The organism is Companilactobacillus musae, assembly GCF_003967595.1.
Taxonomy (GTDB): domain Bacteria; phylum Bacillota; class Bacilli; order Lactobacillales; family Lactobacillaceae; genus Companilactobacillus; species Companilactobacillus musae.
Genome location: NZ_BIFW01000004.1, coordinates 115,343 through 173,013 on the forward strand (window position 1 = coordinate 115,343; position 57,671 = coordinate 173,013).

At 34.5% G+C, this 57,671-nt stretch carries 48 protein-coding genes, 1 other RNA gene and 1 other annotated feature (2 of these 50 running past the window's edge); of the genes, 14 read left to right on the forward strand and 35 right to left on the reverse strand.

The annotated features are described in order from the left end of the window. The 3 genes from LAB100_RS07050 to LAB100_RS07060 form a co-directional block, all read right to left on the reverse strand. Positions 1 to 801: the 5' portion of an NCS2 family permease gene (locus LAB100_RS07050; RefSeq protein WP_371851216.1), read on the reverse strand. It extends 564 nt beyond the left edge of the window; 801 of the gene's 1,365 nt are visible here — the first part of the coding sequence; its start codon is at positions 799 to 801; the stop codon falls past the left edge of the window. A 778-nt stretch (positions 802 to 1,579) separates the two neighbouring features. Beyond that, the gene (locus LAB100_RS07055; RefSeq protein ID WP_119326493.1) at positions 1,580 to 3,679 is read right to left on the reverse strand and encodes an ATP-dependent Clp protease ATP-binding subunit; all 2,100 of its coding nucleotides are present in this window, start codon (positions 3,677 to 3,679) and stop codon (positions 1,580 to 1,582) included. Positions 3,680 to 3,695: 16 nt separating this feature from the next. Then, positions 3,696 to 3,917 carry a transcriptional regulator gene (locus LAB100_RS07060; protein ID WP_119326494.1) on the reverse strand — a complete coding sequence of 74 codons (222 nt, stop codon included), beginning with the start codon at positions 3,915 to 3,917 and terminating at the stop codon, positions 3,696 to 3,698. A 148-nt stretch (positions 3,918 to 4,065) separates the two neighbouring features. On the opposite strand from LAB100_RS07060, the gene LAB100_RS07065 reads away from it, so the two are divergent. The 3 genes from LAB100_RS07065 to LAB100_RS07075 all read left to right on the forward strand — a co-directional run bounded on the left by LAB100_RS07065 (position 4,066) and on the right by LAB100_RS07075 (position 8,336). Next, on the forward strand, positions 4,066 to 5,784 hold the full coding sequence (locus tag LAB100_RS07065) for a DUF6792 domain-containing protein (protein WP_119326495.1): 1,719 nt from the start codon (positions 4,066 to 4,068) through the stop codon (positions 5,782 to 5,784). Between the two features lie 666 nt (positions 5,785 to 6,450). After that, a complete protein-coding gene (brnQ, locus tag LAB100_RS07070) occupies positions 6,451 to 7,848 on the forward strand; it encodes a branched-chain amino acid transport system II carrier protein (protein ID WP_119326496.1) in 1,398 nt (465 codons plus the stop codon). Between the two features lie 2 nt (positions 7,849 to 7,850). After that, a complete protein-coding gene (locus LAB100_RS07075; protein ID WP_119326497.1) occupies positions 7,851 to 8,336 on the forward strand; it encodes a GNAT family N-acetyltransferase in 486 nt (161 codons plus the stop codon). Positions 8,337 to 8,396: 60 nt separating this feature from the next. Here LAB100_RS07075 and LAB100_RS07080 read toward each other — a convergent pair whose 3' ends face one another. After that, entirely contained in the window at positions 8,397 to 9,737 is a 1,341-nt protein-coding gene (locus tag LAB100_RS07080) for a glucose-6-phosphate isomerase (RefSeq protein WP_119326498.1), read from the reverse strand. A 55-nt stretch (positions 9,738 to 9,792) separates the two neighbouring features. After that, entirely contained in the window at positions 9,793 to 10,413 is a 621-nt protein-coding gene (locus tag LAB100_RS07085; RefSeq protein WP_162894218.1) for a VanZ family protein, read from the reverse strand. Between the two features lie 113 nt (positions 10,414 to 10,526). On the opposite strand from LAB100_RS07085, the gene LAB100_RS07090 reads away from it, so the two are divergent. After that, the gene (locus tag LAB100_RS07090) at positions 10,527 to 12,677 is read left to right on the forward strand and encodes an LTA synthase family protein (protein ID WP_119326500.1); all 2,151 of its coding nucleotides are present in this window, start codon (positions 10,527 to 10,529) and stop codon (positions 12,675 to 12,677) included. Between the two features lie 173 nt (positions 12,678 to 12,850). Further along, entirely contained in the window at positions 12,851 to 14,998 is a 2,148-nt protein-coding gene (locus LAB100_RS07095; RefSeq protein ID WP_119326501.1) for an LTA synthase family protein, read from the forward strand. A gap of 566 nt (positions 14,999 to 15,564) precedes the next feature. On the opposite strand, the gene LAB100_RS07100 is transcribed toward LAB100_RS07095, so the two are convergent. Both LAB100_RS07100 and LAB100_RS07105 read right to left on the reverse strand, forming a co-directional pair. After that, positions 15,565 to 17,067 (reverse strand): ATP-binding protein, encoded by a 1,503-nt coding sequence (locus LAB100_RS07100; RefSeq protein ID WP_119326502.1) that lies wholly within the window; start codon positions 17,065 to 17,067, stop codon positions 15,565 to 15,567. After that, positions 17,067 to 17,816, reverse strand: a complete 750-nt coding sequence (locus LAB100_RS07105) for a winged helix-turn-helix domain-containing protein (RefSeq protein ID WP_119326503.1) — start codon at positions 17,814 to 17,816, stop codon at positions 17,067 to 17,069. Before LAB100_RS07105 ends, LAB100_RS07100 begins: the two co-directional genes overlap by 1 nt. 98 nt (positions 17,817 to 17,914) lie before the next feature. On the opposite strand from LAB100_RS07105, the gene LAB100_RS07110 reads away from it, so the two are divergent. Continuing rightward, entirely contained in the window at positions 17,915 to 18,691 is a 777-nt protein-coding gene (locus LAB100_RS07110; protein ID WP_119326504.1) for a Cof-type HAD-IIB family hydrolase, read from the forward strand. Positions 18,692 to 18,761: 70 nt separating this feature from the next. Here the strand turns inward: LAB100_RS07110 and LAB100_RS07115 are convergent, their stop codons facing one another. Together LAB100_RS07115 and LAB100_RS11695 are read right to left on the reverse strand one after the other, a co-directional pair. Further along, positions 18,762 to 19,757 (reverse strand): zinc-binding alcohol dehydrogenase family protein, encoded by a 996-nt coding sequence (locus LAB100_RS07115; RefSeq protein WP_119326505.1) that lies wholly within the window; start codon positions 19,755 to 19,757, stop codon positions 18,762 to 18,764. Between the two features lie 203 nt (positions 19,758 to 19,960). After that, positions 19,961 to 20,632, reverse strand: coding sequence for a hydrolase (locus LAB100_RS11695; RefSeq protein WP_246001291.1), 672 nt, complete (start codon positions 20,630 to 20,632; stop codon positions 19,961 to 19,963). A 315-nt stretch (positions 20,633 to 20,947) separates the two neighbouring features. Here LAB100_RS11695 and LAB100_RS07125 point away from each other — a divergent pair, with 315 nt between their 5' ends. Next, complete coding sequence (locus LAB100_RS07125) at positions 20,948 to 21,496, forward strand: NADPH-dependent FMN reductase (protein ID WP_119326506.1); 549 nt, start codon at positions 20,948 to 20,950, stop codon at positions 21,494 to 21,496. 95 nt (positions 21,497 to 21,591) lie between these two features. Here LAB100_RS07125 and LAB100_RS07130 read toward each other — a convergent pair whose 3' ends face one another. Further along, the gene (locus LAB100_RS07130; RefSeq protein ID WP_119326507.1) at positions 21,592 to 24,222 is read right to left on the reverse strand and encodes a glycoside hydrolase family 3 protein; all 2,631 of its coding nucleotides are present in this window, start codon (positions 24,220 to 24,222) and stop codon (positions 21,592 to 21,594) included. Between the two features lie 505 nt (positions 24,223 to 24,727). Then, positions 24,728 to 24,919, reverse strand: coding sequence for a hypothetical protein (locus tag LAB100_RS07135; protein ID WP_119326508.1), 192 nt, complete (start codon positions 24,917 to 24,919; stop codon positions 24,728 to 24,730). 82 nt (positions 24,920 to 25,001) lie between these two features. On the opposite strand from LAB100_RS07135, the gene coaBC reads away from it, so the two are divergent. Beyond that, entirely contained in the window at positions 25,002 to 26,192 is a 1,191-nt protein-coding gene (gene coaBC / locus LAB100_RS07140) for a bifunctional phosphopantothenoylcysteine decarboxylase/phosphopantothenate--cysteine ligase CoaBC (RefSeq protein ID WP_119326509.1), read from the forward strand. Positions 26,193 to 26,254: 62 nt separating this feature from the next. Here coaBC and LAB100_RS07145 read toward each other — a convergent pair whose 3' ends face one another. From LAB100_RS07145 to LAB100_RS07170, 6 genes are all read right to left on the reverse strand, one after another. Next, positions 26,255 to 28,036: an ABC transporter ATP-binding protein gene (locus tag LAB100_RS07145; protein WP_119326510.1), complete on the reverse strand. Its 1,782-nt coding sequence runs from the start codon at positions 28,034 to 28,036 to the stop codon at positions 26,255 to 26,257. Then, positions 28,036 to 29,754, reverse strand: a complete 1,719-nt coding sequence (locus LAB100_RS07150) for an ABC transporter ATP-binding protein (RefSeq protein ID WP_119326511.1) — start codon at positions 29,752 to 29,754, stop codon at positions 28,036 to 28,038. The genes LAB100_RS07145 and LAB100_RS07150 overlap by 1 nt, the downstream gene beginning before the upstream one ends. A 247-nt stretch (positions 29,755 to 30,001) precedes the next feature. Next, positions 30,002 to 30,409, reverse strand: coding sequence for a prenylated flavin chaperone LpdD (gene lpdD / locus LAB100_RS07155; protein ID WP_119326512.1), 408 nt, complete (start codon positions 30,407 to 30,409; stop codon positions 30,002 to 30,004). Further along, entirely contained in the window at positions 30,409 to 30,981 is a 573-nt protein-coding gene (locus tag LAB100_RS07160) for a UbiX family flavin prenyltransferase (protein ID WP_119326513.1), read from the reverse strand. Before LAB100_RS07160 ends, lpdD begins: the two co-directional genes overlap by 1 nt. Positions 30,982 to 30,992: 11 nt before the next feature. Then, a complete protein-coding gene (locus LAB100_RS07165) occupies positions 30,993 to 32,468 on the reverse strand; it encodes a UbiD family decarboxylase (RefSeq protein WP_119326514.1) in 1,476 nt (491 codons plus the stop codon). A 105-nt stretch (positions 32,469 to 32,573) separates the two neighbouring features. Further along, positions 32,574 to 32,858, reverse strand: a complete 285-nt coding sequence (locus tag LAB100_RS07170) for a LasU family protein (protein ID WP_119326515.1) — start codon at positions 32,856 to 32,858, stop codon at positions 32,574 to 32,576. Between the two features lie 611 nt (positions 32,859 to 33,469). On the opposite strand from LAB100_RS07170, the gene LAB100_RS07175 reads away from it, so the two are divergent. After that, positions 33,470 to 34,240, forward strand: coding sequence for a hypothetical protein (locus tag LAB100_RS07175; protein ID WP_119326516.1), 771 nt, complete (start codon positions 33,470 to 33,472; stop codon positions 34,238 to 34,240). Between the two features lie 232 nt (positions 34,241 to 34,472). Here the strand turns inward: LAB100_RS07175 and LAB100_RS07180 are convergent, their stop codons facing one another. Both LAB100_RS07180 and LAB100_RS07185 read right to left on the reverse strand, forming a co-directional pair. Next, positions 34,473 to 36,797 (reverse strand): UvrD-helicase domain-containing protein, encoded by a 2,325-nt coding sequence (locus LAB100_RS07180; RefSeq protein ID WP_119326517.1) that lies wholly within the window; start codon positions 36,795 to 36,797, stop codon positions 34,473 to 34,475. Then, on the reverse strand, positions 36,787 to 37,674 hold the full coding sequence (locus LAB100_RS07185; RefSeq protein ID WP_119326518.1) for a LysR family transcriptional regulator: 888 nt from the start codon (positions 37,672 to 37,674) through the stop codon (positions 36,787 to 36,789). The genes LAB100_RS07180 and LAB100_RS07185 overlap by 11 nt, the downstream gene beginning before the upstream one ends. A 148-nt stretch (positions 37,675 to 37,822) precedes the next feature. Here LAB100_RS07185 and LAB100_RS07190 point away from each other — a divergent pair, with 148 nt between their 5' ends. Then, on the forward strand, positions 37,823 to 38,614 hold the full coding sequence (locus tag LAB100_RS07190; RefSeq protein ID WP_162894210.1) for an HAD family hydrolase: 792 nt from the start codon (positions 37,823 to 37,825) through the stop codon (positions 38,612 to 38,614). Positions 38,615 to 38,962: 348 nt separating this feature from the next. Here LAB100_RS07190 and LAB100_RS07195 read toward each other — a convergent pair whose 3' ends face one another. The 13 genes from LAB100_RS07195 to LAB100_RS07255 all read right to left on the reverse strand — a co-directional run bounded on the left by LAB100_RS07195 (position 38,963) and on the right by LAB100_RS07255 (position 50,941). After that, on the reverse strand, positions 38,963 to 40,435 hold the full coding sequence (locus tag LAB100_RS07195) for an MFS transporter (RefSeq protein ID WP_119326520.1): 1,473 nt from the start codon (positions 40,433 to 40,435) through the stop codon (positions 38,963 to 38,965). Between the two features lie 59 nt (positions 40,436 to 40,494). Further along, positions 40,495 to 40,779, reverse strand: a complete 285-nt coding sequence (locus tag LAB100_RS07200) for an ArsR/SmtB family transcription factor (protein WP_119326521.1) — start codon at positions 40,777 to 40,779, stop codon at positions 40,495 to 40,497. A gap of 292 nt (positions 40,780 to 41,071) precedes the next feature. Continuing rightward, positions 41,072 to 41,269 carry a PspC domain-containing protein gene (locus LAB100_RS07205; protein ID WP_371851214.1) on the reverse strand — a complete coding sequence of 66 codons (198 nt, stop codon included), beginning with the start codon at positions 41,267 to 41,269 and terminating at the stop codon, positions 41,072 to 41,074. A gap of 12 nt (positions 41,270 to 41,281) precedes the next feature. Further along, positions 41,282 to 41,470 (reverse strand): PspC domain-containing protein, encoded by a 189-nt coding sequence (locus LAB100_RS07210; protein WP_119326522.1) that lies wholly within the window; start codon positions 41,468 to 41,470, stop codon positions 41,282 to 41,284. 81 nt (positions 41,471 to 41,551) lie between these two features. After that, a complete protein-coding gene (locus LAB100_RS07215) occupies positions 41,552 to 41,968 on the reverse strand; it encodes a hypothetical protein (protein WP_119326523.1) in 417 nt (138 codons plus the stop codon). A 76-nt stretch (positions 41,969 to 42,044) separates the two neighbouring features. Further along, the gene (locus tag LAB100_RS07220; protein ID WP_119326524.1) at positions 42,045 to 42,863 is read right to left on the reverse strand and encodes a helix-turn-helix domain-containing protein; all 819 of its coding nucleotides are present in this window, start codon (positions 42,861 to 42,863) and stop codon (positions 42,045 to 42,047) included. Positions 42,864 to 43,041: 178 nt separating this feature from the next. Further along, entirely contained in the window at positions 43,042 to 43,872 is an 831-nt protein-coding gene (locus LAB100_RS07225; protein WP_119326525.1) for a MetQ/NlpA family ABC transporter substrate-binding protein, read from the reverse strand. Positions 43,873 to 44,497: 625 nt separating this feature from the next. Continuing rightward, positions 44,498 to 45,334 carry a MetQ/NlpA family ABC transporter substrate-binding protein gene (locus LAB100_RS07230; RefSeq protein WP_119326526.1) on the reverse strand — a complete coding sequence of 279 codons (837 nt, stop codon included), beginning with the start codon at positions 45,332 to 45,334 and terminating at the stop codon, positions 44,498 to 44,500. 56 nt (positions 45,335 to 45,390) lie between these two features. Then, positions 45,391 to 45,626 (reverse strand) — a binding site (T-box leader). 3 nt (positions 45,627 to 45,629) lie between these two features. Then, a complete protein-coding gene (locus LAB100_RS07235) occupies positions 45,630 to 46,319 on the reverse strand; it encodes a methionine ABC transporter permease (RefSeq protein ID WP_119326527.1) in 690 nt (229 codons plus the stop codon). A gap of 3 nt (positions 46,320 to 46,322) precedes the next feature. Next, entirely contained in the window at positions 46,323 to 47,381 is a 1,059-nt protein-coding gene (locus tag LAB100_RS07240) for a methionine ABC transporter ATP-binding protein (protein ID WP_119326528.1), read from the reverse strand. A 6-nt stretch (positions 47,382 to 47,387) separates the two neighbouring features. Next, complete coding sequence (locus tag LAB100_RS07245; RefSeq protein ID WP_119326529.1) at positions 47,388 to 48,722, reverse strand: M20/M25/M40 family metallo-hydrolase; 1,335 nt, start codon at positions 48,720 to 48,722, stop codon at positions 47,388 to 47,390. A 35-nt stretch (positions 48,723 to 48,757) separates the two neighbouring features. After that, entirely contained in the window at positions 48,758 to 49,582 is an 825-nt protein-coding gene (locus tag LAB100_RS07250; protein WP_119326590.1) for a MetQ/NlpA family ABC transporter substrate-binding protein, read from the reverse strand. Between the two features lie 684 nt (positions 49,583 to 50,266). Next, positions 50,267 to 50,941 (reverse strand): LysM peptidoglycan-binding domain-containing protein, encoded by a 675-nt coding sequence (locus tag LAB100_RS07255; protein WP_119326530.1) that lies wholly within the window; start codon positions 50,939 to 50,941, stop codon positions 50,267 to 50,269. A 206-nt stretch (positions 50,942 to 51,147) separates the two neighbouring features. On the opposite strand from LAB100_RS07255, the gene LAB100_RS07260 reads away from it, so the two are divergent. Further along, positions 51,148 to 51,744: a YitT family protein gene (locus tag LAB100_RS07260; RefSeq protein WP_126322030.1), complete on the forward strand. Its 597-nt coding sequence runs from the start codon at positions 51,148 to 51,150 to the stop codon at positions 51,742 to 51,744. An 88-nt stretch (positions 51,745 to 51,832) separates the two neighbouring features. Here the strand turns inward: LAB100_RS07260 and LAB100_RS07265 are convergent, their stop codons facing one another. Beyond that, on the reverse strand, positions 51,833 to 54,763 hold the full coding sequence (locus LAB100_RS07265) for a hypothetical protein (protein WP_119326532.1): 2,931 nt from the start codon (positions 54,761 to 54,763) through the stop codon (positions 51,833 to 51,835). After that, complete coding sequence (locus LAB100_RS07270; protein WP_119326533.1) at positions 54,711 to 55,118, reverse strand: hypothetical protein; 408 nt, start codon at positions 55,116 to 55,118, stop codon at positions 54,711 to 54,713. Before LAB100_RS07270 ends, LAB100_RS07265 begins: the two co-directional genes overlap by 53 nt. Before the next feature lie 144 nt (positions 55,119 to 55,262). Between LAB100_RS07270 and LAB100_RS07275 the strand changes: the two genes are divergently transcribed. Further along, a complete protein-coding gene (locus LAB100_RS07275) occupies positions 55,263 to 55,583 on the forward strand; it encodes a helix-turn-helix domain-containing protein (RefSeq protein WP_119326534.1) in 321 nt (106 codons plus the stop codon). Positions 55,584 to 55,630: 47 nt separating this feature from the next. Here the strand turns inward: LAB100_RS07275 and LAB100_RS07280 are convergent, their stop codons facing one another. Continuing rightward, the gene (locus tag LAB100_RS07280) at positions 55,631 to 56,278 is read right to left on the reverse strand and encodes a DUF3862 domain-containing protein (protein WP_162894212.1); all 648 of its coding nucleotides are present in this window, start codon (positions 56,276 to 56,278) and stop codon (positions 55,631 to 55,633) included. 144 nt (positions 56,279 to 56,422) lie between these two features. Here LAB100_RS07280 and ssrA point away from each other — a divergent pair. Further along, positions 56,423 to 56,787: a transfer-messenger RNA gene (gene ssrA, locus LAB100_RS07285) on the forward strand. 378 nt (positions 56,788 to 57,165) lie between these two features. Continuing rightward, a protein-coding gene (locus tag LAB100_RS07290; protein WP_487246459.1) for a transposase crosses the window boundary here: on the forward strand, positions 57,166 to 57,671 show its 5' portion. It continues 328 nt past the right edge of the window; only the first 506 of its 834 coding nucleotides appear in the window; it begins with the start codon at positions 57,166 to 57,168; its stop codon lies off the right edge, out of view.

Here is a 57,671-nt window from a genome sequence, read left to right on the forward strand (position 1 = left end):
GAAAGCAACCAATAAAAAGATAATCACAACTGCCCAAAGCTGTGGTTCCTTAATATCAGTTATGTGAGCTACACCAACACCAAAAGTTGGTTTCAAACTTGGAATAGCTGAAACAATATGAGATGGTGCTGGAATTAATTTAGTTACCAATCCAGCAACTGTTGTGAAGACCATTCCAATAAAGATAGCCCCAGGAATCTTACGTGCCATTAAAATTGCTGTAACAAATAATCCGGCGATAGTTAACAAAGTAGTTGGATTAGTGAATGAACCAATTGCAACAAGTGAAGACTTACTTGCCGTAATCAGTCCTCCACCTTGTAAACCAACAAAAGCAATAAAAATACCTAAACCAGCGGCAACGGCCAGCTTCAAATCTTTTGGAATCGCATTAATAACGACCTCACGTATTTTCATTAATGAAAGAATCAAGAAAATCAAACTGGCAACAAAAACACCTGCCATTGCTGTTTGCCAAGGAATTCCCATAGCAATAACAACTGAATAACTGAAAAATGCATTATCCCCTAAACCTGGTGCAATGGCAATCGGATAATTAGCCAAAATACCCATTAATACTGAACCAACAACAGCTGTTAAAGCCGTTGCTGTGAATAATGATCCTTTGTTCATCCCAGAGTCACCCAAGACTTGCGGATTAACGAACAAAATATAAGCCATCGAAACAAATGTAGTTAAACCAGCTAAGATTTCACGTTTTACATTTGTTTGTGCTTCTTCTAGATGAAATAAACGCTCAAGAAAGCTTAAATTTCCTCTATTGTCTAATGAATTCACTATAAACGCCCCTTAAAAATTAATCTCTTTTTCGAACTTTTATAGTATTGCAGATTATTCGTGTTTTTACAATAGAAATAGAAACATTTATATATTTTTTCTAAAAATAGTTCGTATTTTGATATAAAAATAATAATTTTGTCATTACTCCATAGCCGTTATACATATTTATAACGATATTGTTCGTGTTTTGCGCATGTGTATTAGTTCATTCAAATTTAACTATAACTAAATGAGTATATTGAAGTATGCCGTCGTCCGTGAAATCTCTGTGGACGCTGGAACGTGGTGGGCACGACTTGGAGCCAATGAAGTTCACATTGTCTTCAAGATCGGCCTTATTCTAAGTGGGTCCCCCACTAAGAATAATTTCACCACTGAGCATCCACAGAGATTTCATTACCGACTAGATTTTATTTTCTAACATTACTAATTAAAATTAGTAATAGTTTGAACCTTTAAACAAAAGAAAAAAACAGATACATATATACCTTGAATACTTAGTAGATACTGTACTTCTTTGTATTATCTAAGCTTTAAAATAATCAAATCAACAAAGTAACAAACTAGTCCGGAGCAACAAAGAAAATGGGCTCAGTAGTGAAATTCTACTTAGCTCACGAAGTGAGTTTAGTAGAAGGCCGAGCTTGGAGACTGTTGGCAACGTCAAGAGGCTTCAAGTCGTGCCCACTACGTTCCAGCCCAATTTTCTTTGTTGCGGAGGACGGCAGAACAAAAAAAGAACTTCTGAGTTTTTAATCACACAGAAGTTCTTTTTATATTACTTACTTGTAACAGCTGATTTTTCAGAAATTTTAATTGTTCCATCAACTAAATCAGCTTTCAAATCCTTAACGTCCAAATGATCGAGATAGAATTCAGCAACTTTATCTCTGATTTGTTGTTCAATAACCCGACGCAATGGTCTTGCTCCCATAGCTTCATCATAACCTTCATCAATCAACCATTCCTTGGCCTCAGGAGTAATTTCCAAAGTAATATCTTTTTTAGCCAAGTTGGCATTAACATCACTGATCATTAGATCAACAATTTGATTCAAGTCATCCTTAGATAGATGAGCAAATTCAACGATGCCGTTAAATCTGTTCAAGAATTCAGGTTTGAAGTATGGTGCTAATTTATCCATTAATTTTTCATCTTTAGTTGCTTTGTTACCGAACCCGGCATTTGAAGTAGCGATGATAATCGTGTTCTTGAAATCAACTACATTTCCTTGGCCATCGGTTAAACGACCATCATCCATAACTTGAAGCAGTAAGGTCAACACTTGAGGGTTAGCCTTCTCAATTTCATCTAGTAACACAATGGAATATGGATTACGACGTACCTTTTCCGTTAAGGTATTGCCGTTATCTTCATAACCAACATAACCAGCTGAAGTACCAATCAGCTTAGATACAGCAGTTAGATCAGAATACTCACTCATATCCAAACGGACGATAGCATTCTTGCTGCCAAACATATCTTGAGCCAATTGTTTTACTAATTCAGTCTTACCAACACCAGTAGGACCAACAAACAAGAAACTACCAATTGGACGATTGCCATCATCAAAACCTGCACGATTACGACGAATGGCACGTACAACCATATCTACGGCTTCATCTTGTCCAATGACATGATTCTTTAATCTCTTGCCCATGTCTTTAAGACGTTCAATATCACTTGCTCCCATTTGTGAAACAGGAACACCAGTCAACCTTTGAACTGATGCAGCAATATCATTAACCGTTGCCGTTGGTTCTTCAGTCTGTTCATCATCCTTATTCAATTTAGCTTGAAGGGATTCGATTTGTTTTTTCAAACTAGCAGCCTTTTCATAATCTTCTTTTTTAGCTGCAATACTCTTATCTTTTTGAGCTTGTTTCAAATCCTTTTCCAAACTTACTTTATCTGTAACTGGATTCTTAGCAGCTAAGTGAGCTGCTGTCATATCAATCAAATCAATGGCCTTGTCAGGTAATGATCTTTGAGGAATATATTGAACTGAATATTCAACCGCTGCCTTTAAAACATTATCAGGGAGTTTTACATGATGATGATTCTCATATGCCTTACGTAATCCCTTCAAAATAGCTAAAGTAGCTTCTTTACTTGGTTCATTGATTGTTACATCATTAAATCTTCTAGCCAAAGCAGCATCTTTCATAATGGTATTACGATACTCATCTTGAGTAGTTGCACCAATAATAGAAATTTCTCCTCTGCTCAAAGCTGGTTTAATAATGTCAGCTAAACCTTTACTACCTGAATCAGAACCAGATGAGCCGGCACCGATAATTTGGTGAATTTCATCGAAGAATAAAACTACATTGCCTGCTTTTTTAACTTCATTCAACAGATTTTGAATATTTTCTTCAAAGGACCCACGATATTGGGTACCAGCTTCTAGCGATGATAAATCAATTGAAATAATCTGTTTATCCTTGATTGCTTCAGGCACGTTACCTTTTACAATAGCTTGTGCTAAACCTTCAACAACTGCAGTCTTACCAACACCAGCATCACCAACAAGAATTGGATTATTCTTGGTCCTACGACTTAATACTTCTGCTGTTTCTTGAATTTCTTTGTCACGGCCGATAACCGGATCAAGTAAGCCCTCTTTGGCTTCCTGAGTTAAATTACGTCCGAGTTTATTTAAAATTGTGCCATTTTTTTGTTTATTACTGTCACTAACTGGAATATTCTTGCCAGCCGTTCTAGCTTCTTGATATTTTGCTAATTCTTCAGGAGTCAATTCTTGACCATTCACATAATACTTAGCCTGTGAATTGCCGTTTTGTTGACTCATTAATCTTTTAAAAATTTCGTCCATATTGTCGTTAAATGGATCTTCGTCCCAAAATGATCTTGCCATATAAATAAAAGCCTCCTCACTTTAGATAATGCAACTCCAATTCACGCAGAACTCTCCACATTTCAGTATCCTGCGCTTTAGCAATTGCCTCTATATCGCGCAAATTGATTGGTGTGGCGGAAGATTGTTTTTTATTGAAAGATTTGTGCAGAGTCGTATAACCATACCCGCTTTTCTTTGCTATTACATAAATCGTTAAATCGTTATCTTGTAAGTATGATTTGATATCTATTCTCATCTTTCTTCAACCTCCACACTTATAGTATAGCACAAAAGTGATATATTACAAGTGTGAAGTATCACTTCTGTGCTATATTTTTAAAATGGTTCTGAATTCCTTATATATCAACAATTTGGTAAAATAAAAGTAACTAAGAGGTGATTTAATGAAGGCATTATTGAGTACTTTAAACAGATTAAATCATGTTTATGATCAACTCGACTTGCTCAACTTCCGAGCTCACAAGAACTTACCTTTAACTTTTAATAAAGCCGATAGCAAAAAACTTTTGCCACAAAATAAAAGACTTTATTTTAGTTATTCTTATTTAAACAAAGAAAAAACACGTTTAACTAATTTGATGTTGAATCAAATCATTGACTTAAAATTGCCACTATTTATCAAGGATAAAATGATCCATCCCCAAATGATCGATAAAGCTCTAAAACTTAAAAATATTGATCAAAATCATAGCAAAAAACGTTTTAGTTTGCCTTCTAGAAATCGTAAAATCAACAAACTTAAACAATTAATCTCCATGATTGAAGATGAAAATCTCAACCTCTGTCATGGTTATCTCAATCAAATTTATATCATTTTGTTGATTCACAATGCTTTGCCACTAGATTTACGTAAAAAAACTTATCAAGCCGGTGAATTGCTACACGATAATGAATTTCGGACTAAATTGTTACAATATGACTATGATCGTTACTTGTATGAGGAATTTGAACCTGGTAATTATCTGCGATTATTGATTTATTCTCGAACCAAACGTATGCCAACTTATATTCGTTCATTTGATGCTCGAAAAATCGTTCCTGATGCAGCAAATTGTGGCTTCTCAGGCATTGCTTTTGAATTTTCGATTGATGGTATTAGAGAATGCTATATCGCTTTTAGAGGAACTGAGGCCAATGTCGACAATACGATTCGCTCCCGTAGTAAACGTTTTGAACAATCAATTCTTGAAACATACAAAGATTGGGATTATAACGTCAATGCTATTTTAATTGGCAGCGACAAAAATCTCGAACAACTAAAAGCTGCCCGAGAATTTGTTCGTTATATAGAAAATAATATTCTTCCCCAAACCATAATTTATGGAGTGGGACACTCATTAGGTGGTCATTTCGTACAAACCCTTCAACTAATGGATAACTGTTTTGATGCTGGTTACACGCTTAATTCTGCACCGGTAAATTTAAAACTAATTCAACATGTTAAACCTACTTTATTTAGTGATGAAACTTGGCAAAAATTATTTAATCTAACTGATGATACCGATGGCATTAAATTCATTACACCTGAACTACGTCAACAAATAAATCGACTTTTACCACATGATTATTCTCAAATCATCAACGAATGTTTTGAACAAGATATGACCCAAGTTTTCTATGAACTTCCCTTTACTATCTGGATTGGACAAAAATGGGAATACAATTTAAGTAACTGGAAATATCCTTTCAAAAATCATCCTCGTGCTTATTTAAGTAGTGGTGAAATCCATGCTTATCAGAAATTCTTTGAACAACTATTTGCTTACTTATCTGATTCTAATAGTAGTGCCCAAGTGGTTCGCAATAGCATGAGTTTTATTAGATTAAGAACAAGGATTCTTCATAACACCATTAGTGATCCTAGAACCGCCAAATATTTCTTTGACTATTCTAATTATTTATACCAATCAGGAGTTTTTACTGACCGACCTCAAAAAATTAATCAGGAATTTATTGAACAAAATAATTCCGTATTAAGAGGTTCGTTACGAGAGTGGCCATTCTTAAAGAGTATAAATACTGATATGTTAAGCCTTGCAACCTACTTCCACGTTATAGATGGTGCTAAGCATTTCCTAAATCGCACGCCCAATAAATTATAAAGATTATAATTTTATTAAAAAAATACTTGCTATTTATTTTTTAGGTGACTATAATACGAACCAACAAAACGTTGAAGAAAAAAGTAGAAATCTCAAGTACGCTTAGTGAGTCATGTTAAGTGAAAAATGACCGTTGCGAGAATTTTGAAAATCATTTCTGAGTTCAGTGCCGATATGTAGGTTACCGTGGCTGCCACCATTATCAGGCTAGCGAATTATTTTGTTCGTTAAATGAGTGAGTATTCTTTGAATACCCAAAAAAGGTGGTACCGTTCAACTCGAGCCCTTTTCCTTAGCTGGAAGAGGGCTCTTTTTTTATAGAGAGCGGAGCAGGCCTGCTAATCCTCGGGAATTGGCCTGTGTAGCTCATTTTAATCAGAGAGCGGAAATGGAGCGGTCAGCTCACGAGGATTAAGACCACTTTGAAAGTTGCTTGCGTAGCAAGTGATTTTCAAAGTTGACTTAACCGGAATGAGTTGCTCCATTGTAGCTCGTTTCAATAGAGAGTGTAGCAAAGCACAGAAATCTGTTGCTCACAACTCGTTTCGGCAATTGAAAACTCAAAACGTTTTTATAAATAAAAAGAGGTGGTAAAAATGGATTCTGACATTAGTGGCATTAAGGGCCCAACACAGATTAGAAACAACATTTTTAGGAGGATTATTTATGAAAGACGATTACGATTTAACAGGAGAAAAAAGAAGTAAAAATAAGGTTTTACATTTATTGGTTGTAAGCTCATTGATTTTTGGTATGTTCTTTGGTTCCGGGAATTTAATTTTCCCAGTTCATTTAGGTCAACTTGCTGGTAACAACTGGTTGTCCGCTGCATTTGGATTCGCAATTTCTGGTTCGCTCTTCCCATTGCTAGCAATCATGGCGGTTGTAGTCACAAAAAGTGATGGTTTATACGACTTAGCACGTCCTGTCGGTAAATTTTATGCCGCTTTATTTCTAGTTTTGGTCCACCTCACTATCGGACCTTTCTTCGGTACCCCACGTACCGCTGCAACTGCTTTTCAAATGGCAGTTCAACCATTTTTGCCAGCTAAATATAACACCGTCGGGATGTTATTATTCACAGCTTTATTCTTTGGATTAGCTTATACATTAACTGTTCATCAAAATAAATTATTAAAATACGTTGGTAAATATCTCAACACTATTTTCTTGGTATTATTAGCTATCGTCTTCGTAGTAGCATTCCTGCATCCCATGGGTGGTTTGAATCACATGCCTACTCAAGCTTATCAAACTAACTCAACTGTCAGTGGTTTGCTTGAAGGTTACAACACAATTGATGCCGTCGCCCTTTTGGCTTTAAGTGTCACATTTGTTCATGCTGTTAAAGGCCTTGGCTACAAAGATAGAGAATTAACTAGTTTGACTGCTAAAGCTGGATCATTAAGTATCGCCCTTGAAGTTTTGGTTTACTTTGGCTTGGTACTATTAGGTGCTTTCAGTTTAAGTAAATTGACTCTCTCCGCTAATGGTGGGGTTGCACTTTCACAAATCGTCAATAACTACTTTGGTCGATTCGGAGCTGCTTTCTTAGGTGTTTTAGTTACTTTAGGAGTTTTCACAACTGCTATGGGATTGGTCGCTTCATTCTCTCAAGATTTTCACAAATTATTCCCCAAAGTAAGTTATCTAGCATGGTTAAGAACCACAACTGTTCTATCTTTTGTTGTTGCTAATGCTGGACTTGATAACATCATCGCCTGGTCATTACCAGTTCTAATGTTACTTTACCCACTATCACTTGCTTTGATCCTAGTTTCATTGACTGTTCATGCTAAACCTTATGCAGGATTAGTCTATAAAATGACAATTGCTTTTACAGTCTTGCCTGCTGTTTTCGATATGTTAAATGCATCTCCTGCAGCCGTAACTAGTCTTAAATTTGTTAAAACTGTTTTAGCTGCTTATCATCAATATGTTCCTTTGGCTAGTTTAGGATTAGGTTGGGTCGTTCCTACTTTTGCCGGCTTTGTTTTAGGACTTCTTCTTGGCAAGTTAGATGTCTTCGCTAGTGCAACCGAAGCTGTGGAAAGTCGAGATTAATTATGGATTACCAAATAATCAAAACCAATCAAAAGAGTGATTTTGAAAGTATTAAAGATCTCTATTACCAAACTTGGCGTTACTCTTATATTGGTTTAGTTCCGCAAGGATTCTTAGATAATCTTGACCGAAACATTTGGCATCCAGAGAAACGTTGGAATAATACCTTAATCGCAGTTAGCAATAATCAAACAATTGGTATAGTTACCTTTGGACCTGCTCGACGAAAAAAATATTCTGACTTTGGGGAGATTTATTCATTATACGTACTTCCTCAATATCAACATCAGGGTATTGGTCAAAAGTTATTCCAAACTGCACTCAATGTTTTAGAAAAACAATTTCAGCAAATTTATTTGATTGTTCTAAGAGATAATCTGATAGCTCAAGCATTTTATGAAATGTTTGGTTTTGAAGAAACTTTGGATTTACCCACTGAACAGACTGATTATGGTATGATCCACGAAATAGTTTTTGTTAAAAATTAATTTAATGCATAAAAAAAGCTCCTTACATCAATGATGTAGGGAGTTTTGTAATTTATAAGATTATAGTCTCTTGTTTAGTTCTTCGCCAAGTTCTTCATAACCAGGACGACCTAATAGAGCAAACATGTTCTTCTTGTATGCTTCAACACCTGGTTGGTTGAATGGATTGATACCGTTCAAGTAACCAGAAATACCAACAGCAATTTCAAAGAAGTACATCAAGTAACCTAAGTTAAAGGCATCTTGTTTTTCAATGTGAACTGACATAACAGGAACGCCACCGTCCGTATGTGCAAGAACAACACCTTCGTAAGCCTTCTTGTTAACGTAATCCATTGACTTGTTTTCCAAGTACTTCAAACCATCAAGGTTATCTGATTCAGCAGGAATCTTAACGTCATGTCTTGGTTGGTCAATTAAGACAACAGTTTCCATAAGGTTACGACGACCTTCTTGGATATATTGACCTAATGAGTGCAAGTCAGTTGAGAAGTTAGCTGATGATGGGTAGATACCCTTTTGATCTTTACCTTCAGATTCACCCATCAATTGCTTCCACCATTCGCCAAAGTATTGAACATTTGGTTCATAGTTTTCTAGCAATTCTGTTGTGTAACCTTTACGGTACAAGATATTTCTCAAAGCGGCATACTTGTAAGCATCGTTCTTTGTAAGATCAGCTGATGAATAATCAGTACGTGCAGTAGCAGCACCTTCCATCAACTTATCAATATCAGCACCAGCAACGGCAATTGGCAATAGACCAACAGCTGTAAGAACTGAGAAACGACCACCGATATCATCAGGAACAACGAATTCTTCGTAGCCTTCAGCATCTGATTCAGTCTTCAAAGCACCCTTAGCACGGTCAGTTGTAGCATAGATACGACCCTTAGCAGCTTCAGCACCATATTTTTCAACCAATTTAGCTTTCAAAATACGGAAAGCAATTGAAGGTTCTGTTGTTGTACCAGATTTTGAAATAATGTTGATACTGAAGTCACGGTCACCAATAACTTCTAGTAAATCAGCGATGTAGTTTGGAGAAATTGAGTTACCACAGAAGTAAACTTCTGGAACATCTTTTTCATTCTTAACGTTGTAGAATGATGAACTTAAAAAGTCGATTGCAGCACGTGCACCTAAGTATGATCCACCAATACCGATTCCGATAAATACTTCTGAATCTGATTGGATCTTCTTAGCAGCTTTCTTAATACGAGCAAATTCATCCTTGTCATAGTCAACTGGCAAGTCAATGAAACCACGGAAGTCAGCACCGGCACCAGTACCCTTACGTAGTTCGTCGTCAGCAGCTGTAACTAATGCTTGCATCTCGCCAAGTTCATTTTCATGAATAAACTTGTTTAATTTTGAATCATCAAATTTAATTTGTGTCATTTTCTCTCCTCCATATATACTATCAAAACTAGATTAATCATTTTCGAAGAAAATTTCAAATTTTTATTAGTTTTTTTATCCATTTTCCAACAAAATATAACAAATATCCTACCGCAGCGCCGAGAGTATTGAAAATTACATCATCAATGTCAGTTACACCGGTGTTTAAAATAAACTGCAGCGTTTCTATTGATGTTGAAATCAAGGCTCCAATCAAAACAACCTTGAAAAAACCAAAGTGTCTTTCAGTCAATGCCGGAATAAATGCTCCCATTGGTACGAACCACACAATATTACCATATAAGTTATAAAAAAAGTCGACTAAAGACTGACCTTTTGATAATTTAAAGGTTTCTATGAGTGGTATTAGATTAATTTGGGACAACGGACGGTGAAAATAAAATTTGAATTGCCAAATGAAATAGCCATCCCGAAAAACTGTCAAAGCAAAAAGTAGGAAAAGATAAAATGTAAACACGATCAATCCTAATTCTCGACTGAAAGATGTTTTCTTTTTCTTAATTTTTATCCAAATATACCTCAAAACAATATAAAACAAGGTATACAGTATTGCCTTATCGACAGCATAAAAGGAAAGCCGAATCAATGGAAAATGATTAATTTTCATTGCATATAATTTATATATGTAATCATACAACGGTCCTAAAAATATCATTTTGCTCATTCTTTCCCACTTTTTACCTATAACGTATTATACTAACAATTAAGTAATTTATTTAGAGTTTTAAATAGATTTATTAAAGAATTTTTACAAACAAGGAATTATCAATGAATAAATTAAAATATATTTTGAGTAAAAGATTAGGATTCATGTCTTTATTAATCTTTTTACTCTGGATTAAAACCATTATTGCCTATTATTTGGACTTCTCTCTTGGCGTTTCGGACCCGTTACAGCACCTAATTTTAATTATCAATCCAATTGCAACGGCAGTCATTCTTTTGAGCATAGCGTTATACATTAATCGCTCTAAAGTTTCGTATATCGTTATAGGTGTTATCTATATTTTAGAGTCAATTCTCCTCTATGGTAACATTCTTTATTATCGCGAATTTAGTGATTTTCTATCATTTAATACTATTGCTGGAGCTACCAAAGTTTCTAAAGGTTTAGGCAGCAGTGCCACAAATCTAATTCAATCCCATGATTTTATTTATGATTTAGATTTCATTATCATAGCAATATTATTACTTACCCATTATATCAAAATTGACCCTCGTCCAATGAGAAAATTAACCGCAATTGCCACAACTTTTTTAGGTATTTTCTTATTCTCATTTAATTTAACAATTGCTGAATGTAATCGCCCACAATTACTAGGTAGAACTTTTGATCGAGCTTATATTGTAAAGTATTTAGGTTTAAATACCTTTTTGGCTTACGACTCGATTAAAACTGTTCAAAATAATCAAGTTCGTTCTGAAGCTGTGGGAACAGATATGGACGATGTTTTGTCCTATTTAAATCAAAACTATGCTAAGCCTAATCCTTCATATTATGGAAAAGCTAAGGGCAAAAATATTATTGTTATTCACTTGGAAAGCTTCCAACAATTCTTAATCAACGATAAAGTTAATGGACAAGAAGTAACTCCATTTTTGAACAGTCTATATAACGATAAAAACACAATGTCCTTTGATAATTTCTACCATGAAGTTGGTCAGGGAAAAACCAGCGATGCTGAAAATATGCTAGAAACCGGATTATTTGGTTTACCAGAAGGCTCACTTTTTTCAAAATTAGGTAGTGATAATACATTTCAAGCTGCACCTGCCATTTTGGGACAAAAAGAAGGTTATACAAGCGCCGTCTTCCATGGTAATATCGGTAGCTTTTGGAATCGTGATAATGTTTATAAAAATATGGGCTACAACTATTTCTTCGATTCTAGTTATTTCAATAAAACAGCTGATTCCAGTCTAGAATATGGTATGAAAGATAAATTAATGCTCTCCGAGAGTGCTAAGTATCTCGAACAATTACAGCAACCGTTCTATGCCAAATTTATTACGGTTACTAATCATTATCCTTTTGAACTGCCTGATGAAGATAATGACGGATTCCAAGCACCAGATACTGGTAACAGTGCAGTTAACAATTATTTCTTAACTGCTCATTACTTGGATAATGCTTTAAAGGAATTTTTCGATTACCTCAAGTCTAGTGGCATTTATGACAATTCTATGATTGTTCTCTATGGTGATCACTATGGACTCTCCAACAGTCAAAACCCTGACTTAGCTCCACTACTAGGGGTTGATGCCAATGATTGGACTGATTTTAATAACTCGCAAATGCAAAAAGTACCATTTATGGTTCACATGAAAGGTCTAAAAGGTGGCATCAACCACACCTATGGTGGAGAAATCGACGTCTTGCCAACACTTTTGCATTTAGCAGGTATCAATACTAAACAATACGTTGAATTGGGTACCGATCTTCTATCTAAAGAACATAAACAAATTGTGATTTTTAGAAATAAAAATTTCATTACTCCAAATTACACTGTCCTAAAAGATAGCGATGGTAATCCCGAAGTATTCAAGAATAAAACTGGCGAACAAATTGATCTTGACCAAAATCCTGTGTTGAAACAAAAAGTTGCCAAATGGCAAAAATATGTTAATGATAAGCTGAAATTGTCAGATACTATCAATAACAAAAATCTCTTACGTTTCTATACTCCTAGTGGCTTTACTCCAGTAGATCCTAAGAATCAGAGCTATCAAAATGAAATTCAAAAGTTAGTTCAAACTAGAGATCAACTTGGTCTAAAATCAACTAGTGTTTACTCCCAGAATAATGATAAATCGACTACAGATTTGTATAATACCGATGCTCCGGAATTAAATGGTGATCGTACTGATATTGATAGTTGGTCTAGTATTTTAAAAGATACAAATGACAGTTCCAAATAAGATTAAAATAGCATCTATTAAGAGCTTTAAGTATAGCTCTTTAATAGGCGCTATTTTTGTCTTCATATCTAGAATTTACCAACTATAATGATGTTTACATAGAAGCTAGCTTTTTTTATTTTCCGAAATAACGTATTATTAATCGGTGAACTAATTTAATTATGAGGAAAAAAATGAAAAAAATTCAAACCTTTTTAAACAAACGATTAGGCTTTATGACCTTTTTAATCATTTGTTTATGGTTAAAGACGGTTATTGCCTACTACATAGACTTTTCTTTAAGTATTGAGAATTTATTGCAACATTTCTTTGCAATAGTAAATCCCTTTGCAACAATCGTTTTATTAATGAGCTTGGCTCTTTATATTAACAAAGCAAAAATCTCCTATATTGTTATGGGAGTAATATATATTGCCGATTCGCTGTTTATTTATGCCAACATTCTTTATTATCGTGAATTGTCCGACTTTATCTCTGCAAGTACCATCGTCGGTGTTGGTAAAGTTGCCAAAGGTTTAGGCAGCAGTACCGTTGGCTCGATGCAACTACGAGATATTATTTATTTAATTGATTTTATTATTATAATTCTATTATTTGCAACACGTTTCGTAAAAATCGATCAACGTCCTTTTAGAAAAATAAATGCTTTGGCTACCACTTGTCTAGGAATTGCCTTATTCTCAGCTGATTTGGCAGGTTCTGAAGCCAATCGTCCCCAATTACTGGGGAGAACCTTTGATCACTCTTATATCGTCAAATATTTAGGTATTAACACTTTTTTAGCTTATGATGCCGTTCGTTCTGTTCAAAATGACCAAGTTCGTTCTAGTGCAACTGAAACGGAAATAGACAGTGTTTTAGATTATACAAAGCAAAACTATGCTGCACCTAATCCAAAATATTTCGGTAAAGCTAATGGCAAAAATATTATCATCATTCATTTAGAAAGCTTTGAACAATTTCTAATTGATATGAAGGTCAACGGTCAAGAAGTAACTCCATTTTTGAATAGTCTTTACAATGATCAAAATACTATTTCGTTTGATAATTTTTACCATGAAGTAGGCTCTGGCCGAACAAGTGATGCAGAAACTATGCTTGAAAGTGGTCTTTTTGGATTACCTGAAGGATCATTTTTCCAAAAACTGGGCGGTGATAATACTTTCCAAGCTGCTCCGGCCATCCTAGGTCAGAAAAAGGGCTATAAGAGTGCTGTCTTCCATGGTAATAGTGCTAGTTTCTGGGGCCGAAATGTTACCTACAAGAATATGGGTTACAATTATTTCTTCGATGAAAGTTACTACGATGTTACTCCCGGTTCCCTATCAGAAAACAATTACGGTATTAAAGATAAACTATTGTTCTCCGAAGGCGTTAAATATTTGGAACAAATGCAACAACCCTTCTACGTTAAGTTTTTAACCGTTACTAACCATGTAGGATATCCCCTATCAGATGAAGACAATGGCGATTTTCAAACATCAGATACTTCTATCGATACAGTCAACCGTTATTTCAAAACAGCTCATTATTTAGATAAATCAGTAGAGGAATTTTTCAATTATCTCAAAGCAACTGGATTGGATAAAAAATCAATGGTCGTTTTATATGGAGATCATTATGGCTTAAATTCAGAACAACATGCCGATGGATTATCTACACTATTAGGTAAAACTCCAGATACTTGGACCGAATTTGACACTACTCATACCATGCAAAAAGTTCCATTCATGATTCATATGGATGGTCTCAAAGGTGGAATCAATCACACTTATGGTGGCGAAATTGATGTTCTACCAACACTTCTACACTTAGCAGGTATCAATACTAAACAATACGTTCAAGTTGGAACTGATCTTTTCTCTAAACAGCATAATTCAATCGTGGCATTTAGAAATAAAAATTTTGTTACTCCACATTACACCGTTTATCGTACTAACGGAAAGACTAGAGTTTATTCTAATGACACCGGCGAACAAGTTGACATGCGTGATAATCCTGAATTATTAACCAAAGTTGAAAAATGGGAACAAGAAGTTGATTTAAGATTGAAGACTTCTGATAGTGTTAATAACAAAAATCTTTTGAGATTCTACACCCCGTTTGACTTTATGCCAGTCAATCCAGCTAATTACTCTTATCAAAACCAAGTTCAACAAATGGAAAAAATTCGTAATGACCTTGGTGATAAATCAACTAGTTTATATTCGAAAAACGGTAACAAATCAACAACCGATCTTTATAATACTGATGCAGTCCAGCTTCAAGATGACCGTACTCCAATTGACAGTTGGTCATACTTAAATAAAGACAAGAAATAAAATCGATGATAATAAATATGTCGTCCTCCGCAACAAGAAAATTTGGCTGGAACGCTGCGGGCACAGATTTGAACCAACTCAAGTTCAGAGTTGTTTCAAATACTGGCCTTTCTTCTAAGTGAGTTCCTCACTAAGAAGAATTTCGCGGCTGAGCCAATTTTCTTGTTGCTCCGGACTGGTATATTACTTTATTGATTATTTGATTAAAAAAAAGAACAGAATTTATTGAAAAAAATCAAGGTATGTAAAATATACCTAAATCTTCCAATAAATTCTGCTCTTTTTTAATAAAAACAGTTCCAATAATACAGTTTTAATAGATAAATCTAGATTCCAAAAACACAGTCGGGAGTAAAAAATCTGTGGACCCTCAGTGGTGAAATTCTACTTAGCTCACGTAGTGAGTTTAGTAGAAGACCGAGCTTGGAGACAATTGCGAATTTCAATTGGCTTCAAGTCGTGTCCACCACGTTCCAGCGGTCCACAGATTTTTTACGGACGACGGAATCCTTCCATCAACTTAGTTAATATTAGTTATAACCAAGCTTAAATTCTACAAATACCCTTTATTGGTCTTGTTGATTTTTTTCGTTTGGTTTATGTTCATAACCCTCATCAAAGAGTGTCACGATAAAGGTTGTTCCTTCGTTAAGCTTACTCTTAACTTCTATTTCACCGCCATGATTTTCAACCAATTGGTGAACAATAGAAAGTCCTAAACCAGATTCACCATACTTACGATTTTTACGTGATGGATCTGCTTTATAATAACGATCCCAAATATTCTTTACTTGATCTTCAGACATCCCAATACCAGTATCAGAAACAGTAAAAATTGAAGCATGACGGTCTTCATCGCGACCACCGCTGATAAATATTTGTCCATTATTAGTAAACTGAATAGCATTTTGCATGATATTGAAGATCACTTGTACAAAACGATCATAATCAGCATATGTCTTCAATTCGCCTTCAAATGGCTTCAAAATTAATTCATCTTTTGATGATGCAGCTTTCTTTTCCAATTGTGAAGTAATATCTTGCAACGGTTTATTAGCATCAAAAACACGTTTTGCCATTGTAATTTGATTAGTTCGTATCTTTTCATAATCAAGATTCTCATTAACTAAACGAATCAAACGCTTTGTTTCATTACGCATTAATTGGATACTTTGACCTTTGGATTCTTCTGGAATAGCATCATAAGCTAAACCCTCCAGCAATCCATTAATTGTCGTCAATGGCGTTCTCATTTCATGGGAAGCATCGGCCATGAATTCCTTACGACGTTGCTCCTGACGTTTAATTTCTTTATCTGAAGCCTCTAATGACTTAACCATTTGATTAAAATCATCGGCTAAATCATCAAGTTCATCGCGACCTTTACTTTCAATGTGAACTGAAAAATCATTATTGGCAACTTTTTTAGTAGCTCCTCGTAAACGATTGATACGATTGACTTGATATCTCGACAGCAAAAAACTCAAAATAATTGCCGCTAACAATGAAATCAATAAAGCAAAATACAAACGACTATTTATCTCACCGATATTAGTTTGAAGCTCAGAAACATCCGATCCCGCCCAAACGGCTGCAACCAATTTTCCATTTTGGAACCAAGGTGTCAAAACATAAACATAACTGCGGTTATCATCCTTGCGAAGCCTTGGATTGCCTGCAGTATTCTGAGGCTTTTGGACATTACGAATTGTCTTACCTTGCTTCAGTTTATTCCAATATGACTGTTTCAAATGCAACTTAACATTTGTTGGTGGAGTTGGATAAACTTGATTATTATCATAATCAAAAATCGCAAATTGAACATTTCTCTCCGAAAGAACTTGTTCAACTGTTCGAATATTATCACCAGTTATATTATGAATTTGCCCAGTTTTTGGATCAGTTTTCAAAGCTATCTTCTCAAGATTACCAGCATAACTCTCCAAACTCTTATAAGTCCGGTTGTACTCCCAATTAGTTGAGGCACTAGTTACAGAATACAAAATAATCCCAAGCGTTGTTAAAATAACAATCAAAAAGCTCAGCATATTTTGGTAAATTAATTTCATTAGGCTTTACTCTTTACTCCTGAATCGTCAAACTTATAACCAACGCCCCAAACGGTTTCAATAACTTGAGGACCAACTTTTTCAATTTTTTGACGAAGTTTTTTGATATGAGCATCAACGGTTCTTTCTTCACCAAAATAATCATAGTCCCAAACTTGTTCCAACAATTGTTCACGTGAAAAGACTTGCTTTGGCTTACTTGCCAAGGTTTTCAAAAGATCAAATTCCTTAGGTGTTAAATCAGGGATTTCTTTACCGTCTAGATAAGCTTCACGAGTATTTGAATTTAACTTAAAGAATCCTGTATTAATATCAAAGCCATCATCAGCCTCTTCTACTTCTGCATTAACCGGAGTATTTTCAGCTAACTTTTCTGCCAAATTCTCATCACGTCGATGAATTGCTTTCATTCTAGCAATCAAAGTAATGGGACTGAAAGGCTTAGTTACATAATCATCAGCGCCAAATTCTAATCCAAGAACTTGATCACTTTCAGTATCTCGAGCTGTCAACATAATAATGGGCACTGTTTTAGAAACTTTTCTAATTTCTTTAGCAACTTCCATACCATCTTTGCCAGGGAGATTAAGGTCTAAGGTAATCATGTCCCACTTATCTGGATCTTCATTAAACATATCAACGGCTTGATTACCATCATAAGCAAAACTTGCTTCCCATTTTTCTTTTTGGAAAAACATGCCCATCATTTCAGATACGGACTTGTTATCCTCTATCATTAAAATCTTCATAAATATATCACTCCATATTTAAAGTTAAGACTATCTCATTACAGAAAAAATTGTTACCATATTGCTAGTATACAAAATAAAATTAGGTTGGTGATCTTTTGCAAGAAAATTATCGAGGAACTGTCTTTTTTGATTTGGACGGAACCCTCCTAAACAATCATTCTCAGGTTGACGAGTCCGTGGTACAAGCTGTCAAAGAACTCAAACAGAATAATTATTTACCCGTTATCAGTACTGGACGAGCACCTATTGAAATTGATGCTGTCACAAGTACTACCGGTATTGATACTTATATTACTTTAAATGGTGCATTTGTCCAATCTCAAGACAAAGTCGTTTACAGTAATAATATAAAACCAGAATTGGTTAAAGAAATAATCGACATGGCTCATCAAGCTGGCGATTCAATTTACATGCATTCAACCGATAAAACTTTTTTAAGTGGTGAAACACCTTTTATTACAGAATTTTTCCACAAGCTAAGTTTAGATATTCCTGAAATTGATCCTGATTTTTATCAAAAAGACGATATTCCAATGTTTGTCATTCTTACTGACAGTGACGGCAAAGAATATCAAACTAAATTCCCCGAGTTGCAATTCTATAACACAGGCTATCATTCAATCGATACTGTTGCCAAAGGCGTTTCCAAAATGAGTGGAATCAAACACCTACTCAAAGAATTAAAAATGGAAGACAAACCTGTCTATGCTTTTGGCGATGGTACGAATGACCTACCAATGATCAAATACGCTGACTACGGTATTGCCATGGGTAATGGTATAGCTCCGGTTAAAGATGCTGCTACTTATGTTACCACTGAAAACGTTAACGGTGGTATCGTTAATGGTTTAAAACATTTCGATTTAATTTAAAATAAGAAAAACATCTATTTGAAGTTTATTGATACCTGTTACGATATCATATCCCCAAATAGATGTTTTTTTATGCTTTAATAACAACTTTCCCCATCATATGGCCGCCTTCAACTAATTCAGTAGCTTTCTTAATATTCTCTAAATTAAAGCCATGGAATACCTTAGTTACTGTCGAATGAATCATGCCACTGTCTAAACCGACTGCTAATTTTTCCAAATAAGCTCCTTGATCAGACATTGACTCCAACTTGAACTTTGCCTTAGTAAACATCCACTCCCAAGCAAAGTTAACTGACTTTTGTTTCAAATCCATTACTTGTGATTCACGCAGATTGGTGATAGTAGCAAAAGTTCCAAATGGTTTAATCAATTCTACGATCTCTTGCCAATGAGGATCATTATCACTCAAACCGATAATATAGTCGATATTTTCAATTCCTAAATCATGAATTTGTTTGACTAAATCTTGATGATGATTGACTACTAAATCGGCTCCGAGGTTTTTTACCCACTTAACCTTCTCATCAGTCGATGCAGTAGAAATAACTCTTAAACCGGCTAAATGTGCCAATTGAGTTGCAATTGAGCCAACACCACCTGCTCCATTAATAATCAAAATAGTTTTATTTCGATTGTCGACAGCTGGATCAATATCTAACTTTTCAAATAACAGCTCGCTTGCCGTTAAAGTAACTAACGGCATAGCAACACTTTTTTCAATTGAAGTTTCTTTAGGTGCATGAGCTACAATTCTTTCATCAATCAACTCATATTCTTGATACGAACCATCACGAGTATAATCGCCGGCAAAAAATACCTTGTCACCAACTTGGAAATTCTTTACTTTATTTCCAACGCCCTCAACAATTCCATAACCGTCATATCCTAAAATCTTGGGAGCTTTTAATTCACCAGCAATATTTTTACGCGTAGCAATATCAACGGGATTGACCGAAACTCCCTCAATCTTAACCAACAAATCACGTTCCTTAGCAACTTCTTGAGTTTTATCAAATTCAACAAAACTAGTTATCTTATTATCAGTTACACCAAATGCTTTCATTTATCTGACCTTCTTTTCAATAACTCTATCTTACAATAAAAAGATCATTGAAAACATTTTCTGCCCCTCATGATAATATAATATTTATTTAAACATAAAAAAAGCCCTATAATTATTAGACATCTTTGTCATCTTAATAATTGTAGGGTTCTTTCTATAGATGGTAAATTTGAAACGAGCTACGATAAGGCAACTCTTGGTTCTTAACCAATAATTTCAACTGTGGCACTTGTAATTCCGTATGATGGAATCATGCTATTAGGCATTGCCATATCAATTTGATATGGATTGTCATAGGCAAATGTACCTGTATCGTTTACGGTACGATAATAGACATCACCTTGAGCTGTAGTAATCTTCAAGCTTGATCCACGAGGGATAACGCTTAAGTTTGTAGCAACTCCTGAATAACCCATATCTGATCCTAAAACAGCTGGATCATAAAAACTAATTTTGAATGTACCAACATTTTTACCTGTTGATTGCATTTCTACTGGTGGCTCTGCGGCCGCTTGTGTTATTGCTTGTTGTGAAGCTTCGATTTGTTCTGGTTGTGAATCTTGGACTGGTGCATGGTCAACATCTTGACTTGTTTGTGTTGATGTAACGTCACCCATATTTGGGTCCTTTTCACTATGACTTATACCAGGCATAAATTCCTTATTGTCTGATAATGATACTTTTTTATTTAGTGTATAAGCATCACCATTAACAGTTTGATTTGTTTCCAAACTAGTTAATGTTTTTTGAAAATCTGTTGTATTACTTACTTGGCTTGACGATGTATCTGCAGCATAGGCAACTGTATATCCCATTCCCCCTGTAACGATCAAACTAATAATAAGTAGTGCATCTAATTTAATTTGCTTTAGCAACTAATCTCTCCCCGGTTTTATGTTTACCAGAGGACACTATACAAGACGAATATAACAAACATATTACAGACACAATAAAAAAAATCACTTAGGATCATTTTTTGTAATCTAATTGTAATCAAGATCAAATATCATAATATATTTTGCCGATATATAATCTTTTGACGAAATGCTAACACATTGTGATTGATTTATCAATGTCTTTGTAACCGATTTCTATATTTTAAAAAATATTTGTTTGCGAGAACAAATATTTGTTGAATAAATTTATTTGTGATAATTTAGAAACATCGAAGGATATGGAGGAGTTTTTATATGTCAAAAAAAATTGCAGTTTTAGTTGGTAGTTTGCGTAAAGGATCATACTCAAAACAAATTGCTAAAAATCTTATGAAGCTATTCCCAAGTGACTATGAAGCAAAATTAGTCGAAATTGGTAATTTGCCACTATATAGTGAAGATATTGATACACCTGAAAGTGTACCTGCAGAATATACTGAATTTAGAGATCAAATTAAGGATGCTGACGGTGTTTTATTCGTTACCCCAGAATATAACCGTTCAATCCCTGGTGGTTTAAAGAATGCGATTGATGTTGGTTCACGTCCATACGGTCAAAGTGCTTGGGACAAGAAGCCTGCCGCTATCGTCAGCGTTTCACCTGGTGCTATTAGTGGTTTCGGTGCTAACCATACATTACGTCAATCACTAGTATTCTTGAACATGCCTGTCTTGCAACAACCAGAAGCTTACATTGGTAATGTAACTAATATTCTTGATAAAGACGGCAATGTTGCTGAAGGTACTGTTGGTTTCTTACAAAGTATCGTAGACGCCTACGTTGAATTACTTAACAGATACTAATCATCTACATATTAATAAATAAAAGGTATTCCATCAGAGATATAACATACATGTTTAAAGTATGCTTTATCTGACGGAATACCTTTTTTAATTGTTTAAAATTTCAATTTCAAAACCATTCTTAAGACATTAACTGCCGACTTCTGTAAATCACCTAGATAAAGATCGTTATTATCTTTCCATTTACCAGTCAATAAAATATGCTCATCATCAACTATTTGTGCTTCATCATTATAGATCCAATTTTTAACTCGATTATTTAAGCGCGAATTATCACCAACTCTAACCTTAACAATTACTTCACCATCAGCATCAATTGTAAAGTCATTCCACATTTCAGTTTCCACAAATTTCTTTTTCAATAAATCATAATCTTTTTTGATCTTAATATTGGCCTGACGATCAAATTCGGGGCCGAAATCACTAACCGCACTCATTAACTCTGATTTAGAACTACCAGGCATTATTAAATCATTCCCAGCATGCATGCTCTTTTTAGGATCAGCTGAACTAAACCAGTCAGTCATAACGGTTCCTTCAAAATTCCACTCATCACGTAAAATATTCGTTAAAAGTTCAAAATTTGCACCTGAGAAAGTTCCATTAACTCGATTATATGAAGACATAATTGCAACTGGTTGGCAAAGTTTGATAGCAATCTCAAAATTACGCAAATAAATTTCTCGGAGAGCTTGTTCACCAATAACACTATTACCATAATTACGAAAACTTTCTTGATTGTTACCCATAAAGTGTTTCAAAGTTACACCAATTTTAGGATGCGATTGAACTCCCTTGGTTTCAAAAGCCGCCATAGTACCAGAAAGATAAGGATCTTCAGAAAAATATTCAAAGTTTCTTCCACCTAATGGATCACGATGAATATTCATTCCTGGAGCTAGCCATAGATCAACTCCAAATTCTTTCATCTCTGTACCAACTGCAAAACCAACTTTTTCAATTAGATCTTTATTCCATGTCTGTGCTAAAGCTGTACCAACTGGCCATGCAGTTGCATAGTGAGTAATTGTTTGTTCATTTCTCTCATAGACAGGATCAACCCTAACCCCGGCAGGACCATCAGCCATAACTACAGCAGGAATCCTTTTTGATGAAATAGTTCCAGTCTGACCGGCAGCACCAGGGACCAAATCTGAAGAAATTCCAACCATACTATTTTCTGAACTGGACAATGTACCTTCAACTAAATCGACTAACTGTTTGTCGGTCAAACTTGCGATAAATTCAGCTAATTCAACATCTCCATCAAAAACATCGTTCAAAGTCTTTCCAGCTGCATCTCTAACATGCTCAATAACTTGATCTAACCCATTACCAGGCAAGTTCTCTCTTTCAGATACAAAGGTCGTTACATCAGAAGATTCTTGATATTGAACAAACTCTGTTTCTGGAAAATTATTAGCTTTAAGAATGAAGAGCGGTACATTATTTACTTGTTTTAACTCAACATTATTCTTAGTTAAAGTCGTTGGATCAATTCTTGGCTTGAGAACATCTTCAACTTTCTTTAAAATAACCTTTTCGTCCAGTTTAAATTTAGCCACAACTTCTGTTTTACGTGAACTATTCCCAACTCGAAGATAATAAGTTCCCGGAACTAAAATATAAGCTCCTAATTCAATATCAAATACACTCAAATCAGTAACTGGAATTTCAAATTCTAAGGTCTGATGTGCTTTAGGACGAAGAATTGTGGTCTTATTATAACCAATCAAATCTTGATAAGGTGTCGGGATGTTTGTTTGTGGTTTAGAAACATAAATTTGAACTGTTTCCTGACCAGCATAATTTTCATCTGTATTTTCTACATTTACTTGTAAACGAATTCGTTTTTCATTTACGTTAACTTTTTGAGATTTGATAAAGAATTTAGCATAACTCAAACCATAACCAAACTCATAACGTGGTTTAACATTAAAACTATCAAAATAACGATAACCAACATAATTTCCTTCAACATATTCAGGATTTGACATTCCAAAGTTCTCTGAGGTTGGATAATCATGATATGACTTGGCCCAAGTATCAGATAATTTACCAGAAGGCGTCTTAGTCCCATCAAGAATTTCTGCTACTGCATCGCCACTAGTCATTCCTAATTGAGAAACCAAAACGACACTATCAAGCATTGGACACTGATCTAAAAAACTAGTATCCATCACTCCGCCAACATTTAGGAGCACTACACTATTGTTATAATATTCACTCATCTGAATAATATTAGACAATTCATTATCAGTTAACTTAAAGTCGCCTTTGTGATTACGACGATCATAGTTTTCACCTGAACTTCGAGAAATCACATAAATTCCTGTTGTTGCGGCATCAAATTCAGCCACTTCGGGATCTTTAAATTTAAAAGCTGGCGCCAACAATGCCATTGGGTCATCCTTTAATTTTTCAGTATATAGATCACTTTCTCTTTGATAATATCTTTGTAACCTCATTAGCCATGATTTAGAAGTAACTGTAAAGCCATGATTTTCAAGTCCATCTAAGATACTAACAACATTACGTTGATTAACATCTCCCGAACCAGTTCCTCCCTTGACTGTAGCAAAGGCCCCACTACCATAAACAGCAACTGTTTTATTCTTCAAAGGTAACGTTTGATTTTTATTCTGTAACAAAACAATGGCCTCTTCAGCAGCACGTTTTGCCAATTCCTTATTTTCAAGTTCTCGTTGTGAAATAACGTTTTCCATCTAAAATATCTCTCCTTTGGTGGAAATGTAATTATCTTAATTTTACACTTCTCTTCACAAAAAAGTGATTGTAAAGGTTATAGTTAGTTCTTTTTTAACTGCCGTCGTCCGTGAAGTCTCTGTGGACCACTGGAACGTGGTGGGCACGAATTTAAGCCAATCAAAAAACGCGATTGTCTCAAATATAGACCTTATTCTAACCTTGCTACGCAAGCTAAGAATAATTTCACCACTGAGGGTCCACAGAGACTTTACTCCCGACTAAAAATTAGTTCTTACTATTGTTTATTAACTAAACTTACAGTAACACTATTTAAAAATATCAAAACAACACATTAGTCCGGAGCAACAAAGCCGATGGGCTCAGTAGTGAAATTCTACTTAATTCGCGAACTTTGCGGATTTAGTAGAAGGTCGAACTTGAAGACAATGCGAACTTCATTGGCTCCAAGTCGGCCCACTACGTTCCAGCCCAATCGGCTTTGTTGCGGAGGACGGCATCTATTTATTTTTTAAAAATATACTTACGTAAAACATATTTATGAATCAAGAGTAACAGCACAATTAAAATTATGCCAATAATTATTTCACTTGTTAAAAAGCTCAACCCTAACGCCTGAACGATGTTAAGCAATGGATCATTAAAAATAGATATCAATAATAAAAATAAAATTATATCAGCTGTATAAATATTCATTGAATCCTCCTAATAAGAGCATCATATCATAACCCTAAAACAGGTATAATATAGTAAGAAAAAATTTTTTTGAGGTGAAGAGATGCTCAAAGATAAACATATTGCTGTATACGTAACTGGTGGTATTGCTGCCTATAAAAGCTTAGGGATCGTAAGAGCTTTGATCAAACAAGAAGCTATTGTTCAAGTTATTATGACTGACGCTGCTCAAAAATTTGTGACGCCATTAACTTTTGCCACTCTTAGTCAACATCCTGTTATTACTGATAATTTTACTCCCCAAACTAGTCCTGATGATTTTATTCCTCACATTCAACTGGCACTTTGGACTGACTTGGCTATCGTTGTTCCCGCTACTGCTAATATCATTGGCAAAATGGCCAACGGTATTGCTGATGATATTACTTCAACTAGCTTACTTGCTACTACTGCCCCTAAGTTGATCTTTCCAACTATGAATACGGATATGTATGATAATCCAGCAGTTCAAAAAAATCTTCAAACTTTACAAGAAATGGGAATTCAAATTGTTGAACCAGCTGAAGGATTTCTGGCTGAAGGCATGACCGGCAAAGGTCGCTTGCCAGAATTATCAGTTATCATGAATGCTATTGAAAATAATTTTACTGAAAAAAAATTAGCTGGTAAAAAAGTTGTTGTCACTGCTGGTGGAACTAAAGAGGCAATCGATCCAGTTCGTTATATTGGAAATCGTTCTTCTGGAAAAATGGGACTGGCCATGGCAACTGTCGCTCGAGATTTAGGTGCTGAGGTTACTTTGATTACGACTGTTGATGCTCCATTAGCGGGTATGAATATCATCCAAGTCCAAACTGCCAGTGAAATGATGCAACAATTGCAAGACGTTTTCCCTACAACTGATGCTTTAGTAATGGCAGCTGCCGTTGCTGATTTCAAACCTTTACATGTGGCTGACCAAAAAATCAAAAAAAATGACGATGAAGATCTCTTTACTATCGAGCTCACTAAAAATCCTGACATTTTGAAAACTATCGCTGCTACTAAAAACAAACAGTTTGTCGTTGGTTTCGCTGCTGAAACGCAAAATCTTTTAAGCAACGCCGAAAAAAAATTAGCTCATAAAAATGCTGATGTAATTTTAGCCAATAATGTGGCTAATGAAGGATCTGGGTTTGGTGTTGATACAAACCGTATTACACTGCTTCAAAAAAATCATGAACCTACAACTTGGCCATTAATGTCAAAAATTGATGTAGCTAAAAAATTCTGGGATTTCTATATTAACAGATAACAAAAGACACCCTACTAAGAATGATACATATTCTTAATAGGATGTCTTTTTAATTTACTTGATTAATCAGTAACCATCTGATTGTGATATAAACCAGCGTAGAAGCCATTTTCTTTCAACAAAGCCTCATGATTACCTTGTTCGATAATGGTTCCATCTTTCAAAACAACAATCTTATCAGCATTCAAAATTGTCTTAAGTCGATGAGCAATGACAAAACTAGTCCGTCCTTGGATCACTCGATCCATCGCTGCTTGAATATTAGCCTCTGTAACGGTATCAACGTTAGAAGTAGCCTCATCCAATATCAACAATTGAGGATTAGTTAATATAGTTCTTGCAATTGACATTAACTGTTTTTGACCAGCTGAGAAAATACTCTGCTCATCTGATACTTCAGTATCATAGCCATTTGGCAAACTAGTAATAAATTCATGAATATTAGCTTGCTTAGCTGCATCGATTACCCGATCCATCCCTGCATCTGGATCTCCATAGCGAATATTATCAGCAATAGTTCCAGAGAACAATTGTGGGTCTTGAAGTACAATACCAACATTTTTTCGTAATTCCTTAAGTGAAAACTCACGAATATCAGTACCATCTATTGTAATTGCACCACTATCTACATCATAGAATCGATTCAAAAGATTCATTACCGTTGTTTTACCAGAACCAGTTGGACCTACTAAGGCAACCATTTCACCTTTATGAACCGAAATAGATACACCATGAAGAATTTCTTTACCCGGCAAATAACTAAAATGAACATCTGAAATTTGCAATTCATTTTTAATACCAGCTAAAGACTTACCGTCAGCTGGTTCTATTTCATCAGGTTGACTTCTTACCTCATCAACTCGACGGGCACCAGTAATTGCTAACTGGATCATTCCATACAAACTTGTAATTGACATAATTGGTTGATAATACTGTTGTGCATAATTAACAAAAACAACTACCAATGCTAAGGCTGCTCCGGTTGATAAAGTGCCATTTAAAGCAAACCAAGAACCAAAGAAAATAACGATAGCAGTATTGAGCAAAGACATACCTTGCATCAAAGGATTCAATACCCCTGACCAAATTTGGCCAGACATAGCGGATTTACGAACTTTTTGATTATACTTCTCAAACCCCTTTATAGAATCCTTTTGCAATCCATTAGTGATAATAACTTTTTGAGCTGTTACTTGCTCATTGATATATCCATTTAATTTACCGATATCATCCTGCTGATTATTAACTGCTACTCCAGCTTTTTTCATCACAACTGCGGCAATTATTAAAGCTACAGGAGTTGAACTCATTGTTACCCATGCCATAGTGACATTTTGATTAAACATAACAATCAGAATACCTATGAATTGCGCCATCGATAGAAAAATTTCAATTAACGCTTGATTCATAGCATTAAAAATATTATCTAAATCAGAGGTATAACGAGCTAAAACATCGCCATCACTGTGGGAATCAAAGTACTGAACTTGCATTCGTTGCATTTTGCGGAATAATCCCACACGCATAGTACCAGTTGAAAACGCCGTAATACGAGCCAAAATCAAACTGGCTATAAATAAAGTCAAAGCATCGCCAAGATACAATACCAAGTATATCCATAAAGTATTATGAAACGTTCCCAAACTTGCATTAGCACGTGTTGCAGTATTAGTCCACTGTTGCAAATATGTAGTCAATTCCGATACGGCACGCCCTAAATAAGTGGGAGCTATAACAATACAGGCAGTCGAGATTCCAATCAGAATAGCTGTCATTGTAAAGCCAAACCAATATCTCTTTAAATAGTGCCAATAATATTTACTAGCATTTTTTAAATCGCTCATTACATACCCCCCTCTCTAGCTTTTTGAGTTCGATAAATTTCCTGGTAAACTTCGTTGCTAGCAACTAATTCTTTATGATTACCATTACCGACAATATGTCCATCATCTAAAACTAAGATTCGATCAGCCCGTAAGATTGAAGAAATCTTTTCAGCAATCACTACTGTGGTAGTTGTAGTTAAGTCCTTATCCAAGGCTTCTTGAACCAATTTTTCAGATTGAGCATCAAGTGCCGAAGTGGCATCATCAAGAATTAAAATTTTAGGTTCCGCAATAACACCACGTGTAATTGACAAACGTTGCTTTTGCCCACCAGAAAAGTTTGATGAACGCTCTTCAACTGGTGCATCATACATCAATGGCAAACGTTCAATAAACTCTGATGCTTGAGCAATATTAGCGGCCCATTGCATTTGGTTGGGACTAGCATCCTCTTTTACTTGACGCAAATTAGCTGAAATCGTTCCCGAGAACAAAGTAGATCTTTGTAAAACATAAGCGACTGTATCACGTAAAGATTTTTCGGGTAGTTGACGGACATCAACTCCACCAACTTTTATAACCCCACTGTCAGGATCATATAAACGCGCTATCAACTGTGCCAAAGTCGTCTTACCAGAACCAGTAGCACCAACGATTCCAATCATTTCTCCAGCGTTAACTTTAAAACTGATATCTTTCAAGGTAGGTGCGTCATCTCCAGGATAAGTGAAAGTTACATGATCAAATTCAATATCACCTTCAACCGGAGTTGCATCGCCTTTAACATAAGTCATGCTAGGATCTGTTTGCATAACTTCACCAATTCTTCCTAGAGAAATATTAGCTCTAGAAGCAGCTATCATAAGAAAGCCACCATTAATAACTGCAAATAAAATCTGCATCAAATACGAAATGAAACTAGTGATTGCTGCTAAATAAGTTGGATGAACAGTTAAATTTTTTCCTACCAAATAAACAGCTAAAACGACTGCTATATTAGCGGTCAAAAAGAAGGCTGGCATCAAAATAGCAAAAGTATAACCAATTTTGGCTGTAACTTTAGTTAAACTATCTGAAGCTTTTGAGAATTTAGTAATTTCGTGAGGTTCTTGTACAAATGACTTCACAACTCTAATTCCCATCAAATTTTCACGAGCAACAGTATTAACATTTTCAATATCCTGTTGCGTTTCTGCAAAATAACTACTCATTTTTTGATATGAGTACCAACTAACAGCAATAACAATGATCATCATGCCAATTAAAACCCACCATTGTTGTGGCATGGTAATCATTGCCAGAATGAAAGCTCCAATAAAGAGTAATGGAATTCGACTAACTTGTTGAAAACCAGCCATTACAATTTGTTGAACCTGATTAATATCATTCGTCATTCTAACGACCAAATTAGATGCTGAAAATTTTTCAACATCCGCATAAGCAAAAGTTTGAACCTTATTATATAAATCGGCCCGCAGATCAGTTGCCACTCCTAGAGCTACATGTGCGGAATAAATAGTATTGATAACACCAGCGATGATTCCGATAATCGCTAAAATAATCAAAACTATCCCTTGTTGAAAAATAGTGCTTTTATCACCCTTTAAAATAGCATTCATGATTACTTGTAATAATCGTGGTTGCCACAATGTCGCAAATACTAGAGCAATGATTGATATAAGCGCAATATAAACATCTTTGCGATAGCGCTTAATATACGGCATTAATACTTTCATTAAATTCTCCCCTCCTATTAAGGTCTTAATTCAGTAAAAAAAAAGACACTTAGCAGCAGTCAGCTACCTAGCATCTTGTCCAGCCTCAATAATAAAGACCCTCCAATGAAACCTTAACTTGAATCAAAACATTAGTAGCAATATTACAGTTAATAAATATTAAATTCAAGTATCCTCCCTAATAATACAAAAAATATCTCACAATTACAGATATTTTATCCTATAATTGCAAGATATTTATTATTTTCTATGTGGGATTTTCCTTATCACTATAATAAATCGGTTCAGCAATTTTAAAATCCGTTTTTTGTAGCCAAGTTTTAATTTGATTACCTAAATTCTGTGACATTTGACTTGAAACCATAATTTGTTTCTTAGAAATATGGTTAACGTGAACGCCGGCAGTTATAGTACAGCTACCTAATAAGACTGGTTGAATTATTTTTCCAACTCTTATTGCTAACACATCGTCCTTATGGAATCTACCATCATGACTTGGGTATTTGATTGTTTGTAATTTTGTATCTCTAGTCAAAGTCGTAACAGTTCCAATATGAGGATTGTCCCCACCAGTAATGGCAATAAATAAATCTTTACCGATCACCTTTACTTCGGCAGTCATCGTGTAATTTTCTTTAGTAACAATAAATTCCATTAGATGCCCTCCCAACGACCATTAATCTCGTTTTCGATTCTCAAAGCGTCCAAAACCTTCATTGTCTGATGATCTACTAGATCTTGAATAGTTTGGGGATGATTGTAAAAAGCTGGAATTGGTGGGATCATTTGAACGCCCATCTTGGAAAGCTTAGTCATATTCTCTAAATGTATCGTATTCAATGGAGTTTCACGAGGTACCATAATTAGTTTACGCTGTTCTTTTAATGTGACATCGGCCGCACGAGAAATTAAATTATCACCGATACCAACTGCGATACTCGCTACCGTCTTCATACTAGCGGGAACAATCACCATACCATCAGTTAAAAATGAACCACTAGCAATTGTTGCTCCCAAGTCACTATCACTATAAAAATAATCAGCTAATTTTTTAACATCTGCCAATGACATTTCAGTTTCTAACTGCAAGTTTTTCTTGGCCCAAGCACTGAAAACAACATGCGTTTCTACATTAGCAATTTTTTGTAGTTTTTTCATTAAGTCAATTGCATAAATTGTACCTGAAGCACCGGTAACTCCAATAACTATTTTTCTCTTGCACGCCATTTTATCACTCCTTATTCTAGATACTTTTTCCAATCCTTCACTTCTTTAAATTGAGCTCTTACAAATTGATCCTTCATATCAAATGGAACTGTTCCATCGATAATTGTCTTAGAACTCATTCCACGTACTCGAATTGACTTAGGATCATATTCAGGTCTTTCTGAAGGATCTAAGGGATGATTTCTCATTCCTGGTAAAACCATAATATCTTTGTCACCCTGGAAACGTGTATTCATCGTCCAAATAACATCATTCATATCAAAAATGTCTACATCATCATCAACTAAAAAGACCGTCTTTAATTCTTTGAAAGCTGACAAAGCTAATATTGCAGCTTGTCTTTGAATTCCTTCATCGGCCTCATCATCTTTATGGATCTGCATGATAGTCATCAATTTACCACCACCTGCTGGTGGATTATAAACATTTACAACCTTTCCCGGAATAGCTTTATCAACTAATTCAAGGATACTTGCTTCGGTCGGAATACCAGCCATTGATACATGCTCTTCACTAGGTCCAATCATTGTCTGCATAATAGGATTATCTTTACGATGTGTAATAGCCTTGATTTTAACAACATTAACGGCTGGATTAGCATCACCATTGTAACCAGGGAACTCTGGCATTGCTTTACCTGTATGAGTATTAATGTCTTCTTGCATTGTTTGATTAGGCATGATTTCGGCTTCAATAACGTATTCAGCACGAGCAATTGCTTTTTCGTCGACCGTTTTGGCATCAACTAGTTGTACCGCTTGATTTCTCAAAGCACCGGCAATATTCAATTCGTCGTAACCTAGTGGCGTTGTAGGTGGTTCAAAAGTTGCTCCAATAGTGATAGCTGGATCCAAACCGATATTAATTGTAATTGGCATTGGTCGATCTAATTTTTCAAATTGTTTCTGGAAATTACCAATATGACGACCGCCAGGCATAATATACATACCAATCGTGTCCTTACCTTCCAAAACCATTCGATGAATCGTAACATCAGTCATAGTCTTATCTGGATTTGAACCTAAGACCAATCCTTCAGTAATATATGGACCAGCATCATACTCAGTATTAGTTGGTGCGGGCAAAATTTTGCGAATATCAAAATCCTTATCCGTTGCTTTGTGGACAACTTCTTGAACGGGAGCTTTGTCAGAATCGACCGTTACTGGAGCAACTGGGTGCTCAACTGAATCTTTCAATAATCGGCCCAAAGTCTTATAGTCATGATGTAAAATTATTCCATCACGTTTACGACTGGCCATAGCACCAATGAAGATTCTCGTCCCAGGAAACCCCTTGATATTATTAAACATCATTGCTGGTCCTTCTTGAGTTGGGCGTTTAACCGTTCCCCCAGCTCCAATATAACGATAGACACCTGATAACTCAGCATCGGGATCCACTTCAACATCGGTTTCGTGATATTGACCAGGAGCTTCTTTTAATTCATCAATAACTCTTCTCAAATCGTATGGTTGTTCTGACATAAAATTGCCTCCTCTTTCTTAACAAGAATCATTATAAGTTGGCAAACGATTGGGAACAATTCATGATATAGAAAAAGGTATTCCATAATGGAATACCTTTTTCATTTAACCTTGTTCCATTGAAAGAACTGCTACGATCAAGGAAATAACCCAGACTGCAATCATATAGCCATAGAACAACATATTTTGCTTTTTATATTTAAGATTTCGTGATGAATTGATCATTGCTTCAACAAAAGAAATAATTGGAATATAGACACTCAAACCAGTGATACTGATAACAAACGAAGTATTCCAAACGCCTCCGTTCATTCGTAAGTACAAACTATATAAATAAAGCAATATCAACAACAACGTAGGTATTACTTCAAAAATCCGACGAATTTTCATAAAAAATGCTATCTCCCATCTTCGGTATGATTCTTCTTAATTAAAAATGCCGTCCTCCGCAACAAAGAAAACTGGGCTGGAACGTAGTGGGCACAGATTTGAGCTAATTGAAGTTCGCAATTATCTCAAATACTGGCCTTCTACTAACCTCACTACGTGAGCTAAGTAGAATTTCACTACTGAGCCCATTTTCTTTGTTACTCCGGACTAGTGTATTACTCTGCTTTTTTAAATATATAAAATTGAATACTGCAAATCTTGTTAACAATAATAGAATTCAATCTTCAGTCGGGAGCAAACTCTCTGTGGACGCTCAGTGGTGAAATTATTCTTAGTGGGGAACCCACTTAGAATAAGGCCAATCTTGAAGACAATGTGAACTTCATTGGCTCCAAGTTGTGCCCACCACGTTCCAGCAGCCCACAGAGAGTTTGCGGACGACGAAATCATAAAATAATTCAGTTAATATTCGTTCCACAAACAATTTGGTATATACAATTATCATACCTTAATTTATTGAAAATTAAACTGCTCATTTATTATGGAATGTCATAATGTGACAATCTGATTTTATATAATAGATTTATCAAATAGATGGGACGGTGCTTCACATGACAAATTCTTACTCAAAATCATACAAAAATGTTAAAACTGAAATTATTGATATGGTAAAAGACAGCGAAAACGATGAAACCTGGGGTATTACTTTTGATGCTTCACCTTACATGGAACAGTTTGACATCTCTGACAAAACCTTAGACCGCATTCTGGTACAACTTGATCATGAAAACTATATTGAATTTGGTGCTAATCATCGTTTCTATGTTGCTTATCGTCCCTACCAAGGCAAAAAGCGTGAACTTTTTTGGGTAACTAAATTTGCTCAAAATAAACGTTTTAAAAATTATTTTGAAACTACCTTTTTGAATAATCATGCTGATGATTACGGCATGTATGTTGAACGTGAAAATTGCCGTTTGAAAGATCAATTTGCTTTTTCTGTTATCGATCAAGACGAATTACGTAATCTACCACAATCTCGTTTAACAAACGCGGCTGGTGTGATTTACCAACTTGATGATCCTACAATTGATGCTAAAACCATTTTGAAATTAAAATACCATTCCGTTAATCTCGTCTTACTTGGCAACGATCAATCACGTTTAAACAATTACTCGACTGTTTCTTCTATTTATTTAGAGGACTACAACATTCGTAAAAGTAACTCCAAATTCTTTATTTACAATTTTCATTATTATTTCCAAGATCTGACTTCAGATTATACGCAAGTCATTGAGAGCGCAATTTCACTCCTTAAATGGCAAAATAAAACTAATCGTCATTATCCAATTCAACACCTTGAAATGGAACGTGCTGAATAAAAAAACAGGCATCTATTAAGAAATCGATCATAAAAATGATCAAATCCTTCTTAATAGATACCTGTTTTTGTTTTATAATTTAAATTTTCAGATTTAATTAACAACAAGGTAAAAAACTAATCCGGAACAACAAAGAAAATTGGCTTAGTAGTGAACTTCAATTAGCTCAAATCTGTGCCCACTACGTTACAGACCAATTTCTTTGTTGTGGAGGACGGCATCCCTCAATATCCTACTTTTTAGAAGTCTTTTTCTTAGGCAAATTCAATTCAAATAACAACGGATTAGAGTCCGGCGCAATTCGTAAACAGAGTTCTTGTTGAGCCCTAGTTACCCCAACATAAAGCAAACGTCGTTCCTCTTCAACAAAGGCTGAGTAATTCTCTACCTCTTTATAAAAACCATGGAACATTGCAAATTCCTTTTTCTTATCCAAAGTTTTTTCCAAATTGATCGGATTAAAGGCATTATTATTCGTAATATCTTTATAGTCATCAATATGAGCCGAACTCAAAGCTCGTTCTAAAAATTCATAGCTCTTGTTATACACTGTCTTCCACTTTTTAACGAACTGATCGAATGCCATTTCTGGAGGGAACCAATCATTTAAAGCTACACCTGCACTTTCAACTTCTTTATTGGTCAAACCGTAAAGATAAACATACTTAAACTCCAAACCTTTAGCTTGATGCAGGGACAAAAATTGAATTCGATGTTCCTGTTTTCCCTGTTCCATTCGACTGGATAAAATTGACTTTTTCCGTTCCTCGTCGAAGAAGAAGTCGTCGATGCTTTGATAATTCTCTAACTCTTCTTCCAAATACTTCTTAATATCGTTAACTTCAGTTTTGGACATGAAATTTTTCTCTTCCATGTAATCAAAATACTTATCGGTCAATTTAGTAGCTGCTTTATACAAATCTTCAATTAAACTATGAGATAGTTTAGTTTTGCTTTCAAGATTATCAGCTTCCGATAGTCGTTGTTTAAAACGTTTAATACTATTGAAGTAAACTTGAACTCGTTCATCAGTACGTTTATAGGGTGTATTAGTTTCAGCGTTGTAAGCTTCTGCGGCTAATAAATACTTACTTAACTTTCGAAATTCATCATTAGCTCGAGCTTCTACTTTTCCCGTGTGATCCTTGTAAGCTCGAAAACCGATTCGATTTGCCTGATCAGCAAAATATTTATACTTATCTTGCCACAGAGCCATCATCAGCTCGACAATAATTCGATAGACGATATTATTCTGCAAAATAGCACTAGAATTATTGATATTGGCATAAATTTTCTGATTAGCTAACCAATCTGCCAACAACATTCGCGAAGAATTATAACGTACCAAAATTGCAATATCATCGTTGTTGATTTCAGGATCATTTATTTGTTTGACCAGTCGTTTTAGCATTTTTGAGCCGCTGCTAAAACCCGATTTTTTACTACTATATAATACGAATTTCCCCACATCTTTACGTCCAGAAAGAAGTTTTTTATCAAGGCGAACATGATTATGCTTGATTAAAGGAATCACACGTTTTAATATTTTTTCACCAGTACGATAATTAGTAGAGAGATTATGTTTTTGAGCATTCGGTAAAAGCCGTTTGTAATTCAAAATATATTGAGGATTACTGCCACGGAATGAATAAATACTTTGGTCATCATCCCCAATCACAATCAAATGTTGCATTGTTTCAGGACTTAACAATTGTGAAATAATTTGCCACTGTAAGTTATCAATATCTTGGAACTCGTCAATTACGGCAATTTTATAACGCGACATGATCTGTTGATAATAGTTCAAGTACTGTGGATCTTTCATACTCTCCAATAGCAACATTTTCATATCGTTAAAATCAATATAACCATTGCGACGCTTGAGTTCCTGATACTTATCAATCACATCTACATAATCTTCATAAAATTCCTGACTATGGTTTTGTCTAGAAAATTCTGACATCACCTTAATAGCTGCACTCAAAGGTTGTTCTTGAGTAGCAGTAGGCAAAACGCCATCAGTCGTTAATCCTTGATTGATCATATAATCGTTGAGATCAAACATTTCTTCTAGCATTTCTGCCTTAGTAATAACATTACTGGGATGCTTGATTTGGTCAGATAAATCCCTCATAAATAACCGATAACTCGTCAATACTTGGGCACTTTGGTACTCAGGATTTTGACGCAACAATTGGTAAAACAGAGCATGGAACGTGGTGAAATTAGGTCTACCAATTGAAAATTCCAGACCAGCATCACTTAACTGTGAAACAAAGCTATCATATCTTTCACCCATATCAACACGCGATTTGTGAGAAAAAGTAATTCCTAAAATTTCATCTGGATCAGCATTGCCTTTAGCAATAGCAATCAGAGCCATTAAAATAAAAATCGTTGTTTTACCAGATCCAGCACAGGCATTAACTAACAACGGTTTAGTAAAATCATTATTTAAAATTGCAATTTGTTCATCGGAGAACTTCATATTAAGACCTGATTCCATCAGATCAATAATTGCTTTTGTTGATAAATCTTGAATATCCTTATCCCCCAATTTTTACATTGTTTTGAACAGTTTGCCAAAACAAATTATTAGCACTTGAATGTTGCCCCTTCATGCGAATAAAACACAACTTATTCACAATATTAGTAGCTAACGGCACGATAGACACTTGCTCATTAGAAAAATTTCTGGCTGTCTTAGCCATCATTAAAGAAATACCCATATTATTTTGAACCATTTGCATAATTAAATCTACCCGAGTCCCTTTATAAGTTACCTCAGGTTCAAAACCAGCCTTTTGACATAATTCGATCACTGGCCTATAAAGATTAGTCGAAGGACCTAAAATTAAAAATCGTTCTTTTTCTAACTTACTTATGTCCAAACTCTCCTGATTTGCATATTGATGATTTTTAGGCAAAACAGCCACAAAAGTATCATCTTCCATAGGAAGATATTCCAAACTTGAATCATCAAAATCAAATACTCGGGCAAAAATAATTTCACACTTTCCAGTCTTCAATGAGGTTATTAAGTTATAACTCTCCTCTTCTTTCAACTGTATATGAATTTCTGGATGTTGTTCCAAGAAGTTTGTTATTAATTTAAAGCTTTGATAACTCGGCATTGTAGGGATAGTGTGCATTTTAATAACTAATTTTTCGGTCGCCTGAAAATCCTTTAATTCAATCATTAAATCGCTATAATTATGAATTATCTTTTTAGCATATGGTAAAACCAATTGGCCTTGCTGGGTCAACTCTATTTTTCGATGTGCTCTCTTAAAAAGTTTCGTATCAAGTTCTTTTTCCATTGCCAAAATTTGTTTAGAAATATTCGCCTGTGTCGTAAAGAGATTTTCGGCAGTATCAGTATAATTTAGTGTCTGGGACAAATTTACAAATACTTTTAACTTACGTAAATCCACTTTCAATACTTCCTATTCCATTTTAGAATACTATATCATAGTTCTTTCTAGTGATTTTAATGACCTATTTATGTAATCGGTTGTATTTTTATTCTATCTTCGTGTATTATTTGCTGTGATGGTTTTAATAATGGGAGGGAATTTACATTTGACTAAAATTAAATTAATTGCGACCGATATTGATGGAACACTCTTTGATGATGACAAACATTATAACGTTGATCGTTTAAATAATTACATTGATGCCTTACATCAAAAAAATATTCTATTTTCAATTGCAAGTGGCAATAACTACGATCACTTAAAACGAATTTTTAAGGAAACACCCAATATTGATCTATTCATTGCCGAAAATGGTGCTCAAATTGTAACTAACAACAAAACAATTTACGAGCGTCCCATGCCTAAAGAATTAGTTAACGATATGATTCCAACTTTGACTAGTGAACTCGATTTAAAATCTCTTTCTTTATCTGGAAAAAAGGCCAGCTATGCCGAAAGTAAAGAAAATCTACCACTCTACCATATGAGAAATATCGTTATTGTCGATGATCTTCTTAAAGTTAACGACAGCATTTACAAATTTAATATTCAATTGCAGCATGATGATTTAACTGATGCTATTAAATTTCTCAATGACAATTATGGAAATGATATCTACGCCGCGGTCAGTGGTTTTGGTAGTATTGATATTATGAGAAATCAAGTCAATAAGAGTATTGCCTTAAATCGTTTATGCAATCTTAAAAATATTGCTTTAGATGACGTTATGGCCTTCGGTGATAACCTTAATGACTTGGAAATGATACAAGAAGTAGGTACTGGCGTTGCCATGAAAAATGCTAAACCTCAAGTATTGGCTGTTGCTGATATGGTAACCGACAATGATAATAATCACGATGGTGTAGTAGACACTTTACAAAAAGAATTTGACTTATAAAAGTTTGCCATCCTCCGCAACGAAGAAAATTGGACTAGGTTCTTATTATATTAATTTTTATTTCAAATATCTTTTTAAACATAAGAATTCAAAAATTTCTATAACAACAAAAGAGTTAGGGACATAAATCCTAATTCTAAAAAAATACGATAGGAAATCCATATTTAATGGATATTTCCTATCGTATTTTTTAAATATTCCCAATTAGCAATTTTACGTTTGTCCTTATGATATGAGCGTGTCAATTCTTTTTCGTACATTCCATATGGAATAAGGTAATCAGCCTCTAGTTCATCAATAAATAAATTGGTAATTCATTTCACTGCCGTTTTGCACGTTTATTCTTCATTATTTTATAATCTGTTTATTCTTATCATTGAAATTAATAATCAAAATAATTATAAACAATATGATGGTAGCAATAAATACCGAATGCATACCTTCCAAAATAATTTTGTCCATTACGTGATCGATGTTAGAACTTAACAATAAGTTCTGCCCAGAACTGATAAATTGGTTTACCAGTTTGAAACTAATATCGGTATGTCCCGACAATGAATGATTGATCGACAAATTAAAAATCAAGCCAAATATACCAGTCATTACTGTTTGTCCAAGTGTCCGACCCAGCGTCAACATTGACGATGCAGTACCAATTTCTTTTTCTGCCACAATCTGTTGAGCAATTAAAATATTCATTGTGATCACAATTCCTAAGCCAGTACCGGTCACACCGGCAATCAAATAGAACATAAACATTGGAAAGCCGACTTTAGCAAAAATTAATGGAATATAAAACAACATTTGAATAAACACAATTGGTAAAGTGATTCTTTTTGGCGTAAATCTTTTAACTAAGGAACCAACAAAAAACGATGCCATCAACCACATCACCGGACTTGGTGTGACCGCTAACCCGGCAACTGATGCCGGTACTTTGTAGATAGCTTGTAACCAGATGGGAAAATAAATTTGGAAAGCAATCTGCATCCCACTCAAAAGAGAAGCAGTTAAAATCTCAATTGTAAATAGTTGTTTATCAAATAATTTCAAAGGAATGATCGAATCGATCGCTTGTTTTTCGACTCTGAAGAAACCAATGGCGAAGAATCCCAAAATAACTGTGATAATTCCCACCAAAGTCAAATTCAATCTCTGATTTCCTAACATCTGAAATAAAATCAGTAATGCTACTAAAGTACCTGATAAGCTGATAATACCTTTTACATCAATTGGTTTCTTATTAACAGTTCGTTGATTTTCTTGTAAGCCAAGCAGAACTAATATCAACACAATAATTCCGAGTGGTACATTGATAAAGAAGATCCAGTGCCAATTTAACTTATCTACGATGAAGCCACCAATCAGGGGTCCCATCAGTGCAGAAATGCCCCAAGCAGTATTATTCAAAGCCAACATGCTGGAACGTTTTTCATAACTGAATAAATCGGCAATGATGGTAAATGTTATCGGCATAATGGCTCCAGCACCGATACCTTGAATAGCTCTAAACAAGATTAAATAATAAATGTTATCAGCTATCCCACAAAGAAATGAACCTAATGAAAAAACAATTACCCCTGTAACAAAAATTGGTTTTCGACCAACACGATCTGAAAGTTTCCCGTAAATTGGTGTACTGACAGCAGTTGTTAATAAATACATGGCAAAGACCCAACTCTGCATCGATAACCCATTCAATTTACTGATAATCGTTGGTAAAGCCGTCGTCACGATTGTTGTTTCTACCGATGTCATAAAGGTAGCGATAAAAATAGCAATCATAATCATTAATAAATTCGATTTTTTATTCTCTTTCATACTATTCGCATCTTTCTATAGTTTGATAACTAACGAACTATGAATCAAAAAAATATGAACTAGAGTGTTTCTAAAAAGCCTGGCAAATAGATCTTAAAAGTCACCAGATTGATCGACAAATATTTATTTTGACCTTCTCTTCTAGTATTAGTCAATCCCACCGAACGCAACAATTTAAAATGATATGAAACCGTCGATTTACTGATATTCAGTTTTTCGCCCACTTCGCTACAAGTCATTTCTCGATGAGATTTATAGAGGATTCGAATCATTTGTAATCTATTAATATCTGAGAGAACTTTAAAAATCTCGGTTCGTTTATTATCTTCTTCTATTGTTTTCATAAGCCAATCATAGTTTAAGATATCCTTTCTTACAATTCCTTGTTACCGTTTCTGAACAAGGCTATTATTCGTTAGCCTTGATATAATAAGATTTATAATCGTCATTGATAGACTGAATGTCAAAAAATTGCTTGAGATATAATTAAATTCATCCCTACCATTGCAGCATAAAAGCGTAACAAGAACACAGCTTCTTCCGCCTAATCCAAATAAAGACGGTAACTCAAAATCGAGTTACCGTCTTTATTTATATTAATACTCGGAAGCTAATCGTATTTTGTCCCACTTGCTTTTAATTTGTTTCGGGACTTTCCATTAATAGTAACAATACTAAGTAAATGATGATTCCAGGAAAAGCTGGCGTCAATGTCAAAGCAACATATAGAATTCTACCAATAGCGGGATTCCAATCATACTTTTCACAGAATCCTGCAATAACTCCACCTAGAATTTGATTATCTTTTGATCTTCTTACAGGAATATGCATCATTATCAACCTCTATTAATATTCAGGATTTTCCATTAACATCCAAAGTACCAAGTAACCTATGATACCGGGAAATGGCGTCAAACTTAAGATTACCCATAAAACACGGGCTAGATTAACATTCCACTGAAAATGTTCAGCTAATCCTCCGATTACACCTGCAAAAACTTTATCATTTTTAGAACGTCTAATTGGAATATGCATAAGCTATTTCCCCCTTTTCATCTATAGATATATAATAATTTATTTATAAATATTAGTACATCTATTCCACTTACAAATAGCTTACACTTTCGTCACATTCTCCAAAAGTATCTTTAAACTTTTCAAATTACGATTAAAAGCATTCTTAAGGATTGGTGCGAACAGAATTAATGGTAAATCACTATTTTCAGATACATAAAAGGTTTCTTTCAAAATAGTTGCTTCTTTTTGAACATTCAATTCAAAAATCAATTGATATTCTAACTTTCCACCGGTACTTTGATAAATCACTTTATCTTCAACCTGACTAATGGTTAATTTTTCCACCGAATTAATAGCCGCTACTTGGCGATAAATGACAAAACTATTATCGGTTAAAGGTTTTAACTGAGCAATGGCCGGATTCCAACGGTATAATTGTTCCACATTTAATAATGAATTTTTAACTGTTTCTTTAAATGTTTTAATTAAGGCTTCGTTAGTAAAAAGTTTTTTCATAAGTAGTTCCTCCATCAATTTGATGGCCCTATCTTACAAAAACTCTGCGTCAATAAAAAATCAGTATTCTGATATTTTAAAAATCTTGAAATATTTGTTCATTATACAATTCACTAAAGAGGTCTTTTCGACGGTTAGCTTCCAGTCGTTCATCATCTTGATGTGCCTCTTGAGCCAAACGAGCCATCAAAAAGTAACAATTTGCTAACATATAATGCGAATCATGTTTGGCAATAAACCCTATTCCATCAACTAAATAAGCCGTTGAATCCTGATAATCGTTTAGTTTGAAGTAAATCAAAGACGCCATGTAATAAATGATATTTTGATTTTCATCGTAAGAAAATTCATTCCAATTACGAAAAGCTAGATCAATATTATCGACGGCTGCAGTTTTTTTATTTTGAAGTGAATAAATGTACCCAATTGCCAAATATGCCAGACGTGACAATGTGTCAAGATGCAAATGATTAACTTCTGTTAACGATAATCTTAACGACTGGATAGCCGAATCTAATTTATTAGTTTGCAATTGGGCGACACCCAAATAATAGTAATAAGCCTGCAATTGATGGCTTGTCTTAAGATTATTCGTCACTTTGTCACCTGACAAAAAGTCCAACATCTGTCTATATTGATGTGCATTACATAATTGATCGACTTTTTCATTAAAGTCGGTATCCGAACTAATGTCGTAATTAGTGGCTAAACTAATTTCATTCAAATCAACCCCTAGTTTATTTGCCAGATTGATCAAAAGATTAGCATTGGGAATATAGACATCATTCTCAATCGCCGACAACATGGATTGGGCACAAACTCCCTCTGCTAATTCTTTTTGCGTCATTTTTTTACTTTTACGTAACTCTTTTAAGACTGCCCCTAAATTCTTCATATACTTATCCCTGACTTCTTCATTTGATTACCTATCTCAATTTTAGATTAAATTACTAATAAAAACACAGAAAAAGATTTTATTAATTTAAAATTTGGACAATCAAAAAAGTATCCACTAAGATTATATGATGTTTTTTTAACACATCATCTTCTTAATAGATACCTTCTATTTAGATTTATTGAAGTACCTTGTATGTCCAAGCAGGACTTTCATAACCATGGAACTTCTTGGTGATCAGATCAGCAACTTCCTTAGTATGATAAGCCTTAACAATCTTCTTAAAAGTAGGATTGTTCTTATCCTTCGCATTTGCTGACAAAATATTAACGTATGGTTTTGACTTAGCCGTAATCTTCTCTCGATAGATTGCTTTGTCAGGATTCAACTTAGCATCACTAGCAACACCGCTGTTAACACAAGCTGCAGTGACATCATCAAGTGACTTAGCAGTTTGACCCGCATCCAAAGAAGAAATTTTAATTCCAACTTTGTTCTTCTTAATATCTTGTAAATTAGGAATCTTGGCATTATCCAATTCAATCAAACCAGCACTTTCCAGTAACTGTAACGCACGACCTTCATTGGTGACATCATTAGGAATCGCTACTCGATCACCCTTTTTTAATTGCTTTATATTAGTTATTTTCTTGGAAAATAGTGACATCGGTGCAATCACTGTTGTCCCTAGGGTTACAATATTAGTCTTGTGTTTCTTATTCCAATCGGCTTGAAAAGTATATGTTTGAAAATCATTCATATCAATTTCACCGTTAGCCAAAGCCGTATTTGGTTGACTATAATCAGAAAATTGTACGATTTTGATTCTGATACCTTCTTTTTTAACAATCTGTGCAACCCGCTCCAATTCTGGATCATTGGCTCCACAGATACCAACTTTGACAACTTTTTCTTTACTCGACTGATTGCCCCCACAACCAGCTAAAATGAACAAACTAAGTGCGGTAATGAATATTAACAATATTCCCTTAATTCGATTCTTTAGCATGATTTCCTCCTCAAATTGAAAAGGCATCCCCTCTGCTTAATAGAAATGCCTTCTTATGGCAAAACAATTAAAGCAAAAACTGGTTCTTATTCAAATTCAGGTACAACTAATACTAACTGAGTGTATTGAAGTATGCCGTCGTCCGTGAAAGCTCTGTGGACGCTGGAACGTAGTGGACGCAGATTTGAGCTAATGAAGTTCACATTATCTCAAATACTGGTCTTGTTCTAAGTGGGTTCCCCACTAAGAACAATTTCACTACTGAGCATCCACAGAGCTTTCACTACCGACTAGTTTTTTATCTCTAATATTACAAATAAAATTTGCAGTGTTCGAAACTTTTTAGTCCCATATAATCGAATAAAGACTCTGAATTTTCTATGGTCAGATTTAAAAATAACTAATCAAGAAAATAATAAACTAGTCCGGAGCAACAAAGAAAATGGGCTCAGTAGTGAAATTCTACTTAGTGGTTTACCACTTAGTAGAAGGCCGAGATTTGAAACAATTGCGAACTTCAATTGGTTCAAATTCGCGCCCACTACGTTCCAGCCCAATTTTCTTTGTTGCGTAGGACGGCAATCCTACAATAATAACTGATCTTGAATAAGAATCAAAAACTATTCTAGTTTAGAACTTTATAATTCCAAGCTGCGGTTTCGTAACCGTTATAATCCTTTTGGATTTCTTTAGCAATATCTTCTGTTTGATATGCTTTAACGATTTTTTTATAAGTTTTATTATTCTTATCTTTAGCATTGGCTGAAATTATATTAACGTATGGCTTTGATTTGGCAGTAACCTTTTCACGATAGATAGCTTTTTTAAGATCAAGTTTAGCGTCACTGGCAACTCCACTGTTAACGACTGAAGCTGCGACATCATCAAGTGACTTTGCAGTTTGAGCGGCATCCAAAGCTGAGATCTTCAAGTTCAATTTATTTTCAGTAACATCTTTCAAATTAGGAATCTTTGCACTGTCTAACTTAATCAAACCAGCACTTTCCAACAATTGTAAAGCACGGCCTTCGTTAGTGGCATCATTAGGAACAGCAATCTTGTCGCCCTCTTTTATTTGGCTTACGCTAGTAACTTTTTTGGAGAATAAAGCCATTGGAGCAATAACGGTTGATCCAATTGAAGTAATATTTGTGTGGTGCTTCTTATTCCAATCATTTTGGAAAGTTAAAGTTTGGAAAGAGTTCAAATCAATTTCACCCTGAGATAAGGCTGCATTAGGTTGATTATAATCGGAAAATTCAACGATCTTAATGTTGATGCCTTCTTTTTTAACCTTTTTGGCAACAGCATTCCAAACCCGATTATCGGATCCAGTAACTCCAATTTTAACTGTCTTTTCTTTATTGCTGCTGGCTTGGCTATTTCCACAACCTACCAAAGCAAATAAACTAAATGTGGCAAGTGTTAACAAAACTATTTTTTTAATGATATTCTTTTTCATTATTTTCTCCTCCTCAACTAAAAAAGACGCCTCTAACCAGACAACTAATTGTCCTAGATAGAAGCGCCTTTTGCGCGGTACCATTCTATTTCAAAGACAAACTTACATTTATCTTTCTCAAAAACATGCAATGCATGTGTGTATGATAATGGATACCAGCCATCATTCTCTAAAATATTCAGGAATGCCAATCACGAATCATTTTCATCTACTAATTTGACCTCATCACAGCAACCGAGGCTCTCTGTACAAATTATGGTAAGTAAATTACTCTATCGCTCAATTTGTTATTTTATTAATGTTCCAATTTACGAACGGCAAAATCACCAAGTCCTTGAATAACGAAAACCAGTACCAAGATGAATAACATAGATACAATAGTAACGTCATTTTCAAAACGTTGATATCCGACAGCAATGGCCATATTACCAAGGCCACCACCACCAACGGCACCAGCCATGGCAGTTAAACCAATCAAACTAATAATTGTTAAAGTTCCTGAACGAATCAATTCTGGTAAACCTTCACGCAGATAAACTCGGAAGATGATCTTCATTGGAGAAAGTCCAATAGCCTCAGCAGCTTCAATAACTCCAGGGTCAACTTCAACCAAAGCCAATTGTACTTGTCTGGCAAAGAATGGGGCCGTACCGATAACTAACGGAACTAAAGCACCAGTAGGTCCAATTGTTTGTCCAACAATCAACTTCGTAAATGGTCCAATTACAGCTAGTAAGATAATGAATGGAATTGATCTAAATAGGTTAACTAGTTTGTCTAAAGTAGTATAGAAAACCTTGTGTGGTGTAATACCATCATCCGCTGTAACAACTAGTAAAATACCTAAGATAATTCCAATAACTCCAGCAAATAAAGCACTGACGAAAGTCATATATAATGTTTGCCAAATTGCGACAACGAAACCATTATCGCCTTCCCAGTTGGCGACAACATTCGGTAAAAACTTATTAACTAAATCTGCCATGATTTATTTACCTTCTTTCTCTAAACTAATTTCTTTTACGTTTACTTTTAAGCTATTCAAATATTGAATTGCCTGTTCAACTTTATCATCTTCACCCGTCAAAGCGAAAAGCATGATTCCGACAGTAGTATTTTGCAATCTTTCAATATTACTGAAAAGAATATTAGCTTCAACTTTGAAACGTTTATACAATTCAACGACAATCGGTTCATTTGTGGAATCACCAATATAATTTAGTTCAATCAAACGACCAGATAATTTATTAACAATACCGCTATCTCTAATTTCATCAAGAACTGATCCAATATGAGTTGATGTATTAACAAAGTCTTTTGTAAGTTGCTCTTTAGGGCTACCAAAGATAGTTAACAAACTACCTTCTTCAATCAATTGTCCATTTTCCATAACTGCAACTTTATTACAAATTTGTTTGATAGCATCCATTTCGTGAGTAATGATAACAATCGTAATACCTAATTCATCATTCAAACGACCTAATAAGTTCAAAATTTCAGTCGTTGTCTTTGGATCTAGAGCACTCGTAGCTTCATCAGAAATTAATATTTCTGGATCATTAGCTAAAGCACGGGCAATCGCAACACGTTGCTTTTGACCACCTGATAATTGTGATGGATAGTTTTGAGCACGATCACTCAAACCAACAATTTCAAGTAAACGATCAATTTTCTTCTTACGATCAGCCTTACTCAATCCTGAATCTCTCAATGGAAAATCAACATTTCCATAAACAGTTAGAGAATTCATCAAATTAAAGTGTTGAAAGATCATTCCAATATTACGACGAGCTTTACGTAAATCCTTTTGACTTAGTTTGAGCATGTCTTGGTTATTAACAATTACGGAACCAGATGTTGGTTGTTGTAACAAATTAATTACACGAACCAAAGTACTTTTACCAGCACCAGAGTAACCAATAACACCAAAGACGTCACCTTTTTTAACATCAATTGAAACATTTTTAACTGCTTCAATTGTTTTACCTTCATTATGGAAGGTAACGTCGATATCTTTTAGCTGAATTATCCCATTTTGTTCTGCCATTTATTACTACTCCCTTAATTTACCCAAGAATTGATCGAAGAAATCGATGAAATCTAGATAATCTTGAATTCTAATATTTTCATTTGGTGCATGATTACCAGCCTTAGAATAACTAACACCTGTTGAAACAATTGAGGCATTGGTATACTCATTTACTAACTTCATAGGACCAGTACCAGGACTTGAAGGTAAAGCCTCAACTTTATCTTCACCGCCAAAGAAGTCTTTGGCTGTACCAATCAATTTATTAACAATTGGACTATCAAGATCCCAACGATATCCCTTTTCGCCAAGTAGATACTTAACTTTGATATCGGTAAATCCTTGATTGTTCAAATATTTCGTTAACTTATCAAATAAATCATGTGGATCTTGATCGGGAACTAAACGAAATTCCAATTTAGCTGTAGCAGCCTTAGGAGTAACGGTTTTGACACCTTCACCTTCCCAGCCACTGCTAATTCCTTCTATATTAATAGTTGGATTAAATGTCAAATTGTAATTAACTGATTTATTCTTCAACAATGGAACTTTTAAATCCCACTTTGATTTCAAATCAGGTGTGGTAGCTTTGTTGACCAAATCAATTTCCTTTTGAGTTGGTTCTACAACATCATCATAAAAACCAGGTATCTTAATGTCACCATCTGGAGTTCTCAAAGCATCAAGTGCTTGTGCTAATCTCCAAGTAGCAGAATCAACAACTGCTGCGAATGATGAATGAAGATCAATGCTTGCAGAAGTGGCTTCAAGTTCAAAGCAAAGAACGCCTTTATTTCCACCAGTGAAATTAAATTGTTCTTGTTCGTTCTTGTAACCTGATTCCCAAATTACCAAATCAGCAGCCAAAAGATCATGATATTTCTTTAAATAATCTTCTAAGTGACGACTAGCAACTTCTTCTTGTCCTTCGACTAAGAATTTGATGTTGCAAGGAAGATCACCATGTTCTTGACGATAGATTTTGAAAGCGGCGATTCGACTGATCAAATCAGCCTTACAATCAGAAACTCCACGTCCAATAAATTTATCATCAGTGATCTTTAGTTTAAAGGGATCTGAATTCCAAAGTTCAAGCGGTTCTGCTGGTTGAACATCGTAGTGATTGTAAATCAGAATCGTGGTATTGCTTGGTTTCTTTGGTTTAATTTCCGCGAATACTAATGGATATTCATATTCGTCCCAAACTTGAACGTCTGCCCCGAAGTCTTCTAAAAGACCTTTGAGGAATTCGGCTGTCTCAGTAATAGATTGATTTTTTGCTGAAACGGATGGTAGTGCGATATATTTCTTTAAATCTTCAATCGAATTCTGAATTAATGGATCTGATAATTTTGACATTAGAAAACCTCCTCATTTTTGAAACGTCGTTTTAATTAAAGTTTTGCATTCCAAGCTGGAATTTCGTTTCCGCCATAGACCTTCTTGATTGCTTTTTCGACATCTTTGCTTTGGAAAGCTTTAACAACTTTCTTGTATGTCTTATTATTCTTATCTTTCTTTTGGGCAACGATAATATTGATCCAAGGAATTGAGTTTTTGTTAATTTTTTCTGTAACGACAGCCTTCTTAGGATTCAACTTAGCATCGTTAGCAACGTTACCATTAACGATAGAAGCTGTGACGTCGTCCATTACACGAGCAGTTTGTGCTGCATCAACTGTTGTGAATTTCAAATTTAATTTGTTTTCTTTAATATCTTTAACTGATGGCAATGTCTTGCTATCATCTAATTTTAAAATACCGTTATATTCAAGTAATTGTAATGCACGAGCTTCATTTGAAGCATCATTAGGAATGGCAAGTTTGTCACCATCTTTTAATTGACTAAGCTTCGTGATTTTCTTTGAATATAGAGCCATTGGTTGAATAACTGTCTTACCAATTGATACTAGATCTGTATGATGTGCTTTGTTCCATGAATTTAGAAAATCTGTATGTTGATAAGCATTGATATCAACATCGCCTTGGTTCAAGGCTGTATTGGGTTGGTTATAATCACTGAAAGTTTTAATCTTTAGATTAATACCTTCACTTTTAACATTCTTTTGAACAACCTTCCAAATTGTTTCATCTGATGGATTAATACCAACAGTTACAGTCTTACCACTGTTTTGATTTCCACAGCCGGCTAATACAAAAATAAATAGTGCTGTAAAAGCTAATAAAATGATCTTACCGAACTTCTTAAATTTACTCATATCTTTACTCATATCTTTCTCCCACCTTAACTAATACTTAATCAACTGAAAATATTTATAGAAACAAAAAAACCGCTTCTAAATCAAACCCACTGGGTTCAATGTTAGAAGCGGCTTTCCGCGGTACCATTCTAATTCGGAATAAATTTACACTTATCCCCTTAACAACGTACAAAATCTCTATACGCGTGTACTGTAAAGGGTACCAACCATTGCATCTTTATCCGAAGATTCAGCGCACCAATCACGGGTCATTTTCATTCAAGTCGTTGCCCTCATCTCAGCAAATAGAGGTTTTCTGTACAAACGAGGTTGAATTACTTCCCCCGATCAAATTGTTTAATAAATATCTCTTTGTTAATCGTTGGTTAGATAATACAATCTAATTTTTGAAATGTCAATCAATAAAAATAAGTTTTTTCAGTCCTTTTTCTAATTTTTATTTTTAATGCCAAAGGGTATTTATAACATGATATTTATATAAATGCCGTTGTTACTACGATTGTAGAGGTCCGTCGTTATGCGTTTTATAACGTCAAAACAATATATTTCTAGAAATAAAAAATTTAAAAATTTATTTTCATTTAGATTTTTTCATTAGAAAAATTAGATATTTATTAAAAAAGAGTAACTAATCTGAATTCAGATAGTTACCCTTTTACAATTGTCTTATTAATTTTTAAATTATGATACTACTTCAACAGAAGCTGTTGTAACACCATATGATGGGATTGATGAACTAGGCATAGCAACATCTAATTGTTGCGAATTTGAGTTAGCAAATGTACCTGTATCATTAACTGTTCTATACATTACAGTACCGTCAGCCAAAGTAATCTTCAATTGTGTACCCTTAGGGAATACTGAAAGATTAGCGGCAACACCACTATAACCCATATTTGAACCTAAAACGGCTGGATCATAAAATGAAATCTTGAATGTTCCTTGAGATGTTCCAGTTGAACTTGTTGACTGAGTTGTAGCTTGTGAAGTTGTATCTGTTGTTTGTTGTGTTGTGTCTGTTGTTGCAGCACTTGCATCAGTAGTGTCAGTTGCTGCTTGTGTATCTGTTGTTGAATTTGTATCAGCAGATGTGTCTGTATTTGTTGTTGTAGCACCAGGTAAAGTAATTGTTTCACCTGGGAAGATTAAGTCAAATCCGCCAACTTCACGTCCGTTAGCTTGTTCTAGAGCAGAAATACTAATACCATTAGCCTCTGCGATACTCTCATAAGTATCACCCTTTTCAACTGTTACACTACTACCATTTGTAACGGCAGCTTGTGCTGTTTGAGTTGAAGCAAGAATTCCTGTTAAAGCCATTGTACTTACTAAAGCGATAGATAAAACTTTTTTCATAAATTAATTACATCCTTATATTTAAAATTGTTTAGCTCTCTCAATTGCTATGATGCTATACTAACAGCTCAGTGTTACATAACAACGACCTCAAAGTTACATTTTTCGGATTTTATGTAATCTAAGTAATGCTATTGAAATATTTATATTTTAAGTAATAAGGACTTTTATTGCTATGGCTATATATTCATGATATAGTTATATGTATGAAGAATAAAAAGAGAATGTCCTCAAAACTACTAATAATGTTAGTTGCTTTGGAACTTATCGCATTTAGTTTAAATATGTTCTTCGAGCCGCATAGTATTGCTGCCGGTGGAGCGACCGGTATTGCGATACTCTTGCAAGCAGGATGGAAAATCCCAACCTTCATCTCGGTTCTTGTCATAAATATTGTGATGTTAGTACTGGCTTACTTACATTTGGATCGTCAAACAACACTAAAATTGACGTTAGGAAGTTTCATGCTTCCGTTGTTGTTATATATCACTCCCGTTTATAATTTAATTCCGAATAGTAGATTAATCTCTATAATAGTAGGAAGTATTATTTTTGGAATTGGTTTAGCAATTTTATATACATTAAATATGTCTAGTGGTGGAACAACCGTCCCACCGATGATTATTCACAAAAACTTTGGAGTTGATAAATACATCAGTCTGTTCATTATTGATGCTATCGTCTGTTTAGGAAATATTGCTTTAACTGATATCATTTCCTTCCTATTAGCAGTTATGTCAGTTGGCATTTCTAGTCTGGCTATCAAAGGATTTGGAATCTTTCATCAAAAACATATTGCATAGTAAAAGGCGCACATATCAAAGCAGATCGTGTTTTGACATATGCACCTTTTTTTATTTGGTCTTAATTTAACTATAAATATTCTACATATTAATTATTAGGAATTCCATCAATAGCATTCCATGTCATTTTTCCAGAATAGACACCTGGTTTAAGATTGCTTCCATTTGCATTCATCAACCATTTTCCTGGTCCTACAAATTCAGTAAGAGAATTACTTCCCAATTTATTAAATCCGGCACTATTCAACATTGCACCACTATCATCTACAGGAATCCACCTACCAGTATCCATTTGTTTAATGAACAATAAGCCCTCACTATCAGCTTCTTGAAGCCTACTATCACCATTTTTTATTGCTGAATTTCCTGAAGGATCATATGAAACAGATACTTGATAATATGGGTCATTGGTATAATTCATAAAATTAAGCTCACCAACTGTTTTTACGTTGCCAATATCATTTAAATCATAAGGAGTATGAGTTCCAAAATCTATATCACTAGGTGTTTCTTCAAATCCTAACCAATCCTGCGGCTCTATCGTTGATACGTTTGCGTACATCATCGTACTACCACCGTCTTCCAAAATATATGGCATATATTGAATTTCTGAAGGTGCATTCTGAGTTATTTTGGCTTTAAAACTTAGAGTTACACTCTGACCAGAATCAATTTCTTTTATGTCAGGTATGCTGTCAATATCCTTATAATTATTACTTGATCCATCAGAAGAATTTGTGACATTTACGCTGTCATCTATCAAGCTTAGACTAGATGGTATTTTACCCGCAAAAGAACCTCCCTTGAAACTTCTGCTACCATCTTTCACGCCAAAGATTATTTTGTAATCTATAATATCGCCATACTTAGCAGTTATTGAATTTGAAAATTTATCATCTGGATCACTATCTTTTTTTATTTGATTAGTAAAATTAGTTTTCAAAACATCAGGCTCTACACTAATTTTCTTACTATCGGTTTTCGTAATGTTTGCTCCATAACTACCGTTAGCAAACCCATTGATATCCTTACCACTTGCTGAAGCCTTATTTATTAACGGACTAAGTCCTGAACTAGGATCGCCAGCAATAGGATCAATAGTTGTATTGTAATTTAAAGATAAATTATCTCCTTCTGACAAATTAGTATCCGTGCTAACAGTTAATGTTATACTGCCATCGGAATTTTTATCATATTTCACATCAGTAGGACTTTGTACATCTTCGTTATTTAGCTGTAATTTTAGACTTGCTTTATCAAGATCTAATCCCTTAGGAATAACATCTTTAAAAATGATAGGTCCCCACTTACTATGTTTTACATTGCCCTTATTCTGAGCAGTTAAAGTAAAATTCAATATATCATTTATCCTATTTTTATTATCTCCTCTAGAACTTTCCGTAACATTTTTAAAAACCTTATTAAAAGATGGAGTACTGGGAAAGTTATCCGATTCTACACTAAATGGAGTGGAAGAAATACTGGCTGAAGCAGTTGGCTTAGGATCATTGGGTTTAGAAAACACATTCATATCTATACCAGTAGCACTTGCATCCGACTTTGAAATAGTTCCACCTCTTGCGGCACTGTCAATTTCTGTATCATAAGTTAATACTTCTGCTCCCGTGCCAATATACGAATTACTATATGAACGAACTGTTAATAATCTACTAGAAATATCGTAATCATAATTGGATTTTGGAACTGAATATGCTGTTTCACTTCCAAACTTAAGTTTTAATGAGCTAAGATCAATATTTAGTCCATTGGGAATCTTTATTTTAAATACTAGAGCCCCCCATTTAGCATCTGGATTTCCATTTTGTGCTGTCCAAGAAAAAGAAACTCTATCATCAACATGATATGGTCCTCCAGTCATTGACCCACTCAATCCTGGTTCAACCTTATAACTACTAATAGCCATTTTAGAATTAGCCGATGAAGTTGCTGCATCATCATTCTTAGTTACGTAGTTACTACCTTTTAAACCATATGTAGCATAAGCTTCACCATTCATCTTAATGTAGTAAGGATTACTACTACTTGGATCCAAATAGTTATTCAAAAAACTCTCATTTGCTAACTGATCCTTAGTTATGTTGCCAGTAAATGTAAAGGTATATTGCTTATTGACCAAGGTCGATAGGCTTTTTGCAGTTGCTGTATAATTGCCATTACCGACTTTTTCTAAATTAAAAGCACTAGTAACATCTGTACCAGCAGAATTTTTAATTTTCAGACTGACTTCATCTGAATTCAAATCACTTGGTATTTTGAAATGTAAGGCATAATTATCTAAATAAGTGTCACTCGGTTGTGATGGAAATGCCTGAATGACATTCCAACTAATCTTGTTCTCTCTATCCGAATTATCATTGGTAATTCCAATTACATCTGGTGAAGCAAGTAATATTGGAGATGCCGATGTCGTTTGAACATTATAAAAAGCAAGACCTTCAAACATATAGAAAGTAACGTTCATACTACCATTTGAAGAGGTATATAGTTCTGAAAAATTATTATATTTATATTCAAAACCACCAGGTGAATTGGCCGTAATAAAAAGACTTCCATGATTATATGAATTTATATTATATAGATCTGAATATCCGGTACCAGCTTGGCTACCAGTTGCTGTTCTTGCAGAATTAGGAACTCTTCCCCCTTGAAAAACATCGGGATCCATGTAAACGGCTTTACGATAAGATAGCTTTCCATGATTCATAGTTCCACTAATTCCCTTTATAGGATCCTTGGTATTAGATTTAACATATTCAATATTATTATTAATGTAAGAAGATGCTGTTGCGGTTATATATGTATACATAAAGTTAGTATCATCACCAACTTTTGCCAAAGTTAATCGCTGAGTGGCACTTGACAAATTAACATTTCCACTTAACTTCTTGTTCTTTGCAAATAGAGTATAAAGGATATCAACACTCTGCCCCTTGTAATATCCAACGTTAGCTATACGATACGTTACCGGTCCAATCTGATCCATGCACGATTTTAGCATAGGTAGTACTGGCAGTGGCGGCGGCTAAGAAGGTTTCTGTTCCATCCGGATTAACAATATAATACTTTGTATCAGCGGTTAAAACGGGAGCAAAAGCATATTTACTATCAATGGGTTCATTGACGGAATATATGTCTAAATTCTTCAACGTAGGAGAATTATTATTATCTAATAACTGACCCCAAGAACCATTACCATTAGAACCAGAAGAAAGTCCAGGATTTCTATCAGGTTCAACAACCGTATCGGGAGTGGGCAACAAAGAATCTGCCAAAACCTTTTGGTAATTTGAAAAAGAAAGAATTAGAAATATAAGAATAAGACCTAAAAAAGAAAAAAAACTTGATTTTTTCATTAAAATGCCCCCCTTTTCTATATATATGGGGTATTATAGAACAATTGTGTGCATATTTTCAACATTTTTAAAAAAACGACTGTTATTTGACATTTAATTTAGTCTTATCGTGGGGTAGCTTAAGGCTTGAGGTGTATAACTAATATGGCTAAAAGTTACAATGATTTCATTAGACAAAAAAGATTAAGCAAGGGTTTAACAATTGAGCAACTTGCCGAACTTTCTCATGTTTCAAGATATACAATCTCAAGATTGGAATTAGGAGAATCAGGTAGTATATCCTTATCTAAATTAGAAAAGATTGTTCACGCCTTAGATATGGAAATAGGTGACATCTTTAAACATAGCGTTATTGACGATAAAACTGACAATTTCATTAAATTCATGAATACAATGAAGGAAAGAGATCGGCAATCATATATAGATTTATTCATGGAAATAATTGGATTTGTTGATAGTAAATAAAAAAAGCGGTCATACCAAGTAACTAAATACTTGATATAACTGCTTTTTTATTTGAGATTTTGTTGTTCCTTATAAACTATTTTATTATTAGAAATTTCAATCTTGATTGAAGCGTCTTGCGCCGAATCAACTTCCGCCAAATCCGATTCGTAAGTTAAAGTTTTAACACCATTTGTATCAGAATAGTCGTCCGGATCACCTAATACATTAATAACTCGATTATAACTATCTCCATCTTGTAATTTATTAAAATCTTCACTTGTTAATAGTTTCTTCCTATCTATATCCAATCCTTGGATTGATTTAGCGGTAGCCTTATTCTTCTCAAAAGTTATCTGAATAACTACCTCGCTATTATCATCCGTACCTTCCCAATTCAAATTTAATAATTGATTGCTCTGATCAATTTGTTGAATTGAAGCCGGATTCCCTAACAATTGGATTACTTCATCCTTATTAAATCCATTCTTACCAGTTTTGATAGAATTATATCTGGCTATTAATGATGGATTATTTTTAATTTTCTTTTTGGCAACATCTTTGCTTTGACTAGCAGTTGCTTGATCAGCTTTACCTTGATAAAACGAATAGTTAGCAATATAAGTTGTTGCTGATACTACAATAAAAATGGAGAGAATGGTAATCCAAAACCAATTTGTTTTGTAAAAAGGTTTCTTTTCATTTTCGTCTGTCATTTTCATACCTCCACTTACATAGTGTATTTTAACAAGGTTTTATGAAAGTAGCATCTTTAATGAATTAATGTTTTTAAGTAAATATAATCTATATGATTTGCTTATTACGGAAAAATTAGATATTATAAATAGGTGAACATCTTTGGGGGTGTTCTGGATTCGACATGTGTAGTAGCGTGCAGGCTGCACTTAGGGCCTTGCGTCCCTTTAAAACGCACAGTTTATTATAACTGCAAAAAATAATAATAACTACGCATTAGCTGCCTAAAAACAGTCTAAGCGTGATCCATTCTAATTTCGCCCAAGGGTTGGAAATGGGTCTCAAATTAATTGGGCTACGTTTAACTACGCATTCTGAATAGTTAAAAAGAGATTGTCGGAATAGCCATCGTGGTTAGCCGGGTTGTATGGCGTTCATGGTGGTAAAACTTTAAATGATACAACTATGAGTGTAGAGGCTTGCATAGCATTATGCTTGGACAGGGGTTCAATTCCCCTCACCTCCATTTTGCAGATTTGAACCAGTTGTATTAAGGGTTAAAAGCCCTGGTATGACTGGTTTTTTTATTTTTATGAATCAAATACAACTTAGTCAAAAAATGATTTTACTTAGTCAAAACTTAGTCAATTTAAATAAAATAATATTACTGGTTGGGGCGATTGAGGCTGTGACATAAGTCTCAAAAAAATAAAAGCTGATGAATGAGATTTTTATTTCATTCATCAGCTTTTTCTGTATCATTATATAAAAAAAGAGAAGATGCCTCGCACGCATCTTCCCAAAATTTATCACTCCAAAAGGAGATCAAAAACCATGAATAATTATAACATAGACCAAATGACATTAAGTATTCCTTTAACCAAAAGAAAATCATCCAGCTAGATTTATAAACGATTTTGTCGAATCGCCTAATACCGAAGAAGTCTATTCTAGCGGGAGGCCGCGAGAATATGACTTACGTGCAATACTAAAATTGATACTTTTTTCATTCTCTCGCAGTGTAATGACTAGCAGAAAGATTGAAAAATTTGCTGAAAAAAATATCGTTGCTAGATGGTTTACACAATATCAAGGTCCCTCATATAGAACCATATGTAGATTTAGGATTTCAGATGAGATTGAAACTTTACTTGATGATAGCTATAAGAAATACGTTATTCCCTACTCTACTATGCTCAAAGAGAATTCAAAGAAATGGAAAACAGATGAAAAGAAGGTAATGAATTGGAATTACTACGAAGACGATGATTATTATATAAATCCTCAAGGTGTCCGTTTTAGTTTTAATGCATATCGAATAAGAACTGATAAATATGGATTTAAACGTTACTTTAAAAAATATATTTCCGAGATATTTGATGATGATCATAATAGGATTCCTCAGGCGTTCAC

Coding starts and splice junctions, on each gene's coding strand:
- LAB100_RS07055 (WP_119326493.1), bottom strand. CDS start 3,679: ATGGCAAGATCATTTTGGGACGAAGATCCATTTAACGACAATATGGAC.
- LAB100_RS07060 (WP_119326494.1), bottom strand. CDS start 3,917: ATGAGAATAGATATCAAATCATACTTACAAGATAACGATTTAACGATT.
- LAB100_RS07065 (WP_119326495.1), top strand. CDS start 4,066: ATGAAGGCATTATTGAGTACTTTAAACAGATTAAATCATGTTTATGAT.
- brnQ (WP_119326496.1), top strand. CDS start 6,451: ATGAAAGACGATTACGATTTAACAGGAGAAAAAAGAAGTAAAAATAAG.
- LAB100_RS07075 (WP_119326497.1), top strand. CDS start 7,851: ATGGATTACCAAATAATCAAAACCAATCAAAAGAGTGATTTTGAAAGT.
- LAB100_RS07080 (WP_119326498.1), bottom strand. CDS start 9,737: ATGACACAAATTAAATTTGATGATTCAAAATTAAACAAGTTTATTCAT.
- LAB100_RS07085 (WP_162894218.1), bottom strand. CDS start 10,413: ATGATATTTTTAGGACCGTTGTATGATTACATATATAAATTATATGCA.
- LAB100_RS07090 (WP_119326500.1), top strand. CDS start 10,527: ATGAATAAATTAAAATATATTTTGAGTAAAAGATTAGGATTCATGTCT.
- LAB100_RS07095 (WP_119326501.1), top strand. CDS start 12,851: ATGAAAAAAATTCAAACCTTTTTAAACAAACGATTAGGCTTTATGACC.
- LAB100_RS07100 (WP_119326502.1), bottom strand. CDS start 17,067: ATGAAATTAATTTACCAAAATATGCTGAGCTTTTTGATTGTTATTTTA.
- LAB100_RS07105 (WP_119326503.1), bottom strand. CDS start 17,816: ATGAAGATTTTAATGATAGAGGATAACAAGTCCGTATCTGAAATGATG.
- LAB100_RS07115 (WP_119326505.1), bottom strand. CDS start 19,757: ATGAAAGCATTTGGTGTAACTGATAATAAGATAACTAGTTTTGTTGAA.
- LAB100_RS07125 (WP_119326506.1), top strand. CDS start 20,948: ATGTCAAAAAAAATTGCAGTTTTAGTTGGTAGTTTGCGTAAAGGATCA.
- LAB100_RS07130 (WP_119326507.1), bottom strand. CDS start 24,222: ATGGAAAACGTTATTTCACAACGAGAACTTGAAAATAAGGAATTGGCA.
- LAB100_RS07135 (WP_119326508.1), bottom strand. CDS start 24,919: ATGAATATTTATACAGCTGATATAATTTTATTTTTATTATTGATATCT.
- coaBC (WP_119326509.1), top strand. CDS start 25,002: ATGCTCAAAGATAAACATATTGCTGTATACGTAACTGGTGGTATTGCT.
- LAB100_RS07145 (WP_119326510.1), bottom strand. CDS start 28,036: ATGAGCGATTTAAAAAATGCTAGTAAATATTATTGGCACTATTTAAAG.
- LAB100_RS07150 (WP_119326511.1), bottom strand. CDS start 29,754: ATGAAAGTATTAATGCCGTATATTAAGCGCTATCGCAAAGATGTTTAT.
- lpdD (WP_119326512.1), bottom strand. CDS start 30,409: ATGGAATTTATTGTTACTAAAGAAAATTACACGATGACTGCCGAAGTA.
- LAB100_RS07160 (WP_119326513.1), bottom strand. CDS start 30,981: ATGGCGTGCAAGAGAAAAATAGTTATTGGAGTTACCGGTGCTTCAGGT.
- LAB100_RS07165 (WP_119326514.1), bottom strand. CDS start 32,468: ATGTCAGAACAACCATACGATTTGAGAAGAGTTATTGATGAATTAAAA.
- LAB100_RS07170 (WP_119326515.1), bottom strand. CDS start 32,858: ATGAAAATTCGTCGGATTTTTGAAGTAATACCTACGTTGTTGTTGATA.
- LAB100_RS07175 (WP_119326516.1), top strand. CDS start 33,470: ATGACAAATTCTTACTCAAAATCATACAAAAATGTTAAAACTGAAATT.
- LAB100_RS07195 (WP_119326520.1), bottom strand. CDS start 40,435: ATGAAAGAGAATAAAAAATCGAATTTATTAATGATTATGATTGCTATT.
- LAB100_RS07200 (WP_119326521.1), bottom strand. CDS start 40,779: ATGAAAACAATAGAAGAAGATAATAAACGAACCGAGATTTTTAAAGTT.
- LAB100_RS07205 (WP_371851214.1), bottom strand. CDS start 41,269: ATGATGCATATTCCTGTAAGAAGATCAAAAGATAATCAAATTCTAGGT.
- LAB100_RS07210 (WP_119326522.1), bottom strand. CDS start 41,470: ATGCATATTCCAATTAGACGTTCTAAAAATGATAAAGTTTTTGCAGGT.
- LAB100_RS07215 (WP_119326523.1), bottom strand. CDS start 41,968: ATGAAAAAACTTTTTACTAACGAAGCCTTAATTAAAACATTTAAAGAA.
- LAB100_RS07220 (WP_119326524.1), bottom strand. CDS start 42,863: ATGAAGAATTTAGGGGCAGTCTTAAAAGAGTTACGTAAAAGTAAAAAA.
- LAB100_RS07225 (WP_119326525.1), bottom strand. CDS start 43,872: ATGCTAAAGAATCGAATTAAGGGAATATTGTTAATATTCATTACCGCA.
- LAB100_RS07230 (WP_119326526.1), bottom strand. CDS start 45,334: ATGAAAAAGAATATCATTAAAAAAATAGTTTTGTTAACACTTGCCACA.
- LAB100_RS07235 (WP_119326527.1), bottom strand. CDS start 46,319: ATGGCAGATTTAGTTAATAAGTTTTTACCGAATGTTGTCGCCAACTGG.
- LAB100_RS07240 (WP_119326528.1), bottom strand. CDS start 47,381: ATGGCAGAACAAAATGGGATAATTCAGCTAAAAGATATCGACGTTACC.
- LAB100_RS07245 (WP_119326529.1), bottom strand. CDS start 48,722: ATGTCAAAATTATCAGATCCATTAATTCAGAATTCGATTGAAGATTTA.
- LAB100_RS07250 (WP_119326590.1), bottom strand. CDS start 49,582: ATGAGTAAATTTAAGAAGTTCGGTAAGATCATTTTATTAGCTTTTACA.
- LAB100_RS07255 (WP_119326530.1), bottom strand. CDS start 50,941: ATGAAAAAAGTTTTATCTATCGCTTTAGTAAGTACAATGGCTTTAACA.
- LAB100_RS07260 (WP_126322030.1), top strand. CDS start 51,148: ATGAAGAATAAAAAGAGAATGTCCTCAAAACTACTAATAATGTTAGTT.
- LAB100_RS07265 (WP_119326532.1), bottom strand. CDS start 54,763: ATGCTAAAATCGTGCATGGATCAGATTGGACCGGTAACGTATCGTATA.
- LAB100_RS07270 (WP_119326533.1), bottom strand. CDS start 55,118: ATGAAAAAATCAAGTTTTTTTTCTTTTTTAGGTCTTATTCTTATATTT.
- LAB100_RS07275 (WP_119326534.1), top strand. CDS start 55,263: ATGGCTAAAAGTTACAATGATTTCATTAGACAAAAAAGATTAAGCAAG.
- LAB100_RS07280 (WP_162894212.1), bottom strand. CDS start 56,278: ATGACAGACGAAAATGAAAAGAAACCTTTTTACAAAACAAATTGGTTT.